The sequence below is a fragment of the Streptomyces sp. NPDC020875 genome, from assembly GCF_040641415.1.
Classification (GTDB): Bacteria; Actinomycetota; Actinomycetes; order Streptomycetales; family Streptomycetaceae; genus Streptomyces.
The window spans coordinates 54,424-111,644 of the sequence record NZ_JBFADP010000023.1 but is presented as its reverse complement, the minus strand read 5'-3'; the positions used below and the strand labels follow the sequence as shown (position 1 = coordinate 111,644).

Annotated in this window: 44 protein-coding genes and 3 tRNA genes; 25 read left to right on the top strand and 22 right to left on the bottom strand. The window is 71.9% G+C overall.

Annotated elements, in window-relative coordinates:
• Positions 1-657 precede the first annotated feature (657 nt).
• The 3 genes from AB0G74_RS15845 to AB0G74_RS15835 all read left to right on the top strand — a co-directional run bounded on the left by AB0G74_RS15845 (position 658) and on the right by AB0G74_RS15835 (position 1,845).
• A complete protein-coding gene (locus AB0G74_RS15845; protein WP_361145861.1) occupies positions 658-987 on the top strand; it encodes a hypothetical protein in 330 nt (109 codons plus the stop codon).
• Between the two features lie 125 nt (positions 988-1,112).
• Entirely contained in the window at positions 1,113-1,781 is a 669-nt protein-coding gene (locus tag AB0G74_RS15840) for a hypothetical protein (RefSeq protein WP_361145859.1), read from the top strand.
• A tRNA-Lys gene (locus AB0G74_RS15835) sits at positions 1,772-1,845 on the top strand. The genes AB0G74_RS15840 and AB0G74_RS15835 overlap by 10 nt, the downstream gene beginning before the upstream one ends.
• A gap of 59 nt (positions 1,846-1,904) precedes the next feature.
• Here AB0G74_RS15835 and AB0G74_RS15830 read toward each other — a convergent pair.
• Complete coding sequence (locus AB0G74_RS15830; protein ID WP_361145901.1) at positions 1,905-3,110, bottom strand: M6 family metalloprotease domain-containing protein; 1,206 nt, start codon at positions 3,108-3,110, stop codon at positions 1,905-1,907.
• 683 nt (positions 3,111-3,793) lie between these two features.
• Here AB0G74_RS15830 and AB0G74_RS15825 point away from each other — a divergent pair.
• The gene (locus AB0G74_RS15825) at positions 3,794-5,548 is read left to right on the top strand and encodes an EAL domain-containing protein (RefSeq protein ID WP_361145856.1); all 1,755 of its coding nucleotides are present in this window, start codon (positions 3,794-3,796) and stop codon (positions 5,546-5,548) included.
• A gap of 213 nt (positions 5,549-5,761) precedes the next feature.
• Here the strand turns inward: AB0G74_RS15825 and AB0G74_RS15820 are convergent, their stop codons facing one another.
• Entirely contained in the window at positions 5,762-7,417 is a 1,656-nt protein-coding gene (locus AB0G74_RS15820) for a glycosyl hydrolase family 18 protein (protein WP_361145853.1), read from the bottom strand.
• A 339-nt stretch (positions 7,418-7,756) separates the two neighbouring features.
• Positions 7,757-8,869, bottom strand: a complete 1,113-nt coding sequence (locus AB0G74_RS15815) for an LLM class flavin-dependent oxidoreductase (RefSeq protein ID WP_361145850.1) — start codon at positions 8,867-8,869, stop codon at positions 7,757-7,759.
• 352 nt (positions 8,870-9,221) lie between these two features.
• Here AB0G74_RS15815 and ehuB point away from each other — a divergent pair, with 352 nt between their 5' ends.
• From ehuB to AB0G74_RS15780, 7 genes are all read left to right on the top strand, one after another.
• On the top strand, positions 9,222-10,094 hold the full coding sequence (gene ehuB / locus AB0G74_RS15810; RefSeq protein WP_361145847.1) for an ectoine/hydroxyectoine ABC transporter substrate-binding protein EhuB: 873 nt from the start codon (positions 9,222-9,224) through the stop codon (positions 10,092-10,094).
• On the top strand, positions 10,091-10,897 hold the full coding sequence (gene ehuC / locus AB0G74_RS15805) for an ectoine/hydroxyectoine ABC transporter permease subunit EhuC (protein ID WP_361145844.1): 807 nt from the start codon (positions 10,091-10,093) through the stop codon (positions 10,895-10,897). The genes ehuB and ehuC overlap by 4 nt, the downstream gene beginning before the upstream one ends.
• Positions 10,897-11,547 (top strand): ectoine/hydroxyectoine ABC transporter permease subunit EhuD, encoded by a 651-nt coding sequence (gene ehuD / locus AB0G74_RS15800; RefSeq protein ID WP_361145841.1) that lies wholly within the window; start codon positions 10,897-10,899, stop codon positions 11,545-11,547. Before ehuC ends, ehuD begins: the two co-directional genes overlap by 1 nt.
• A gap of 103 nt (positions 11,548-11,650) precedes the next feature.
• Entirely contained in the window at positions 11,651-12,388 is a 738-nt protein-coding gene (locus AB0G74_RS15795) for an amino acid ABC transporter ATP-binding protein (RefSeq protein ID WP_361145898.1), read from the top strand.
• Between the two features lie 351 nt (positions 12,389-12,739).
• A complete protein-coding gene (locus AB0G74_RS15790) occupies positions 12,740-13,501 on the top strand; it encodes an IclR family transcriptional regulator C-terminal domain-containing protein (RefSeq protein WP_361145838.1) in 762 nt (253 codons plus the stop codon).
• Between the two features lie 125 nt (positions 13,502-13,626).
• A tRNA-Lys gene (locus AB0G74_RS15785) sits at positions 13,627-13,700 on the top strand.
• Between the two features lie 242 nt (positions 13,701-13,942).
• Entirely contained in the window at positions 13,943-14,377 is a 435-nt protein-coding gene (locus AB0G74_RS15780; RefSeq protein ID WP_361145836.1) for an ester cyclase, read from the top strand.
• A 168-nt stretch (positions 14,378-14,545) separates the two neighbouring features.
• Here the strand turns inward: AB0G74_RS15780 and AB0G74_RS15775 are convergent, their stop codons facing one another.
• The 3 genes from AB0G74_RS15775 to AB0G74_RS15765 all read right to left on the bottom strand — a co-directional run bounded on the left by AB0G74_RS15775 (position 14,546) and on the right by AB0G74_RS15765 (position 18,436).
• Positions 14,546-15,130 carry a lytic polysaccharide monooxygenase gene (locus AB0G74_RS15775; RefSeq protein WP_361145834.1) on the bottom strand — a complete coding sequence of 195 codons (585 nt, stop codon included), beginning with the start codon at positions 15,128-15,130 and terminating at the stop codon, positions 14,546-14,548.
• Between the two features lie 328 nt (positions 15,131-15,458).
• Positions 15,459-16,883, bottom strand: a complete 1,425-nt coding sequence (locus tag AB0G74_RS15770) for an SPFH domain-containing protein (RefSeq protein WP_361145831.1) — start codon at positions 16,881-16,883, stop codon at positions 15,459-15,461.
• Between the two features lie 65 nt (positions 16,884-16,948).
• Positions 16,949-18,436 carry a peptidoglycan-binding protein gene (locus AB0G74_RS15765; RefSeq protein WP_361145828.1) on the bottom strand — a complete coding sequence of 496 codons (1,488 nt, stop codon included), beginning with the start codon at positions 18,434-18,436 and terminating at the stop codon, positions 16,949-16,951.
• A 185-nt stretch (positions 18,437-18,621) separates the two neighbouring features.
• On the opposite strand from AB0G74_RS15765, the gene AB0G74_RS15760 reads away from it, so the two are divergent.
• A tRNA-Lys gene (locus tag AB0G74_RS15760) sits at positions 18,622-18,695 on the top strand.
• Positions 18,696-19,154: 459 nt separating this feature from the next.
• Here the strand turns inward: AB0G74_RS15760 and AB0G74_RS15755 are convergent.
• From AB0G74_RS15755 to AB0G74_RS15740, 4 genes are all read right to left on the bottom strand, one after another.
• Positions 19,155-19,673, bottom strand: coding sequence for a hypothetical protein (locus tag AB0G74_RS15755; protein ID WP_361145826.1), 519 nt, complete (start codon positions 19,671-19,673; stop codon positions 19,155-19,157).
• Positions 19,674-19,852: 179 nt separating this feature from the next.
• On the bottom strand, positions 19,853-20,632 hold the full coding sequence (locus AB0G74_RS15750) for an HAD-IIA family hydrolase (protein ID WP_361145822.1): 780 nt from the start codon (positions 20,630-20,632) through the stop codon (positions 19,853-19,855).
• Positions 20,633-20,842: 210 nt separating this feature from the next.
• On the bottom strand, positions 20,843-21,952 hold the full coding sequence (locus tag AB0G74_RS15745; protein ID WP_361145818.1) for a hypothetical protein: 1,110 nt from the start codon (positions 21,950-21,952) through the stop codon (positions 20,843-20,845).
• A gap of 383 nt (positions 21,953-22,335) precedes the next feature.
• Positions 22,336-23,382: an ROK family transcriptional regulator gene (locus tag AB0G74_RS15740; RefSeq protein WP_361145895.1), complete on the bottom strand. Its 1,047-nt coding sequence runs from the start codon at positions 23,380-23,382 to the stop codon at positions 22,336-22,338.
• Between the two features lie 295 nt (positions 23,383-23,677).
• On the opposite strand from AB0G74_RS15740, the gene AB0G74_RS15735 reads away from it, so the two are divergent.
• Positions 23,678-24,784 (top strand): Gfo/Idh/MocA family oxidoreductase, encoded by a 1,107-nt coding sequence (locus tag AB0G74_RS15735; protein ID WP_361145816.1) that lies wholly within the window; start codon positions 23,678-23,680, stop codon positions 24,782-24,784.
• Entirely contained in the window at positions 24,781-25,341 is a 561-nt protein-coding gene (locus tag AB0G74_RS15730; protein ID WP_361145813.1) for a heme-degrading domain-containing protein, read from the top strand. Before AB0G74_RS15735 ends, AB0G74_RS15730 begins: the two co-directional genes overlap by 4 nt.
• Before the next feature lie 127 nt (positions 25,342-25,468).
• Here AB0G74_RS15730 and AB0G74_RS15725 read toward each other — a convergent pair whose 3' ends face one another.
• The 3 genes from AB0G74_RS15725 to AB0G74_RS15715 all read right to left on the bottom strand — a co-directional run bounded on the left by AB0G74_RS15725 (position 25,469) and on the right by AB0G74_RS15715 (position 27,782).
• Positions 25,469-26,335 carry a fumarylacetoacetate hydrolase family protein gene (locus AB0G74_RS15725; RefSeq protein ID WP_361145810.1) on the bottom strand — a complete coding sequence of 289 codons (867 nt, stop codon included), beginning with the start codon at positions 26,333-26,335 and terminating at the stop codon, positions 25,469-25,471.
• Between the two features lie 225 nt (positions 26,336-26,560).
• Positions 26,561-27,307, bottom strand: a complete 747-nt coding sequence (locus tag AB0G74_RS15720; protein WP_361145807.1) for a YidC/Oxa1 family membrane protein insertase — start codon at positions 27,305-27,307, stop codon at positions 26,561-26,563.
• A gap of 115 nt (positions 27,308-27,422) precedes the next feature.
• Entirely contained in the window at positions 27,423-27,782 is a 360-nt protein-coding gene (locus AB0G74_RS15715) for a DUF6412 domain-containing protein (RefSeq protein ID WP_361145805.1), read from the bottom strand.
• Between the two features lie 112 nt (positions 27,783-27,894).
• Between AB0G74_RS15715 and AB0G74_RS15710 the strand changes: the two genes are divergently transcribed.
• The 4 genes from AB0G74_RS15710 (at position 27,895) to AB0G74_RS15695 (ending at position 31,593) form a co-directional block, all read left to right on the top strand.
• Positions 27,895-28,911, top strand: coding sequence for an SEC-C metal-binding domain-containing protein (locus AB0G74_RS15710; RefSeq protein WP_361145803.1), 1,017 nt, complete (start codon positions 27,895-27,897; stop codon positions 28,909-28,911).
• Positions 28,912-28,931: 20 nt separating this feature from the next.
• A complete protein-coding gene (locus AB0G74_RS15705) occupies positions 28,932-29,360 on the top strand; it encodes a very short patch repair endonuclease (RefSeq protein WP_361145892.1) in 429 nt (142 codons plus the stop codon).
• A 94-nt stretch (positions 29,361-29,454) separates the two neighbouring features.
• On the top strand, positions 29,455-30,426 hold the full coding sequence (locus AB0G74_RS15700) for a DNA cytosine methyltransferase (protein WP_361145801.1): 972 nt from the start codon (positions 29,455-29,457) through the stop codon (positions 30,424-30,426).
• 90 nt (positions 30,427-30,516) lie between these two features.
• Complete coding sequence (locus AB0G74_RS15695; protein ID WP_361145799.1) at positions 30,517-31,593, top strand: DNA cytosine methyltransferase; 1,077 nt, start codon at positions 30,517-30,519, stop codon at positions 31,591-31,593.
• Between the two features lie 12 nt (positions 31,594-31,605).
• Here the strand turns inward: AB0G74_RS15695 and AB0G74_RS15690 are convergent, their stop codons facing one another.
• Genes AB0G74_RS15690 through AB0G74_RS15680 form a run of 3 tightly spaced genes read right to left on the bottom strand, consistent with a single transcriptional unit; the run spans position 31,606 to position 35,599 of the window.
• Positions 31,606-32,502, bottom strand: a complete 897-nt coding sequence (locus AB0G74_RS15690) for a DUF6339 family protein (protein ID WP_361145796.1) — start codon at positions 32,500-32,502, stop codon at positions 31,606-31,608.
• Positions 32,499-33,422 (bottom strand): hypothetical protein, encoded by a 924-nt coding sequence (locus AB0G74_RS15685; RefSeq protein ID WP_361145793.1) that lies wholly within the window; start codon positions 33,420-33,422, stop codon positions 32,499-32,501. The genes AB0G74_RS15690 and AB0G74_RS15685 overlap by 4 nt, the downstream gene beginning before the upstream one ends.
• A 44-nt stretch (positions 33,423-33,466) precedes the next feature.
• Positions 33,467-35,599 (bottom strand): helix-turn-helix transcriptional regulator, encoded by a 2,133-nt coding sequence (locus AB0G74_RS15680; protein WP_361145790.1) that lies wholly within the window; start codon positions 35,597-35,599, stop codon positions 33,467-33,469.
• A 553-nt stretch (positions 35,600-36,152) separates the two neighbouring features.
• On the opposite strand from AB0G74_RS15680, the gene AB0G74_RS15675 reads away from it, so the two are divergent.
• The 6 genes from AB0G74_RS15675 to AB0G74_RS15650 all read left to right on the top strand — a co-directional run bounded on the left by AB0G74_RS15675 (position 36,153) and on the right by AB0G74_RS15650 (position 48,963).
• Complete coding sequence (locus tag AB0G74_RS15675; RefSeq protein ID WP_361145787.1) at positions 36,153-36,473, top strand: hypothetical protein; 321 nt, start codon at positions 36,153-36,155, stop codon at positions 36,471-36,473.
• A 154-nt stretch (positions 36,474-36,627) separates the two neighbouring features.
• Positions 36,628-41,367, top strand: coding sequence for a DEAD/DEAH box helicase (locus AB0G74_RS15670; protein WP_361145784.1), 4,740 nt, complete (start codon positions 36,628-36,630; stop codon positions 41,365-41,367).
• Positions 41,364-43,274: a UvrD-helicase domain-containing protein gene (locus AB0G74_RS15665; RefSeq protein ID WP_361145781.1), complete on the top strand. Its 1,911-nt coding sequence runs from the start codon at positions 41,364-41,366 to the stop codon at positions 43,272-43,274. The genes AB0G74_RS15670 and AB0G74_RS15665 overlap by 4 nt, the downstream gene beginning before the upstream one ends.
• Positions 43,271-46,495 (top strand): helicase-related protein, encoded by a 3,225-nt coding sequence (locus AB0G74_RS15660; RefSeq protein WP_361145779.1) that lies wholly within the window; start codon positions 43,271-43,273, stop codon positions 46,493-46,495. The genes AB0G74_RS15665 and AB0G74_RS15660 overlap by 4 nt, the downstream gene beginning before the upstream one ends.
• Positions 46,492-48,336, top strand: a complete 1,845-nt coding sequence (locus AB0G74_RS15655; protein ID WP_361145776.1) for a DUF1998 domain-containing protein — start codon at positions 46,492-46,494, stop codon at positions 48,334-48,336. Before AB0G74_RS15660 ends, AB0G74_RS15655 begins: the two co-directional genes overlap by 4 nt.
• A gap of 309 nt (positions 48,337-48,645) precedes the next feature.
• Entirely contained in the window at positions 48,646-48,963 is a 318-nt protein-coding gene (locus tag AB0G74_RS15650; protein WP_361145774.1) for an Ig-like domain-containing protein, read from the top strand.
• A gap of 71 nt (positions 48,964-49,034) precedes the next feature.
• Here AB0G74_RS15650 and AB0G74_RS15645 read toward each other — a convergent pair whose 3' ends face one another.
• The 5 genes from AB0G74_RS15645 to AB0G74_RS15625 form a co-directional block, all read right to left on the bottom strand.
• Entirely contained in the window at positions 49,035-50,609 is a 1,575-nt protein-coding gene (locus tag AB0G74_RS15645) for a DUF445 domain-containing protein (protein ID WP_361145772.1), read from the bottom strand.
• Positions 50,610-50,719: 110 nt separating this feature from the next.
• Positions 50,720-51,412 carry a DUF1707 domain-containing protein gene (locus AB0G74_RS15640; RefSeq protein WP_361145889.1) on the bottom strand — a complete coding sequence of 231 codons (693 nt, stop codon included), beginning with the start codon at positions 51,410-51,412 and terminating at the stop codon, positions 50,720-50,722.
• A 43-nt stretch (positions 51,413-51,455) separates the two neighbouring features.
• Positions 51,456-52,463, bottom strand: a complete 1,008-nt coding sequence (locus AB0G74_RS15635; RefSeq protein WP_361145769.1) for an ATP-binding cassette domain-containing protein — start codon at positions 52,461-52,463, stop codon at positions 51,456-51,458.
• 2 nt (positions 52,464-52,465) lie between these two features.
• A complete protein-coding gene (locus AB0G74_RS15630) occupies positions 52,466-53,266 on the bottom strand; it encodes an ABC transporter permease (protein WP_361145886.1) in 801 nt (266 codons plus the stop codon).
• 91 nt (positions 53,267-53,357) lie between these two features.
• Complete coding sequence (locus AB0G74_RS15625; RefSeq protein WP_361145765.1) at positions 53,358-54,158, bottom strand: ABC-2 family transporter protein; 801 nt, start codon at positions 54,156-54,158, stop codon at positions 53,358-53,360.
• A gap of 246 nt (positions 54,159-54,404) precedes the next feature.
• On the opposite strand from AB0G74_RS15625, the gene AB0G74_RS15620 reads away from it, so the two are divergent.
• Positions 54,405-56,780 carry a transglycosylase domain-containing protein gene (locus AB0G74_RS15620; RefSeq protein ID WP_361145762.1) on the top strand — a complete coding sequence of 792 codons (2,376 nt, stop codon included), beginning with the start codon at positions 54,405-54,407 and terminating at the stop codon, positions 56,778-56,780.
• Positions 56,781-56,872: 92 nt separating this feature from the next.
• Here the strand turns inward: AB0G74_RS15620 and AB0G74_RS15615 are convergent, their stop codons facing one another.
• Positions 56,873-57,193, bottom strand: coding sequence for a multidrug efflux SMR transporter (locus AB0G74_RS15615; protein WP_358824091.1), 321 nt, complete (start codon positions 57,191-57,193; stop codon positions 56,873-56,875).
• Positions 57,194-57,221 lie beyond the last annotated feature (28 nt).

The window sequence follows — 57,221 nt, the reverse complement described above, 5'->3', positions numbered from 1 at the left end:
GGTGTGGGGTTGCCTGTGCCCAGGCGGGGCGGTTCGCGCCTCAGGCGCCGGCGGGGCTGTTGAAGATGTGACCGTCACTCCAGCGGTATGCGGGCAGTCTTGTCCAGCGTCGGGAGGGTCGGTGGCCTCCGGGCTCACCTCCTCACGGACGGCGGAAGTGAGGTCGCCTGGGAGGCAGACCCGGTCTTCTCCGCCATCCGTTGCGGGGGCGACCCTGCACCCCCCGACCACGCGCACTGGACATGTCCCCCGGGGCTGGAGCCCGTCCCGGGGGAAGGGATGGGTGCCACCTGGTGTTGTCGGTCCACCCGCGCCCCGGTGGGTGGCTTGTCGCGCAGTTCCCCGCGCCCCTGGTCGCCCCGGTTGTCGCCCTCCGAATGGGCCCCGCCCCTCATCCCGGGGCCGGGACCCATTGGGAAGTGCCCAGCCCTTTCTCCCGGGGCCGGGTCCCTTTTCAGGGCCGGTGCGGGGGAGAGTATTTAGGGGCGCGGGGAACTGCGCGACCAGCCAGCCACGGCCCGCAGGCCGCGAACAACACCAGGACGCCGGGCGCGGCCCGATAAGTGGCGGGTCCTCCCCGGAGGGGTAAGCGGCGGGGTCCGGGGGAGAATGGGGCGCGGAGTCGGAGTGACCGTGACGAGGAGAAGGACGCCGCAGATGACGGACCCGCGCAAGCCACGCCCCGCCGCTCTGCTGTTCGAGCCCGCGGAGGTCGCGGCCGATCCGGAGCGGTTCTTCGATCTGGAGGCGATCGAGGATCCGCGCGCGCTGCTGGACCGGGCGACGGAGCTGGCCCTGGCGTTCCGGGCCGCGACGGACCGGGCGGTGGAGTATCAGGCGCTGGCCGCCGCGCAGCTCGCGGATCCGCGGCGGTTCGACCGGTTGACGCCGGGGGATATCGCGGAGCGGGCGGGGTGGACCGAGGACTACGCGAAGAAGATGATCGAGTTCGGGCGCGGGCTGGCCCGGGACGAGGACCGTTCGTAGCGGAGGCGGCCCGGATGCGGCGCCTGGCATATGCCGGGCGGGCAAGATACCCGGTTTCCCCGCCGCGCGTCCCCATTTCGCGAACACTCTGGAATCGTGTCGTCACCGCCGGTAGATCTGGAGTCATGAGCGCTTCCACGAGTGCACCGGTACGAGACGGCCGCGGTCCGGCGATTCCCGAGGCGGGTTCGCGGGAGGAGGGCGCCCCGGGGGCCGCGCGGGTGACCGCGGCGGGGGCGGAGTGGCTCGCTTCGGCGGGGTCGGCCGCCCGGGCGCCCTGGGAGCGGCGGCCGGGGCACGGTGCCGTACTGCCGTGCGGGACGCTCTTCGACGTGGTGAGCGCGCCCGCCGTGTTCGGGCGGCTGCTGCTGGACCGGGTGTGGGAGGAGGGCCCGGGGTCGGGTCCGGTGGTGGCGTACCGGGGCCGTCTGCTGGTGTTCGCCGCGCCGGGGACGGCGGCCCGGCTGCCCGCCCTGCTGAGCTGGGAGGAGTGGGGGAGCTTCGTACCGCCGCTGATGTATCACGGCACGGGGGACGCGGTGACCGTCCCGCCGGACGACGGGCGGGGGCCGGAGCCGGACGGCGCGGCGGGTGTCACGGCCCCCCGGTGGCTGGTGGCGCCCGGTTCGCGGTATCCCTGGCTGCCGGGGCCCGAGGTGCTGCTCTGGGCCTGTGTACGGGCCGCACGGGCCGCCGGAGCCGCTCCCACGGGCTTCACCGAGGGCTCGGGCGGACCGATTTTTCCTCGCCCGGATCGTGGTGCTAAGGTCTACGACGTCAGCAGGCGCCGCTAGCTCAGTTGGTTAGAGCAGCTGACTCTTAATCAGCGGGTCCGGGGTTCGAGTCCCTGGCGGCGCACCGACGGAGCAAGGCCCCTCGCGGAAGCGGGGGGCCTTGTTCGTGTGCCCGGGGCGGGGTCAGCCCGCCGCGATACGGACGTTCCACGCGCCGGTGGCGGTACGGTCCACGACCTCGATCCGGATCCGTTCCCCGGACGCCCCGGAGAGGGTGAAGGTCTCCCCCGCGCCCAGGGGCGCGTCGGCGAGGGCCGGGTAGACGGAGCGGTCCCAGCACGCCTCGGTCTCCGGGTGGGTGTCGATCACCTCGACGGGGCCGCGGCCGGAGACGGTGTCGGCGTGGACCCGGTAGAGCAGGACGCCCTCGGCGCAGGTCGTCCGGTCATTGCCGGCCGCGCCGCGGGCCTCGACGGCGAGGGCACTGCCGGGTCCGGTACGGACGACCGCGAGGCGGGTGCCGGTGCCGCCGCCGGGCGCGGGCGCGGCGCCGACCGGGTCGAGGGTGATCAGTTCGGGCCGGGTGACGCAGCGGACGTGCCGGGAGTCGAGCCAGCCGAGTTTCCACTTGTGCCAGGCGAAGAGGTCGGGGGCGAGTCCGAACTGGCTGCCCATGACGTCCCAGTCCCCGACGTGGGTGTCCCAGTCGCCCTTGCCGTCGGTGGGCCGGTGGTAGAGGTCGGGCAGGTCGAAGACGTGTCCGGTCTCGTGGGCGAGCACATTGCGGTCGGGCGGGTGCTGTTCGAAGACGGTGACGACCCGCCGCAGCCCGGTGCCGTCGTAGTTCATCGGCCGGTCGAAGTTGACGACCTTGGTGGCGTCGGAGTCGACGCCGGGCGCGTCGGGGTCGGCGACCAGATAGACGATGTCGTAGCGGGAGAAGTCGACGGTCGGGTCGGCCGCGCCGAGGGCGTCCCGGAGGAAGGCGCGGCGCCGGTCGGGGGCCCAGTCGCGCTGTATGGCGTAGGCGGTGGAATCCCGCGGCATCCGGACCCAGGCGCGCTGGGGGTGGGGGCGGAGGGTGAATCCGCCGTACGAGGCGCGCTCGAAGAACGCGCTGGTGGCTGGGAAATGGTCGGCGGCGAGCCGTTCGGGTGTGGTGCGGGGCACGTGGTCAGGGAATGAAAGGAACACCATCACCGCGTCGAGGTCCCGTACCGGCTGGGGGTAGCCGTTGTTCCAGGTGTCGAGGCCCAGGGAGTGGTGTGCGGCCGTGCGGGGCAGGGCGCAGGAGGCGGGCGCGGTCTTCGCCACCGCCGGGCCCGCCACGAGGGAGGTCGCCGCGAGGGCCAGCAGCGATGTGACGGCGGCGGCGAGGGTACGGCCCAGGCCGCGCTCCCCGCCGGGTTCGTCGGGGGTGTCGTCGGGCCGGTCGCGGGGCCCCGGGGGGCCCGGGTGGTCCGGGCCGCCGGTGCCGGGCGATCCGTACAGACGCCCGCCCGCCACCCTCCCGGGTGGACCCGTGGGGAACTGCTGACGCGCCACGTCGACCTCCGACCGCGGATGGGAAGACACCTCGACCACCTTGTGGTGATTTCTTGGTGTACGACCAGTTCCGGTGCCCCACTCGGGTGACCGGGCCGACACTCGCCCGCAATCGGGTCGAGACCGGGCGGGTGGCGCGCGACGGCGGGGTGACACCCCGGGTATCGGATCCGGTCGGGAAGGGATCGAAGGGCGGCGGAGAAATGAACGACATCGGCCAGGCTCGCGCAGAAACGATCTGGCATTGTGCGCCGACGTCAAGCGCCCCGGTGGCGGAGGTGGAACGCCCTATGGAGCAGCCTCTATGATCGGCACACTTTCCCTGGTCCGTTTCTTAACGTTCCTGACCTTTCCTCAACTTTCCATATCTATAACTTGCTTTCCTGGTTTTCCTGGCTTTCAGGTTGTTTTGGATCTCTCGCGACCGTTCCACCGGCGGCGCCCCCCGTCCGCCGTGAACGGTCGCCGACTCGTCTGACGCATTCCGACCACATCCACGACACAACTGCACTGCGGGAGTGAAAGCGGTGAGCGGAACCCCCGAAGGAACCGGGTCCGGGCGGGACTATCGGGCCGCGTTCGACGCGGCACACCACCCCATGGCCGTCGTCGGCGCCGACGGTCTGGTCACGGTCGCGAACCCGGCCTTCGCCGGGCTGTTCGGCACCGATCCGGCGGGCCGGCGCGCCGCGGACCTCGCCGGTCTGACCGCCGACCAGGACATCCGGCGGACCTACCGCGACGTACTGTCCGGGCGGGAGCGGCGGCTCTGCTGCACCCGCCGGGTCAAGCGGGCCGACGGCCGGACGTTCTGGGCGGAGATCGTCCTGACGCCCCTCGCGGACGGGCCGGACGGGCCGGACGGCGGGGAGCGCGGCGCCCTGCTCTGTGTCACGGACATCAGCGACCGCCGGGAGCTCGGTGCCCGGCTGCGGCATCTGGAGATGCACGACGCGGTGACCCGGCTGCCGAACCGGGCCCTGTTCTTCGAGCGGCTCTCCGCCGCCGTGGAAGCGGCGTCGTACGAGCGGGGCGCGACCGGGCGGATCGGGCTCTGCTATCTCGATCTCGACGGGTTCAAGGCGGTCAACGACACCCTGGGGCACCGGATCGGCGACCGGCTGCTGATCGCGGTGGCGGACCGGCTCACCGAGTGCGCGCGGAACGCCGGTACCGCCCGGGGCGGCGGCCATCTGGTGGCCCGGCTCGGCGGTGACGAGTTCGCGGTCCTGGTGGAGGAGTCCACGGGGACGGAGCAACTGGCCGATCTGGCCCGGTCGCTGCTGGCCTCGTTGCAGCTGCCGTTCGACATCGACGGACAGCGGCTCGCGGTGTCGGCGTCGATCGGGGTGGTGGAGCGGTCGGCGGCGGGCACGTCGGCGACCGGTCTGATGCAGGCCGCGGACACCACCTTGTACTGGGCGAAGGAGGACGGGAAGGCCCGCTGGACGCTCTTCGACCCCGAGCGCAACGCGCACCGGATGACCCGGCAGGCGCTCTCCTCGTCGCTCCGGCCCGCCCTGGAGCGGGGCGAGTTCGCGGTCGAGTACCAGCCGCTGGTGGGGCTGGCGGACGGGGTGACCCGCGGTGTGGAGGCGCTGGTCCGGTGGCACCATCCGCGGTTCGGGACCCTGCCGCCGAATCGGTTCATCGGGATCGCCGAGGAGGACGGTTCGATCGTCGAGCTGGGCCGCTGGGTGCTCCGTACGGCCTGCGGCCAGGCCCGGCGCTGGCAGCTCGACCATCCGGCGGCCCGGCCGCTGTTCGTCAGCGTCAATGTGGCCGTACGGCAGGTCTGGGACTCTGACCTGGTGGCGGATGTGGCCCGCACCCTGGAGGAGACCGGGCTCGAACCCCGGCTGCTCCAGCTGGAGCTGACGGAGTCGGCGGTGATGGGCTCGGCGGGGCGGCCGTTGCAGGCGCTCCAGGACCTGAGCGACATGGGCGTCCGGATCGCCATCGACGACTTCGGTACGGGGTATTCGAATCTGGCGTATCTGAGCCGGCTTCCGGTCTCGGCGCTGAAGCTCGACGGGTCCTTCGTCCGGGGCTTCCAGGACGAGGCGCATCCCAATCCGGCCGACGAGACGATCGTGGCGGCGCTGGTCGAGCTGGCGCACCGGCTGGGGCTCACGGTGACGGCGGAGTGCGTGGAGACCGCGGGGCAGGCGGCGCGGCTGCGGCGGATCGGCTGCGACACGGGGCAGGGCTGGCTCTACTCCCGGGCGGTCCCGCCGGAGCGGATCGCGGAGCTGGTGGGGCTGACGGCGCTGCCCGCCTGAGCCGCGGGCGGCCCTGGAAAAGTCCGGCACGGGTCCGGTTGGGATCCGGAATGGGTACCGCCCCCGCCCGGGAAGAACATCCGGGCGGGGGCGGTGTTGTGGGGGGAACACGGTGGTTCTCGGGTGGTGCTCCGGCCGACACGGCCGGTGTACGGGGCCGGATGGTGCTGCCGTGGGGGGCGGCCCCGTCACCGGCCGGTCATCCGGCCGGGGTCAGCAGGGGCCCTGGTCCCGCCAGACGCCCCACTCACCGCCGGTACCGGGCTCGCTGCCCTGGTTCCACCACTGGGCCTTCCACTTGCGGCCGTTGTGGGCGACGACGGAGTTGGTGTTGTAGACCTCGGTCGCGGTCCACGGGTTGCCGCAGGCCGGGGTGGGGGTCGGAGTCGGGGTCGGGGTGGGCGTCGGCGAGGGCCGGACGCTGGTGCCGACCGCGGCGACGACGTCGTTGAGCAGCTTGGTCTGCTCGTCGAGGCCGATCAGGGAGTACATCATCGCCCCGCCGAGGCCCTTGCTCTTGGCGTAGGCCGCCCGGGCGTCGATGGCCCGCTTGTCGAGACCGGTGAAGAACTCACCGTTCTTGTAGAAGTACGCGGCCTTCGCCTCGTCGTCCCAGAAGGTGGTCGCCGGGTTGTCGACGATGCCGCCGAGCTCCTTGTAGTTGGCGATACCGGCGGCCTGGCTCAGCGGCCGGGGCGCGCTGCCGCCGTTGGCGGACTGGGCGAGTCCGTTCTTGGTCCCGGCCGGGACGTTCTTCCAGCCGCGGTAGTACATCTCGTAGCCGAGGGTCAGCTTGTTGGCCGGGAAGCCACCCGCGATGCCGTAGGCCGGGTTGCCGTCGATCCAGGCGCGGACCGCGTTGTCGACCGAGTACTTCTCGGTGCCCGGCGCGATCGGGTTGGTCGGGTCGGACGGCGGCGAGTACAGCGGCGACTGGTGGTAGGTCGGGCCGTTGCCGTTCCAGGCGCCGTGCATGTCGTACGTCATGATGTTCGCGTAGTCGAGGTACGCGCCCACCTTGTCCGTCTCGATGTGCTTGATCTTGTCCTGGCCGGCCGGCATGGCGGCGGTCAGCAGGTACTTCTTGCCGCCGTTGGCCGCGCCGTACGCGTCCAGCTGCTTGCGGAACTCGGCCAGCAGCAGGGTGAAGTTGGCCTTGTCCTCGGGACCGTAGTGGTTGCCCAGGTGGCCACCGCTGGAGCCGGGGTACTCCCAGTCGATGTCGATGCCGTCGAAGATCCCGGCCGCAGTGCCGGGGCCGCCGTAGCCGTCGGCCTTGGGCACGTCGCCGGTGATGTACTGCTTGATGCAGGAGGCGGCGAACTTCTGCCGGGAGGCGTCGGTCTTGGCCGCGTCGTGGAAGTACTTGGAGTACGTCCAGCCACCGAGCGAGATGTTGATCTTCAGGTGGGGGTGCTTGGCCTTCAGCTTCTTGAACTGGTTGAAGACACCGGCGATGGGCTGGTCCCAGCGGTCCGCGACACCGTCGACGCTGTCGGCGGCCGAGAACGTCTTCTGGTAGTCGGCGTACGAGTCGCCCGCGCCGTCACCGGCGTTGGGGTTGTTGTCGTCGCCCGCCGCCTTGTTGGCCTGGAAGCAGGTCAGCTCGGTCGGGTGGATGTTCCCGAACGAGTAGTTGATGATGTCCAGCTTGTCGGCGATGCCCCGGGTGTCGAGGTGCTTGGGGTAGAAGGCGTTGCCGTACACGCTCCACTGGTCGTAGTACGCGATCTTCACGCCCGGCTGGGTGGCGGCCGCGGCGGCTTTCTGGGGGGTCGCGGCATTGCCAGTCGCGGCGAAGCCGGCCATGACACCTGCGGCGAGTGCCGCGGTGGTCACAGCCGCGATCAAGGGTTTGCGGGAGCGCACGAAATGCCTCCGGTGTGGGGGGAACAAGGGGTGCGGGCCCGCTGGTCGGCGTAACGCGGGCCGGTGAAAGAGATAGCGATTCGGCCAGCGCCGCGTCAATGGTCTCGACCAACCTTCGATCAAAGAAGGACTAGACCAATTCTCAGGCAAAAGCCCTCGTCAGAGGGGGTTTGATGAGAAGGATGAAAGTTTTCTCACCGCAACTGACGAGGGCTTTAAGTGCGAGATAAGGAAGGTTTAAGGGTTGGGCGATCCCGGCCAATCGGACAGTTCAGGGATGAACCACCGGAAAGAAATCATCGGTGCCCCCGACGCCGGGACCGGCCCCTCCCGGCCGTCTCAGCCGGCCGCCGGCAGGCCGTAGGCGTCCGCGACGAGTTCGTACGAACGCAGCCGCGCGGCCCCGCTGTGGACGTTCGAGGTGAGCATCAGCTCATCGGCGCCGGTCCGCGCGCGCAGCTCGTCGAGGCCCGTCCGGACCGCGTCCGGGGTGCCGTGGACGATGGTGGCCAGCCAGTCGTCCACGAACTCCCGCTCCACCGCGGTGAAGGCGTACGACTCCGCCTCCTCGGGGGTCGGGATCAGCCCCGGCCGCCCGGTCCGCAGCCGCAGCATCGACAGGGCGCCGGTGAGCACCTGGCGGCGCGCCTCCCGCTCGTCGTCGGCGGCGAGGGCGGCCACCCCGATCAGCGCGTACGGCGCGTCCAGCAGCGCCGAGGGGCGGAACGACGTCCGGTACAGCTCCAGCGCCGGGACCGTGTTCCGGGCCGAGAAGTGGTGGGCGAAGGCGAAGGGCAGCCCGAGCGCGCCCGCGAGCCGGGCGCTGAAGCCGGAGGAACCCAGCAGCCAGACCGGGGGCCGGGCCGCCGGGCCCTGGACCGGGCCGGGCACGGCGTGGATCCGGGCGTACGGATGGCCGTCGGGGAAGTCGTCGTCCAGGAACCGGGTCAGCTCCGCGAGCTGCTGCGGGAAGTCCTCCGCCCCCTCCCCCGCCCGCGCGGTGCGGCGCAGGGCGGCGGCGGTCGCGCCGTCGGTGCCCGGGGCTCGGCCGAGCCCGAGGTCGACCCGGCCGGGTGCCAGCGCCTCCAGGGTGCCGAACTGCTCGGCGATCACCAGCGGGGCGTGGTTGGGGAGCATCACCCCGCCGGAGCCCAGCCGGATCCGCCCGGTGTGTGCGGCGAGATGGGCGAGGATCACGGCCGGTGAGGAGGAGGCGACGCCGGGCATGGAGTGGTGTTCGGCCACCCAGTGGCGGTGGTAGCCCCGGCTCTCGGCGAGCCGGGCGATGGCGACACTGGTCCGCAGGGCGTCGGCGGCGGTCCGGCCCTCTCCGACGGTGACCAGGTCGAGCACGGACAGCGGTACCGCAGCCGAGCCGCGTGCCTCGCCTCTGACCGGGTGGTTTCCGTGGTGTCCCGCGTCGCCCGGGGTGTCCTGCCTCGCGTCGTCCAACGGTTCTGCCCTTCATGCGGGGGGGGCGGAGCAAGCTATCGCAGGTGATCAACAGGAGGACCCCTCCGATTGTTCCCGGTCCCGTGGCTCGTTCCCGATCCCCGATCCAGGGGCCGGGCCCGGCGAGCGGGGCCGGGGGCGGCGGGGCCGGTCGCGTACCCCCGCATGATGATCCGACCGGGTCATCACGGGATCGATCCGCATATCCGCGTACGGTCCGGGTAGCCGCGCGGGCATGGCCCGACGACGACACCCCCAGGAACACCATCCGTCACACCAGTCACCCATAGACCGTGCGCCACGACAACCCGGCGAACCGGCGGACGGCCCCGTGGCCGGGAACAGACGCGGCGTGGGCCGCCGGTCCCTGCTGGCCGGTGCCGCCGCCCTCGGCTCGCTGGCCGCCGTGGGCGGCGCTTCCGCGTGCAGCCGGGTGGCCACCGCGGACGCCGGGGACGGCGGCAGCCTGCTGGAGCAACTGCGGGCGAAGGGGACCGTACGGCTGGGTCTCGCCGGTGAGCAGCCGTTCGGCTATATCGGCCGGGACGGCGAGATGACCGGCTCGTCGCCGGTGATCGCCCGGCGGATCTTCCGCGAGCTGGGGGTCGAGGAGGTCCAGCCCTTCCCCACCGAGTTCGGTTCCCTGATCACCGGGCTCAACGCGCTCCAGTTCGATGTGGTCGGCGCCGGGATGTTCATCAACCCCACCCGCTGTGAGCAGGTCCTCTTCTCGGACCCCGAGTACCAGATGGTCAGCGGCTTCCTGGTGGCCAAGGGGAACCCGAAGAAGCTGCGGACCTTCGCGGACGTCGCCGAGTCCGGCGCCCGGTTCGCCACCGGGGTCGGGTACGCGGAGATCGACTACGCGAAGGAGGCGGGGGTGAAGAGCATCGCCACCCTCCCCGACCAGCTCGCCGGGCTGCTCGCGGTGGAGCAGGGCCGGGTGGACGTCTTCGCCGGGACCGCCGTCGCGGTCCGCAATGTCGTACGGGGCAGCCGCCGGGCCGAGGCGACACCCGAGGTCACGCCGTACCGCGACGGGAAGGCGGTGTTCGATGTCGGCGGCTTCGCCTTCCGTACCCCCGAGACCCGGCTGCGGGACGCCTTCAACCGCGAGCTGCACAAGCTCAAGCGCAGCGGTGAGCTGCTGGAGCTGATGCGGCCCTTCGGCTTCCGCGAGGCGCAGATGACGAAGGTGAAGGCCCGGGAGAGGTGTACGGCATGAGCGACATCACCCCGGGGCTGTGGGAACTGCTCCTCAAAGGTGTCTGGATCACCGTCCAGCTCACCGTTCTCAGCGCCGCGCTGGCGGTGGTCGTGGCCTTCGTCGTCGGCCCGGCCCGTACCCACCGCCGGTGGATCGTCCGGTTCCTGTCCGGGGTCTATGTGGAGATCTTCCGGGGCACGTCGGCGCTGATCCTGATGTTCTGGATCTTCTTCGTGCTGCCGATGGGCTTCGGCTGGCAGCTGGTACCGCTGTGGGCGGCGGTGCTGTCGCTGGGGCTGACGTACGGGGCGTACGGCGCCGAGGTCGTCCGGGGCGCGCTGGCGGCGGTGCCGCCGGGGCAGCGGGAGGCCGGGGTGGCCCTCGGCTTCACCCCGGCGCAGCAGCTGCGGAAGGTCGTCGTACCGCAGGCATGGCCGGAAATGATCCCCCCGTTCGGCAATCTCCTGGTCGAACTGCTCAAGGGCACGGCCCTGGTTTCGGTGATGGGCGTCGGGGACATCGCGTTCGGCGCGGCCCTGGTCCGCAACGCGACCGGGGAGAGCGCGCCGGTGTACACGGTGGTCCTGCTCATGTACTTCGTGCTGGCGTTCACGCTCACCCGCGGGATGCGGGTACTGGAGCGACGGGCCAAGGCGGGCCTGGGCCGTGAGGTCGAACCGTCGTTCACGGAGCGGGTACGGGCCCGCTACCGGGGCGGGTCGGCGGCCGGTAACCGCCCCTCGACGGATACGGACTCCGGCTCCGGACCGGACGGCACGAGGACGCCCGCCGACGCGGCGGCGGCCGGGGGTGAGCGCTGATGGGTTGGGACTGGTCCGCGGTCGGGGACTTCATGCCCCGCTTCTGGGACGGCCTCCTGGTCACCCTCCAGGCCCTGGGCCTGGGCGCGCTGCTGGCCTTCGCGCTCGGCCTGGTCTGGGCGCTGGCGCTGCGCTCGCCGTACAGGGCGGTGCGCTGGCCGGTGGCGGCGGTGACGGAGTTCGTCCGCAACACCCCGCTGCTGGTGCAGCTGTTCTTCCTCTACTACGTGCTGCCGGAGTGGGGTCTCACACTCTCCGCCCTGGTGACCGGGGTCGTCGGTCTCGGACTGCACTACTCGACGTACACCGCCGAGGTCTACCGGGCCGGGATCGACGGGGTCCCGGCGGGCCAGTGGGAGGCGGCCACGGCGCTCGGCCTGTCCCGGGTCCGCACCTGGCGTGCGGTGATCCTGCCGCAGGCGGTGCGCCGGGTCGTCCCGGCGCTCGGCAACTACGTCATCGCGATGCTGAAGGACACTCCGATGATCTTTGTGATCGGGGTGATGGACATGCTCGGCCAGGCCCGTCAGTTCGCCGCCGAGACCTTCCTGACCGTGGAGGCGTTCACGGTCGTCGGCATCGCCTTCATCCTCCTGTCCTATCCGGCATCCCTGCTGCTGCGAGCCCTGGAGCGTCGTCTTGTCCGCTGACCATCTGCTCAACAAGCCCGCCGATCCCTCTGATCCCTCCGATCCCTCTGGTCCCGCCGGTGCGTCCGCCGGGTCGGGCCCCACGGCCGGGACCGGCGCGCCGGTGACCGATCTGATCACCTTCGACAAGGTCACCAAGCGGTTCGGGGACCGTACGGTCCTCGACTCCCTCGATCTCTCGGTCCACCCCGGCAAGCACGTCACCCTCATCGGCCCGTCCGGCTCGGGCAAGACCACGATCCTGCGGCTGCTGATGACCCTGGTGAAGCCCGAGGAGGGCACGATCACCGTCGGCGGTCGGCGGCTCTGGCCCGCGAACGAGAAGGAACTGCGCGAGGTCCGCAAGGACATCGGGATGGTCTTCCAGCAGTTCAACCTGTTCCCTCATATGAAGGTGCTGCGGAACGTCACCGAGGCGCCCGTCCACGTCCTGGGCCTCTCCAAGGACGAGGCCGAGGAGCGCGGCCGGGAGCTGCTGGATCTGGTGGGTCTCGGCGACTACACCGACAGCTACCCCGGCCGGCTCTCCGGCGGCCAGCAGCAGCGGGTGGCCATCGCCCGGGCGCTGGCGATGCGCCCCAAGGTCCTGCTGCTGGACGAGGTGACCTCGGCGCTCGACCCCGAGCTGGTGACCGGGATGCTGGACCTGCTCCGGGACATCGCCACGACGACCGATGTGACCATGGTCTGCGTCACCCACGAAATGGCCTTCGCCCGGGACGTGTCGGACTGCGTGATGATGTTCGACGAGGGCCGGATCCTGGAGTACGGCCCGCCGGAGAAGATCTTCTCCGACCCGGAGCACGAACGGACCCGGGAGTTCCTGAGCGCGATCCTCTGAGCCGTACGCGGTACCCGGCGGCCGTCCGTCCGGCGGGCCGGGAGCCGTGTCCGGGAGCCCTCGCCGCGGCGTCCGGGGGCGCCCGGGGAGGCCGGTTCTCCGGCCCCTTCCCGGGAGTGCCCGGGCGCCGCGGAGGTGTGCTCGCCCGCCCGGGGGTACCCGGGAACGCCCGCGCGAATCGTGGGCGCTCCCCAGCCCCGGATCATGCCTCTGGCATATGCCAATCACAAAAGCCGCAGCTTAGGGGGGTGACAACACCCGGCATTCCGGCCAACAGCCGTGCTTCTGATGGTTATTGACCGCTATCGTGGTAATGGAAGCTTGCGGTGACGACCTGCTGAGGGGGAGACCGTGGCGCTCAGGCCCGAGCCGACTGTGTCATTCCAGTCGGTGCAGTACGTGCTGCGCGTACTCGAGACCGTCTCCCGGCACGGCGGTGGTGTCACGGACCAGCGGATCGCCCGGGAGACCGGACTGCCGACCGCGCATCTCGGGCCGATGCTCGACATGCTCCGCCGCGAGGGCTATCTGGAGCGGCTGGCCGACGACGGCGCCTATGTCATAGGCGACTCCCTCGTCCTGCTGGGCTCGGGTCCGGCCCGGGAGCGCGCCGTCGAGGAGAAGGTCCAGCAGGCGCTCTCGCTGCTCCGGGACACGGTCGGCGCCGCGGTGTACGTCAGCCGCTATGTCGACGGCGAGGTCCGGATCACCCAGTACGCGGACGGTCCCCACACCCCGAAGGTCAACGAGTACGTGGACTTCCGGTTCGCGGCGCACGCCAGCGCCGTCGGCAAGTGTCTGCTCACCCAGCTCGACCCGAACGGCCGACGCGACCATCTCTCCCGGCACAAGATCACCCGCTTCACCTCCAGAACGATCACCAGTGAGCGGCTGCTCTTCTCCAAACTGGACAGCCAGCCGCCGACCGTCCCCGTACTCGATCTCCAGGAGTACGCGGTGGGCACCGTCTGCGCCGCCGTACCGCTGACGGCGGGCTCGGCCGTGGGCTGTCTGGCCCTGTCGATGCCGGTGGAGCACGCGCACCGGCTGCGCGCGGCGGCCGACACGCTGAATCGCAGCGCGGCCCCGATGGCGCTCTCCCTCACGCTCTGAGCCGGGGGCCCGACGGTCGGCGGCCGGTGTGCCCGGCCGGGGCGACCGGTGGCCGGTGGCGTCGGGCCAGGCGGTGGCGGTGGTCGGGAGCACCCCCGGGGACCGGGTAGTATTTTTCTCGTCAGGCGCCGCTAGCTCAGTTGGTTAGAGCAGCTGACTCTTAATCAGCGGGTCCGGGGTTCGAGTCCCTGGCGGCGCACAGATGAACACCCGAGGCGTTCCGGTTCCGGCCGGGACGCCTCGGGTGTTTTTCCCTTTCTCCGGCACCTCCCCCGACGCCTCCCCCGGCCCGCCGAAAAGGCCGCCCAACCGGTCACACCGGTCCGCCGCCGGCCCGCCCCGGCCGGTTTGCGGGGTGCCGGGGGCCGGGTTCTGCTGGAGGGGTGGTCGCCCGCCGGCCCGCTCGTCCCGTACCCGATCCCCGAGACTGAGGTGAGGACGATGACCGCCGACGAGAACATGCAGCTGATGCAGAGCCTCGACGACGCGTGGAACGCCCAGGACTGGGACACCTTCGACGCCCGGCACACCCCGGACACGGTCGTGTACTGGCCCGGACAGCCCGAGCCGACCCGGGGACGGCACGACCACCGGGCGGAGGCGGTCGAGTTCTTCGCCACCTTCCCCGACAACCACATCGCGAACCGGCCGTACAAGGTCCTGCTCGGCCGGGGCGACTGGACCTGCTCGGTGGCCCGCTTCACGGGCACGATGACCGGCCCGATGAAGGGCCCCGGCGGGGAGATCCCACCCACCGGCCGGGCCTTCGCCGTGGACTTCTGCACGGTGGCGCACTGGGCCGACGGCATGATCGTGGAGGAGAACCTCTTCTACGACCTGGTCGGCCTGATGCGGCAGATCGGCCTCAACGACTGACGGCCGACCCGAGGCGGCCTGCGTACGCGAGGCCGCCGACGGGTCCGGGCGGGCGGCCCGCTCCGGACCGCTCAGGACCGGGGTACCCGGGACCGCCGGTTACCCCGAATGGCGGTACGCGGCGACGGCGGCCCCACGAGGGCCGCCGCGCCGGTCAGTCCCCGGCCGTCAGAACTGGACGTCCGAGCAGGAGTAGAACGCGTTCGGGGTGTCGTAGACGGTCCAGACCGCGACGATCACATGCTTGCCCGAGCGGGACGGCAGCGTCCCGGTGTGCGACAGGGTCTCCGGCGGCTGGACGCCGCCGTAGGGCACCGTCAGGAAGGGCTGGGAGTCCAGGGACGCCCGGGTGACCTTCGAGTTGGGGTCCCAGCCCTGCTTGGTGATGAAGTACTTGAAGTCCGTGGCGCGGTGCCGGGCGGTGAAGCGCCAGCTGAAGGTGAAGCTGCCCGAGTTGACCTTGGTGGCGGGCCAGGCGCCGCCGCGCGGGTCGTCGAGCTCCGAGAAGCGGCCGTTGCCACCGGCGCAGATCGCGCCGTCGGCGGGTCCCGCGGCGGGGAAGCCCTTGAGGCCCTCGACGCTCTGCGGCTCCCACTGGATGGAACCGCAGTTCTTCACCGTGCCGTTGGCACAGAGCTTCTGCCGGCTGATCGGTGATTCGGTGTAGCCGTGGCTGTTCGCGCTGCCGGTCGCGAAGACGGTGGCGCCCGTCATGAGCAGACCGATGGCGGCGGCTGTGGTCCGTTTGCGCATGCTTGCTCCCAGAAACGTGGGGGGGTTCGAGTGAGCCGTGCTGCACGCGTGCTGTGCTGTGGGGGGTTTGGCTGAGCGGCCGTGCCGTGGGGGGTCCCGTGGGGGGATTTTCCGCGAGAGGCGCTCCTTCTGCGCCACTTTTAGGTCTAGACCAACACCCAATGTATTGACCAGAGTTCGGCCTGTCCAGACCCTGAGATGCCTTGGCTTTCCGGGCCTGTGGCGGACCTCGCCACCGGATGCCATGCACCGCGTCCCGCTTTCCTTCATCACTTACGCCGACGGGGATCCGGCCATGGCGGATCCCCGTCGGCCCGGTCGGCGGAACTCACCGCTCCAGGGTCGCGGACCGGCCGGTGTAGAACGCCACGGTGAGGTCTTTGACGAGGGCCTTACGTTCGTAGTCGTCCAGCTCCACCAGACCGCGCGCGGTGAGCCGGGTGACGGTGTCGTCCACCGCGTCGACCACCGAGGTCAGCACGGAGTCCCGGCATCTGGCGTCGATCGCCGCGATTCGGCGGCGCTGGAGGGCGGCGGCGACCTCGGGGGCGTACTCGACCGCCGCGGGCCGGGCCGAGAAGACCTCGATCCCGGCGGGCGCGCACTCGGCCGCGAGCAGCTCCGTCAGCGCCGCGCCCAGGGCCTCGGCACCGGCCGGTCCCTGCGGCAGGGCGTCCGCCGGGCAGCGGGAGAGGATCCGGACCGCCGCCGCCTCCACCCGCTCGGCCAGATAGCTCTCGTGGCGCTCGACCCCGAGGGCCGCGCGGGCGGTGTCCCGGACCCGCCACACCACCAGCACCACCACCCGCAGCTCCGTACCGTCCGCGTCGGCGGCGGGCAGCGGCAGGCTCCGCCAGTGCCGCAGCCGTACGTCGATCCGGCGGCGGCGCAGCAGCGGGTTCAGCCACATCAGCCCGGTCCGCCGGACCGTGCCCCGGTACTCGCCGAAGAGCGTCAGCACGAGCGCGTATCCCGCCCGGCCGCGGGCGACGCCGCCGAAGGTGAAGAGGGTCAGCACCACCCCGACCCCGATCAGCGCCCACAGCAGGGGGCCGATTCCGGCGTACGGGGCCGGGGGCAGCCCGAGGAGCCGGGTCGCCACCGCCGGGGTCACCCCGGTCCCCCACAGCACCACACCCGTACCGGCGACGGCGCACACCCCGGCGAAGACCCCGGTCCAGCCGGGGAGTGCGGGGCCCGGGCGCTCGGCCGGATCCGGATCGGCGGCCGGTGGCACGGCCCGGACGGCTCCGGGCCCGGGTCCGGACGCGGGACCGGGGGCGCGGCCGGACCGGGCGGCGGTACGGGCTCCGGGCCCAGGTCCGGCCCCGGAGCCGGGTCCGGGGGCTGTTCGCGGCTGCTCGCCGGTGCCCCGCCGCCGGGCGACGACGGCCGGGCGCGGAGTAATCGTACGACCGGATCCGCCGCCCCCCGGGAGGGCGGAATGACCGGGGCGGCCCGAGTGACCCGGGCGACCGCCGCGGTCGGCGGGCCCGGCGCCGGGCTCCGTCGGCGGCGGTCCGCCCGGCCGGACACCGGGCGGGCCGCCCGGCGGGACGGCCGAGGGGCCACCCGGCGGATCGTCGCGGAACAGGAGGTGGACCGGGATCTCGGTGGTCGCGTCGTCGGCGACGGCCGGGATCCGTGCCACGGACCCCCCGGCCGCGCCGGAGGCGGCCGGGGTCGGCGCCGGGGTGGCCGCCGGAGGTCCGGGCGAGGTGCCGCCCTCCGGCTCCGAGGTGGTGGTACTCATCGCGCTGCCGCCTCCGCTGCGGAGAGATCGGGATCAGGGTGGGGAGTGGGGGTAAGGCCGGCGGGTCAGGCGGGGGCGGCGAAGAGACGGCGCCAGGTCTCGGGCCCGGGATAGCCGTCCGCCTCGGTACCGCGCCAGCCCTGGGCCCGCTGGAACGCCTCGACATTGCGCCGGTCCGCCTCGCTCCAGACGGGTCCGGGGCCCCGGGTGTAGTGATGGCCGAAGCCCCTGGCGACGAGCCGCTCGCCGAGAAGGGTGACGTACGGTCCCGAGGCCCCGGGCCGGAAGGCCCCGACACCCGGGAACAGCGGTACGGCGGTCACGGCACCGGACGCCGTGCCGGGGGTCGCGGCAGGACCGGGCACCGGGGCGGAATCCGGGACGGCCACCGGAGTCGTAGCGGCGGCCGGGGCGGCCGGGACCGCCGGGGCGGCCGTCGACGCCGATACCGGGGCGGGGATGTCCTTGCCCGTCCCGGTCACCAGCAGCTTCCAGGTCTGGGTGCCGGGAATGCCGTCGGCGTCGGTACCGCTCCACCCCTGCGCCTGCTGGAACGCCTGGGTCGCCCGGCGGTCCGCCTCGGTCCAGCGGGGCCCGGGCCCCTCGGCGTAGAACCGTGCGCCGCCCCGCTCGACCAGCATCTCGCCGAGCCGGGTCACATGCTCGTTCTCCGCCCCTGGGCCGAAGAACCCGGCACCGGGAAAGGCGTCGGCCGGAGCCGGGCCCGGGGACGTCACCGGTGTGGTGGGCGCGGTCGGCGGGACGGGGATCGTGGGCGTCGTCGGCGTCGTCGGCGTCGTCGGGACAGTGGGTTCGGCGGGCTCCGTGGCACCGGTGACGCCCTTGTAGCGGTAGGCAACGTATTTGGATGAGTTGTTCCAGTACGCCATGGGCGTGGTCTGGCGGCGGGTGGCGGGCTTGGTCTGCTCGTACGCGGTGTACTCGGCGTGCGTCTGATCGGTCCAGGCGCCGAAGATCGTGACATGCGACCCGGAGTGGGGATTGCTCGGATTGTGGAAGAGCAGGATGTCCCCGGGCCGCAGCTCCTCCCGGGGGATCTCCGTACCGAACTGGGCCAGGCTGCCGGTCCACTCGTTGGTGGTCAGGCCCCAGACCATGGAGACATAGCCGGAGCAGTCCTGGCGGTATCCGTCGGTCCAGTACTTGGACATGCTGTACGGGACCTTCGCCTGCACCCACTTCTCGGCCCGCTCGATGATCTCCGCCCGGGTCGTCGGGGGGATGACCGGCACGGCCGGGGTCCCGGCGGGTCCGGGCAGCGGACGGCCGTGGAGCGCGCCGGGTCCGCCCTGCTCGTTGTCGGGCTCGGCGGTCGCGGCGGCGGCCCCCGGCACGGTGTGGGGCAGCGCGCCCACGGGCGCGGCGGCCCCCGCGCCGAGCACGGCGGAGGCCGCGGTGACCACCACCAGGGCGCGGCGGCAGCCGTGGGCGGCGGGATGCTCCCCGGCGGCGAGCGCCCGGCGCCGGTCGGCGCATCCGGGGCAGTCGCAGTCGGAAGCGGGTTCGTACTCCTCGAAAACCGGCAGCGCCATCGGCTGGCCCCTCCGCGCGTGGCTGGATCGTGACGTCTGGGGGTGGGTGGGTACGGATGGAACTGGGTGCAGTTTGACCCATAAAAGGGACTAAACGACCATCCGACAGGCCGGGAGCGATCAGATGGCCCGGATATTGGTTCGGAGCACTCCGACGGATCCGGTAGAGTTTTCCGTGTCAGCAGGCGCCGCTAGCTCAGTTGGTTAGAGCAGCTGACTCTTAATCAGCGGGTCCGGGGTTCGAGTCCCTGGCGGCGCACGCACACCGAAGGTCCCTTGCCGATGGCGAGGGACCTTCGGTCCTTTCCGGCCACCGGTAATCGACACGCGCCCGGCCCGTCCGCTCCGGCCCGTCGGCTCACCGGACGGGGCGCGACCGTGTCCCCGACTTCCGGCCGAGACACCCTAGGCCGGGCGGTCGCCCCCGCCTACAGTGGCAGGGCAGGCCCTTCCGCCACTGGTCCGGGTCCCCGTATCGCGTCACGACCATCCCCCTCCTCCCGCTCCGGTGCCGGGCTTCTCCCGCAGCCCGTGCCCCAGCGGTCGAGGACCGGCCCGGCGGGTGGCGCCGGTGAGACGGTCACCCGCCGGGCCCGGTCGTAACGGCGCGCGGTACGGCGGGTCCCCCGCACGGCGCCTCCCCCGAGCGGTTGCCGGTACGGCGGCGCGGCCGGACGGACAGCCGGGCGGCCGGGGCGGGATCGCGTACGGACCGGCCTCAGCGGCTGTCGGTACGGCGGCGGCGATGCGCGCCCCGGACCGCGACGACGACCGCCGCCACTCCCGCCAGGACCAGCCCGACCACGGTATGCACGGTGCCGGGGCCGGCGTCCTCGGCGGCGGGCTCCTCGGTGGCCGTGGCGATACCCGTACCGATGCCGCCCGTGCCGCCCTGGTCGGCGCCCCTGGCCTCCACGGCGGGGGCGGGGTCCGGGGCGGCCCTCGGGGTCAGCAGGGAAGGTGCCATCGGAGCCGCGGCCGGGATCCCGGCCGCACCGGGGTCGGCGGAGTCTGCCGATTCGGCGGACCGGGCGGTGCCGGTCGCGGCGTTCCCGCCCGTCCCGCCCGCCTCTGCCGTATCGCCCGCATCGCCCTCGTCGCCGGGCTCGTACACTCCGGCCGTCTCGCGCGCGGAACCGGCGGCGGGCTCCGCGGGGGCGAGGACCAGGGCGGTCGGCGCCGCGGCGAGTACGGCGGCCACTCCGGCCGCACGGAGCGCGATCACAGCTGCACGCATGGTGACACCTCCTGCTGTGCCACAGCGTCACGCCTGACGGGCCCGACCGCATCCCCGGCGCCGGGCGTGTCCCCGGTCACCGGCTCTGACGTGGTACGACGCAAACGACGGCCGAGGTGTTCGGGTGACCCGCGCGCCCGCCCACCCGGTCCCGGGGGCCCGGAGACGGCCCCTCGCGGTCAGATCCGGTCGACCAGATCCGCGATGGAGTCCACGATCGTCGACGGCCGGAACGGGTAGCGGTCGATATCGGTGGGGGTCGTGACGCCGGTGAGGACCAGGAAGGTCTCCATCCCCGCCTCCAGACCGGCCAGGACGTCGGTGTCCATCCGGTCGCCGATCATGGCGCTGGTCTCGGAGTGCGCCCCGATCGCGTTCAGCCCGGTCCGCATCATCAGCGGATTCGGCTTCCCCGCGAAGTAGGGGTCCTTGCCGGTGGCCTTGGTGATCAGCGCGGCCACCGAGCCCGCCGCCGGGAGCGGGCCCTCGGTGGAGGGGCCGGTCTCGTCGGGGTTGGTGCAGATGAACCGGGCGCCGCCGTTGATCAGCCGGATCGCCTTGGTGAGCGCCTCGAAGGAGTACGTCCGGGTCTCGCCCAGGACCACGTAGTCGGGGTCGTGGTCGGTGAGGACGTATCCGATGTCGTGCAGCGCCGTGGTCAGTCCGGCCTCGCCGATCACGTACGCCGTGCCGCCGGGCCGCTGGTCGTCCAGGAACCGGGCAGTGGCCAGCGCCGACGTCCAGATGTTCTGCACCGGCACGTCGAGCCCCATCCGGGCCAGCCGGGCGTGCAGGTCACGGGCGGTGTAGATGGAGTTGTTGGTGAGCACCAGGAACGGCTTCCCGGTGTCCCGGAGCTTGCGGATGAAGGCGTCGGCGCCCGGGATCGGCACACCTTCGTGGATCAGGACACCGTCCATGTCGGTGAGCCAGGATTCGATCGGCTTGCGCTCTGCCATCAAGGGGGCTCCTGCCGTGCGTGGGGTACGGGCCGGTCCCGGACCCCGCTCCGGCCGGGTGGCTCGGTGGGTGTCCGCGTCCCGTACTCGATGTGCGGGGTGCCGGAGGGCACGGCTCTGTGGCACCCCGACACGGACAGCCTAGTCAGCCGGGGGCCCGGTGATCGAGCCCTGACCAGCGGCGGATGTCCCGGCGGGCCCTTCCCCGCGTCAGCCGCGGCCCCGGCGCAGGCATCGGGAGATCAGGACGAGCGCCCCGCCCCCGGCCAGCACCATGCCGAGGGCGGCCGCCAGCCGGAGGGTGGAGCCGGTGCCCGTGGTGGCGAGTTCGTCCCGGGTGACGGTGGCCCCGGGCCCCCGGTCCTCCAGTACGGCGAACCGGTAGTCGCCGGACTCGCCGACCCAGTCGCCGTCGTCGCCGCGCCGCTGGACCACGGCGGCGTTGACGGTGACCTGGTTGGGCGGGGTCTCGCCGGTGAGCGCCAGCCGTACCCGTACGGTGACGGCCGACTTCGCGCCCACGGTGAAGCCGCCGCCCCGGGCCCGCTGGGTGCCGAGGACACCGACGACCTCGTCCTCCCCGCTGGTCTCCAGCTGCGCGCCGCGCCAGCGGGCGGCCCCGGGGTCGTAGAACTCCAGCACCATCCGGTCCGGGGTCAGCCCCCGGTCGCGGGCGGCGAAGACGAGGACCGGATGGACCTCGCGGCACTCCCGCCCGGTGGTGTTGGTCAGCTCCACGCCCCAGGACTCGAAGCCGCCCCCGGGATGGTGGACGTCGGGCGCCCCGACGATCCGGGTGCCGATCGGGAACGCGCCGCCGGACGGGCTTCCGCAGCCGACGGGCAGCCGGGCGCCGTCGGAGACCGCTCCCGGGGCGGGCCCGGCGGGGCCGAGGGCCCGTACGGCAGCGCGTACCGGCCCGGCCGGGGCCGTACGGGCACTCGCGGTCCGGGGATCGCCCGGGTCGGCGGCGGGGTGTCCGGCCGCCGGGGACGGCGCGGACGGTACGGGCCGGGCGACGGCACCGGCGAGGCGGGGACCCGACCGGGCGGCCGGCTCCGGGCCCGGTCCCACCGATCCCGCCGACCCCGGCGTGACGATCGGGATCGCCATTCGTCGGGTCGTCACCGACGGAGCGGCCGGGGCGGCCGGTCCCGCCCCGGGGGTGATCGGGAAGGCCGCCGGGAGCGTCGCCGGGGCGGCCGCCGGGGTTTCCCGGTCGGCGATGGGGGCGGCCGCGAAGGCGGTCGGGGGCACGGTCAGGGCGACGGCCGCGATCGTGGTCGCGGCGACGACGGCGAAGGCGATGGGCGGTCGCATGTCGATCGTTGGCCTTTGCGCTCGAAGGGGGCCTGTCCCCGCCCGGCCCGTGCCGCCCCTGGGGAGGGGACGGTACGAGGGGCGGATCCGGCCTCGGCCCCGACGATGGCACGCCCGCCACGGAACGGGCCGACGCCACGAGCCGCCCCGGCGCGACGGCCCGGCGATTCCGCCCCTTCAGCGTATTGTCAGACTTTCGTACGGGCCTGGGGACGGCCCCGCCCGGCCGCCACGGCACCACGGCGCCCGCGAAACGGCACCCGCCCGAACCGTGCCCCGCCCGCCCCTCGGCGCCGCGCCGCGCCCGTACGGCAGCGGGGACCCGGCCGCGCCTCGGCGATGCGCGACACACCCCCGCCGGACCCCCGCCCGCCCCCGGGCCGTCAGCCCGCCGCGCCCCCGAAGAGGGGGGCGAGGACGAGTTCCGCCGCGCCCCGGGCGATCAGATGGGGGCCGCCGTTCGCGAGGGCGACCGGGATGCCGGACCGCAGCGCCACCTCTCGTACGAACACCTCGCGCGCGTCGTCCTCCTCGACGATCCGCCCGCCCAGCAGAACCCGGTCGATGTCGAGCAGCGCCACCAGGTTCGCCGCGCCCGCGCCCAGGATCCGGGCCGCCGCCACCAGGTCGCCGCGCGCCACGGCGGCCAGGCAGAGCGCCTCGATGCAGCCGCGCCGCCCGCAGCGGCAGGGCGGGGTGTCGGCACCGAGCTGGATCACCTGGTGGCCGAACTCCCCGGCGCCGGTCCGCCCGCCCCGGTACACGGCGCCGCCCAGGACGAGACCGGCGCCGAGCCCCGTACCCAGGTGCAGATAGGCGTACGACTCCCCCGGCGGTGTGCCCGGTACGAGGCCGAGGGCGCCCGCGTTGGTGTCCTTGTCGAGGACCACGGGCATCGCCAGCCGGGTGGCGACCGCGTCCCGGACGGGATAGCCGTCCCACTCGGGGAAGCCGGTGATCCGGAGCGTGACCCCGGCCGCGTAGTCCAGCGGTCCCGGCATCGCGACCCCGGTACCGATCAGATGTCCGGGCTCCTCGGCCGCCAGCAGCGCCTCGATCTCCCCGGCCGCGGCCTCCACGACCGCCGGGGGCCCGGCACCGAGGTCCAGCGGGGCGGTACGGGCGGCGACCACGGTGCCGTACAGATCGACCAGTACGGCGGTCATCTCGTCCCGGTCGAGCCGGAGCCCGACGGCGTGCCGCGCCCCGGGGACCAGCCGCAGCACGGTCCGCGGCTTGCCCCCGGTCGAGGCGCGCCGCCCGGCCTCGGCGACCAGGCCGTCGGCCCGCAGCCGGGCGACGATCTTGCTGACGGCCTGTGGGGTGAGGCCGGTCCGCCGGGCCAGCCCGAGCCTGCTGACGCCGTGCTCGCGGGCGTCCCGGAGATGGGCGAGGAGCAGGGCCGTGTTGTGTCCGCGCAGTACGGGCAGATTGGCCCCGCCGGCCGTCGTCCCGGGGAGGGTCGTACTCCGGCCGCCGGGCTCGGCACCCGCCGCCCAGCCCGCCGCCGCGCCCGTTTCCGCTTCCACTTCCGGCCAGGTGTCCGTTTCCGTACGGATAGGTCCGTCGGCGGCCGGGTACTCGGGGCCCCGGAGGAGCGGATCCGGCTCCGGCCGGCCGTCGGCCGCGGGGTCCGGCGCGGCACCGGTCTCGTCGCTGTCGTCTCGCACACCCCCATTCTGTCGTCCGCTTGCGCTTAGGCAACAGCGTTGCTTAAGTGGCGCCATGACTGGTAACGGCACTCCCCGCGGTACCGACACCCCGCTCGCGGTCGCGCTGGTCGGCTACGGCGTGGCGGGTTCCGTCTTCCACGCGCCGCTGATCGCCGCCGTCGACGGACTCGTCCTCGATACGGTCGTCACCTCCGACGGGGCCCGCCGTGACCAGGCGAGGGCCGAGTTCCCCGGGGTACGGCTCGCCTCGGCGGCGGACGAGCTGTGGGGCCGCGCCGACGAGCTGGATCTGGTGGTGATCGCGTCCCCCAACCGGACGCATGTCCCGCTGGCGACGGCCGCCCTGCGGGCCGGGCTGCCGGTCGTCGTCGACAAGCCGCTCGCAGCGACCGCCGCCGAGGCGCGGGAGCTGGCGGCACTGGCGGCGGACCGGGGTCTGCTGCTGTCGGTCTTCAACAACCGCCGCTGGGACGGCGACTTCCTGACCCTGGCCCGGCTGGTGGCCAGTGGTGAGCTGGGGGTCGTCCAGCGGTTCGAGTCGCGGTTCGAGCGGTGGCGGCCGAGGCCGAAGGGCGGCTGGCGGGAGTCGGGCGATCCGCAGGAGATCGGCGGGCTGCTGTACGACCTCGGCAGCCATGTGGTCGACCAGGCGCTGACCCTGTTCGGGCCGGTGGTCCGGGTGTACGCGGAGTCCGACGTACGGCGGGTGGGCGCCGAGGCCGACGACGACACGTTCTTCGCCCTCACCCACGCGAACGGTGTCCGTTCCCATCTCTGGGTCAGCTCGACCGCGGCCCAGCTCGGCCCCCGGTTCCGGGTCCTCGGCTCCCGGGCGGGCTTCGTGAGCCACGGGCTCGACCCCCAGGAGGCGGCGCTGCGGGCGGGGCGGCGGCCGGGCGGCGGGGAGCCGTGGGGTGTGCCGGACCAGGCTCTGTGGGGCCGGATCGGGGCCGGGGAGCCGCCGGGGACCGGCGGGGGCGAGCCGGTCCCGGCCGTACCGGGGGACTATCCCGCCTACTACGAACTGGTAGCCCGGGCGCTGCGGGAGGGCACACCGCCGCCGGTCACCGCCGAGCAGGCGGCGCTGACCCTGGCCATCCTGGAAGCGGCCCGTCTCTCCGCCCGCGAGGGCATCACCGTGGAGGTGCCGTCCGAATGAGCCCCGCCGCCCCGTCCGGCCAGCCGCCCGCGAACCCGTCACCCCAGCCGCCCGGGTCCGTGTCACGGGCGGGGGTCGCCCCGGCGGTGGCCGACCTGGTGGCGCAGGAGCGGCGGCTGGTGCTGGACCGGTTCACCCACGCGGACGCGTGGGCGCTGGGCACCCTGCTGGTGGAGATGGCCCGGCTGCGGAACGCGCCGGTGGCGATCGACATCCGCCGGGGCGGTCAGCAGCTCTTCCACGCGGCGCTGCCGGGCTCCAGCCCGGACGACGACCGGTGGATCGACCGCAAGCGGCGGGTCGTGGAGCGGTTCGGGGAGAGCAGTCTGCTGGTGGGCGCCCGGTACCGGGCGCGGGGGACGGACTTCGACACGGCGGCCCGGCTCGACCGGAACCGGTACGCGGCGCACGGCGGCTCGTTCCCGCTGGCGGTGACGGGGGCGGGGGTGATCGGCGCGGTCACGGTCTCGGGCCTGGCGCAGACCGACGACCACGCGCTGGTGGTGGAGGCGCTGGAGCGGTTCCTGGCCACGACCCGGACGCCGTCGGGGGTCTGAGGGCGAGGCGGAAGGTGAGGCCGGGCCGGTTCCGGAGCCGTACGCCCGCCCCACCGGCCGCCGCCCCACCGGCCGCCGGAAGACTCGACGGCCCGAGCGGGGTCCGGGTACCGGGCGAGGACCGGACTCAGGCGTCCGCGAAGGTCTGCCGCTGTCGCCCGAGGCCGTCGATCTCGGCCTCGACCACATCGCCCGCCCGCAGATAGCGGGGCTCCGGCTGTCCGGCGGCGACCCCGGCGGGCGTCCCGGTATTGATCACATCACCCGGGTGGAGGGTCATGAACCGGCTGACGTACCGGACCACGTCCGCGACCGGGAAGATCTGGTCGGCGGTGGTGCCGTCCTGCTTCAGTTCGCCGTTGACCCGGAGCCGGAGCCGGAGCGCCTGGGGATCCGGTACCTCGTCCCGGGTGACCAGCCACGGGCCGAGCGGATTGAAGGTCTCGCAGTTCTTGCCCTTGTCCCAGGTGCCGCCGCGCTCCAGTTGGAAGGCCCGTTCGGAGACGTCGTGCGCGACGGCGTACCCGGCGACGTACGCCAGCGGATCCTCGTCGTCACCGAGGTACCGGGCGGTCCGGCCGATCACGACGGCGAGTTCGACCTCCCAGTCGGTCTTGGTGGAGCCGCGCGGCACGAGCACGGTGTCGTACGCGCCGACGACCGTATCCGGCGCCTTCAGAAAGAGGACGGGTTCGGCGGGCGGCTCGGCACCGGTCTCGGCGGCGTGGTCGCGGTAGTTCAGCCCGACACAGACGATCTTGCCGATCCGCGCGACCGGCGGCCCGATCCGTACCCCGCTCACCTCCGCCGCGTCGAGTACGGGCAGTACGCCCGCGCCCTCGGCGGCCCGGATCCGGTCGAGGGTGAAGGTATCGGCGAGCAGCCGGCCGTCGATGTCGTCGACGAGTCCGGTCAGATCGCGCAGGGTCGTACCGTCCCGGTCGAGCAGGGCGGGCCGTTCGGCGCCCGGCGCGCCGATCCGCAGCAGTCTCATCCGTCGCTCCCCTACTCCCCCGGCGCCCCTCGGCACACCGGATCCTCCGGTCCCGGCCTCTCGTTCCGGCCGGGCGACGACGGGCGACGGTGACCGTCGTCGGGTCTGCGGCGGAACGCCGGAGGACCGGGTTCCCCCCGATCCTCCGAAATGCCCGGCCGCTCCGCAAGTACGTGTCGTCCCGCGGTTCCGGCACCGCGACGCCGGAATCGCGAGGTCAGGGCGTCAGAGCGGCTGGGCCAGGGCGCCCGCGGCCGGCATGTCGCGGTAGAGCAGGACGCGTTCGACGGCGCTCCAGGTCGTACTGGTGACGATGTAGAGCGCGGCGGCGAGCGGGACGACGGCCACCGTGATCAGGGTCGCGAAGGAGAGCAGCGGCATCACCTTCATCATCGGCGCCATCGCGGCGGCTCCGGGGGTGGTGGGGTCGATCGGCGGGGCGTCGGCCATCTGGCGCCGCGTCCGCCGGTAATTGAAGACGGCGACACCCAGCACGATCGCGAAGAGGACGAGATAGACGACGCCCGCGTCACCGGCGACGCCACCCGCGTCGAGGGCGTCGCTCCAGCGGTCGCCGAGGGGCGCGGCGAAGAGGGTGTGGGCGAGCAGTGCGTTGGGTTCGCCGCCGATCGAACCGCTGGAGAAGAGGTAGTAGAGGAGGAAGAACGCGGGGATCTGGAGCAGGCTCGGCAGACAGCCGGAGAGCGGCGACGCCTTCTCCTTCGCGTACAGCTCCAGCAGGGCCTTCTGCATCCGCTCGGGGTTCTTGCCGTGCTTCTTCCGCAGTTCGGCGACGCGGGGCGCGAGCCGGGCGTTGGCCTTCTGGCCCCGGGCGGCGGCCCGGGAGAGGGGGTGGACGGCGAGCCGGACCAGGGCCGTGAAGAGGATGATCGCGGCGGCGGTCGCGGAGCCGTGGAAGAGGGGTTCGAGGAGGTCGGCGAGGCGCTCGACCAGCTGGGCGAAGACGGACAAGGGGAGCCCTCCGAGGGGTCTCGTACAGCCGGATGTGTCGGAATACGCGTGACACGCGGCGCATACGGAGGGCCTGCCGGAACGCGGACTTCCGCGTTCCTGTGCGTGCTACGCCCTATCCGGCCACCGCGCGGAGGGCGCGGCCGGGTGCCCGGGGGCGGGTGCGGCCCCGGGCGTCGGGGTCGCGTTGCGGCAGGAAGGCGGTACGCCGCTCCCGGTCGCGGATGGCGGTACGGACCCGGGTCCTGGGCACCGGGGGCGCGCACCGGGCGCTGATCACGGCACTGACGACGAGCGCGGAGCCCACGGCACCGGTCGCGGTCGCGGCGAGCGCGAGGGCGGCGAGGAAGCCACCGCCTGAACCGGCGGTGCTGTCGGCGACGAGGACCTCGAAGGCCGTGACGGCGACGACGAGGGCGAGGAGGAGCGCGCGGACCAGGCGCGCGGCACGGTTCGCGGCGGCGGTGGCCGTCATCCCCGTCCCCCCTCCCGTTCGGCGCGTACCGGTGTACGACAACTCCAGGGTAGCGGGCCCTCCGAGCCGACCACGTCCCGCCGGACCCGGCCGCCGCAGTACGGTGTCATCCATGCGCCCCGACACGCCTGCCGCACATATCTCCGAAGCCGAGCGTCTGCTGCGCACCGCGTCGCAGTACCCCGAGGACCACGAGCCCCTGCTGCTGCGCGCCGCGGCCCATCTCGAACTGGCCGGCGACCGCGAACGCGCCTCCACCCTCTACGACCAACTGCTCGCCGAAGACCCCGAACACCCCCTGGCGATCAAGGCGCTCCAGGCCGCGAACCTGTGGGAGTACGGCCACGAGGCCGAGGCCCGGACCCTGATCGCGGGCGTTCGCGCGGCCTCCCCCGCCGACCCGGCCCCGTGGGAGACCATCGCCGAGACGCTGGAGTCCCACGACGAACTGGAGGAGTCGCACGCCTGCTTCACGGAGGGGGTCCGGCTGCTGCTGCCCCCCGGCGACGACGACGTCCCCTACGGCGTCCGCCCCCTGCTCACCGGCCGCCACCGGGTCCGCCGCCTCCTCGGCCGCCCGCACGACGACTGGGACCGCCTCGCCGACAAGGTCCACACGGCCCGCTCCCCGATCTCCCTCGACGAACTCCACGACCCCAACCGCCTGTGGGCCCTGGGCTCCGACAACCCCTCGGAACTCCGCGCCGAGATCGCCCGCCTCCGCTCCGAACTGGGCTCCTACCGCTCGGCGCTCTCCCGCCCCTTCCCGGTCGCGGTCCTCCACTGGCCGGCGGCGGAACTCACCGAACTCCTCACCGCGTACCCCGCCCTCGCCACCGAGTACCCCTCGCACCGGGCACACCTGACCGCCATCGAGTCGGCCCTCCGCGAACTGGCGTCGACGGGCACCGAGAACCTGGGCATCGTGACGGCCACGGTCCCCTCCTACGAGGCGTTCGCGGCCTCGGAACAGTCCGCCCCGACGAACCCGTCCCTGCTCCCCCAGTACGCCACCACCCTCGCCTCCCGCGGCCGCGCCCTCCCCTGGCCGCCCTCGAAGGGCGCCCCGTGCTGGTGCGGGTCGGGAGAGGCGTACCGGGAGTGTCACGGGGGTTCCGCGGCGAGATGACACATCCCGTTCCGCCCGTCATGGTCCCTTCCTCGGCGGCCAAGTCTGCCCAGATGAGCAAGCAGAAGTCCGAGGACACCTCCTGCGAGAAGGCCGTACGGAGCCTCCTGCACGCGCAGGGGTTCCGCTACCGGCTCCATACCGCCGTCCCGGACCTGCGGCGGCGGAAGATCGACATCGCCTTCGGGGGCGCCAAGGTGGCGGTCTTCCTCGACGGCTGCTTCTGGCACAGTTGTCCGGTTCACGGCACGCTGCCGAAGTCGAATGCCGCCTGGTGGCGGGAGAAGCTCGATCGGAACACCGCGAGGGACCGGGAGACGACTCTGCATCTGGAGGCCCGCGGCTGGACCGTGCTGCGCTTCTGGGAGCACGAAGCCCCCGAGGACGTGGCCCGGCGAGTGGCCGAAACCGTACGACGCCTGCGAGCGGCCCGGTCGAAGCGGATGTGATCATGCGAGGCTTGCGGAACCGCGGACGGCGGAGCCGCCCCCGAAAGGGTCGGCGCTCCGCGTGCCGCACCGAACGGGACATGGGGAGAGCAACGTGGGGAGACTGACGTCGGTCGAGGTGTGCGCCGGAGGCGGAGGGCTGGCGCTGGGCCTGGAGAGCGCCGGTTTCGACCCGGTGCTCCTCCTGGACGACCGGGACGTGGCCTGCGAGACGCTGAGACTCAACCGGCCGACCTGGAACGTCTTGGAGATGGACCTGGTGGACTTCGACCCGGTCGACCATCCGATCAGCTACGACGTCGACCTGCTCGCCGCCGGTCTCCCGCGCGTGAAGTCCTCGGCGACGGTGAACCGCGCGGAGACGGGCAAGGAGTCGAATCTCCTCAAAGCGACCATCCAACTGGTCTCCGCCGTGCAGTCGCGTGCCGTGCTGATCGAGAACGTCCCGGAGCTGGTGGAGAAGCCGCGGTACGCGGAGGTCCGCGAATACATCCGCGAGGAGCTGGAGCACCTGGGCTACCGACTCCACTGGTTCGTCCTCGACGCCGCCGACTTCGGCGTACCGCAGCGTCGGAAGCAGGGGATCCTGGTTGCTCTGAAGGAACCTTTCGCCGAGACTTTCGCTCCGCCGATCCCCACCGTCGACCGGCACGTCACGGTCGGGGAGGCGCTCCGGGAATCGATGGGAGCCCGGGGTTGGACGGACCTGGAGCAGTGGGTGGCGGCGGCCTCCACCGTCGCCCCGACGCTGGTCGGCGGCTCGTACGGCAGAGGCGGCGGCGATCTCGGGCCGCGCGGTTCCAAACACGCCTGGGTGCGCATGGGGATCAACGGCAACGCGCTGGGCGACGAGGTTCCGGGTCCGGACGGGAAACAGGAATCGGACAAGTCCGGCTCACCCCACAAAAAGCTCACCGTGCAGCAGGCGGCTCTTCTCCAGGCGTTCCCGCCGGAGTGGTCCTTCGCGGGAGCCAAGACCAATCGGTACCGCCAGATCGGTCAGGCGTCCCCGCCCCCGGTGGCCGAGGCTCTGGGTCGGGCCGTCGCCGCGGCGCTGGCCTCCTGACGCATCGCTCCCGGTGATCGTCGAAATCCGTTTCCGACGATCATCGGGAGCGGCCGCGCCCCCTCTCGCCTCGGGATAAACTCGCGTCCCATGACCACCCCCGATACGCGACGGACCACCTCTGCGGATTTCCGGATCGTGGACCTGTTCGCCGGCCCCGGGGGACTCGACGTAGCCGCCGCTCACCTGGGGATTCCCGTCGTGGCGGGGATCGAGATCGACAAGGACGCCCGGGCGACCCGGCTGGCGGCGGGGCTCGCCACGCACGACGAGGGCGACGTCCGGAACTGCGGCCCCGAGGACTTCCCGGGCGCGACCGTCCTCACCGGCGGCCCTCCGTGCCAGACGTACACGGTCGCCGGCTCGGGCGCCGGGCGGCAGGCCCTCGACGCGGTCGTGAGTCTCGCCAAGCGGATGGCCGCGCGGGAGGAGGGTCTCGCGGAGGACTTCGCGAAGTTCGGCGACGAACGTATCGGCCTGGTCCTGGAGCCGCTCCGATGGGCTCTGGCCGCGATCGACGCGGGGAAGCCCTACGAGGCGATCGTTCTGGAGCAGGTGCAGGGCGCCATGCCGGTATGGACCGTCATGGGCAACGTTCTCAGCAGCGAGGGGTACGACGTCGCCCCGCCCGTCGTACTGCAGACGGAGGAGTACGGCGTTCCGCAGACCCGGCGCCGGGCGATCCTGGTGGCCAGGTGGCAGGGGCGGGCCGAACTGCCCGAGCCGACGCACCGCCCGTACCGGAAGGGCGTGGATCGTTCGGAGGGCGACTCCCGAAAGGCCCCTTGGGTGACCATGGGGGACGTTCTGGGGGATCGCCCGGACTCGTTCTACGTGGTCTCCAACTACGGCACCGGCAGCGACCCCAAGGCCCGCGGCCGGCGTACCTCCGACATGCCGTCCGCCACGGTCACCGGCAAGATCTCCCGTAATCGGCTCTACCTGCCGGACGGCGAGGAGCTCTCCCGCCTCACCAACGAGGAGGCGGGGCTCTTGCAGACCTTCCCGGCGGACTACCGATGGAGCGGAAACGGCGTCGCGCAGCAGATCGGCAACGCCATTCCGCCCCGGCTCGGCGTCCACGTCCTCGCGGCGGCCCTCGGCCTGGGAGACACCGCCCTCAAGGAGGGCCTCGCGTCGGTGGACCGGTCCATGGGCCTCATGTGACCGGCTACGCCGTCACTCCTTCTCCGCTTCCTCCTTCTTGATCTGCCCCCGGACGGGTGCGGTCTCGAAGTACTCCGCGAACCGTTCGACGAGCAGCTCCGTCGACTCCCGGGGCACGGGACCGTCGTCCGGACCGTCGGGCAGCCGCTTACGGGAGACCGGCGGTGCCGACTCCGCCTCCTCGATCCACTCCGTCAACGCGTCTCCGTCGCGCTCGCCGTCCGGCGCGATCACGTCGTAGAGCAAAGTACTGGCGGCGGCATTCACTGCGGCGGCCAGCGCGTTCACCTCGCGCCCGGTCCTGACGACGCCCTGCTGATGCAGCCGGATCATCGCCTGAACCGTGGGTCTGTGGTCGATCACGTCCAGCCTGAGAATCGTATTGAAAATATCCTGATTGCCACACGCGACCTCGACCGGTGCGTAGTCCGCACCGTCCCGGAAAAGTTCCGCGGCCCACCAGAGCCGGGAGAACACTTGCGTGAAATGGCTACCGCTGAAGCGCTTCGGATTCACCCGGGCCGGATTCCCGTCCTTGCCCTCCGCCGGCAGATGACGCCACAGTACGTAGTCGGGGGCGACGCACAGTGCCAGATGGTTCCACAGTCGACGATCGGCGGCCTCACGTCGGGTGAGCCTCAAGGTCGCGTGGAGCCGCGGAGCCAACCAGGCGTCCGCGTCGGTCTTCCTGTTCATATCGCCGTACGTCCTGGCGTCCTCGACCAGTGCCCGGATCGGTCCGACGGCAAATCGGGCGGCGGTGCTCTCCAACCGCACGGAGTCCTTCCCCAGTGCGATGTAGGGCGGGTTCTCCCGGCCGGACAGGACCTCCGACGTCAGATTCGCCGCGGCATTGACGTCGGCCAGCAGAGCCAGGCGGTCGGGCATCGGATCGGGCTGCGGGATCAACTGTTGCTCTCCCTCTGAGACGATTCGAGGACACGGACGGTACGCCCCAGGCTCTTCGCCACCTTCGCCCTCCGCAGAGCGGCGTAGTTGATCTGCGTCTGGAGCCGGCTCCACGCCACCGGGTCGCTCCGTCGGACGTGCACCTCACGCAACGCGTCGTCCTCGGACCGATCGGGCATGACGTCGGCGAGCATCCCCCTGAGGACGTCCTCGCGCCAATCGCCCGGCCAGGTCGGGTTCCCCTCGGAATCAACCTCCGTGGCGCCCACCGCGGCATGGAAGGCAGCAGTCCAGACATCCGTGGCGATCCGCGCCGAGAGCAGTTCCCCGACGGCCCGCTCCATGTCGTCGCCACCGGGCCGCAGTAGCTCCGCTATGCCGTCGAAGGCCGTATTCACATGGACGACCGGCAGCTCGCCCGACGTGTCGACCGCCCAAGGCGAGTCCTTGAGGGAGCGCAGCCACTCGTACGGGCCGTCGCGGAAGTCCACTTCGTTGATGTCGAGACCGCGTCGCCGTACCGGGCTCGGCGCGGTGAAGTCCACGATCCAGTCCTCGTCCGAGCAGGCGACGACTCGGCCGGACACTCCGCCCACGGTCGCGACGACCTTCACGGAGAGATCCGCACGTCCCCGATAATCGGACCGTGACAGACGGAGTCGCCCTGTCCTGACGCCTCCGGCCCCCGGCAGAAGACGAGTGGTGGTACGGGCGTTGGTCGCGGACTCCGTCAGCACGGCGACGGCCACGACGTCCGTCCAGGGCCCCTCGGCCAGCTCATCCTCCGGCAAGGAGGCGGCGATGGTCAGCGTGGCGCTCCCCCACGGCCCGCGTTCGGCGTGGTCCAGCGCCACGACGCGCTCGCCCTGGGAGAACGCCGAGGTCTCCAGGTCGGTCCCGTCCTGGCGCACCGCGGTCACCCGGAACGTGACCCTTCCCGCAGGGGTCCGGTAAGGAAGGATTCTCATTCCGCGGTGCCCTTCCCCTTCTGGAGCTCGACGATCAGTCCGGCGAGATCGGCGCGGACAGGATGGGTCGACGTATCCGTGATCCCGGTGAACACGGCGGCCGTGGCCCCCGCGTCGAAGTGCAGCGCGCCGTCCACGAACCGGCAGTTCTCCACCGCCACGATCTCCGACCAACCGACCGTGGGACGGGGCCCGGAGCGGACATCGAACTTGGCCACGAGCCCCATCACCCACGGGTCCCGGCGACGGGGTAGTTTGACCTCGGCCCTGATCCGCCACGCCCCGGACGCGTCGATCTCGGCGTCGAGGTCCCTGATCGCGGGAAAGCCGCCCGCGCGCGCGGGCCGGGGCCCCGGGTCGTCCAGGACCAGTAGGTCGCGCAGCCTTCCGGGGCCGGCAGCCGTACGGTCGGGGCGTCTGCCCGTGAGGTCCCGCACCGCGGCGTACGCGGCCGTGGTGAAGGTGGAAATACGGCGGTGCGCGGTCCGCGAGTAGACGGACAGCAGCTCCTCCGTGCGCCCCCACTTGTTGTGCTCGGGGGGCTCGGACGCCCGTAGGAACGCCTCGGCCTCCTCGGCCGCGCCGGCGTCCGTTCCGGCCGCGTGACCGGCCAGGAGGACGGCCTGGAACGCATCGGCGCCCAGGCCGAGTTCCGGTACGCGGGCGGCGCGTACGACCATGAGGCCGCCGCGCATGGTCACGAGACGGTTGGGCGGCTCGTGGCCGTCCTCGGCGGCGGTCACGAGCAGGGCGGCCCGGTGCTCGACGGTCTCCCGCCCTCCCCCGGGTACCGGGACCTTCAGGGGGACACGGGCCAGGGCGACCTGGCCGACCTCCGTGATGCGTTCGACCGTCTCACCGTCGAAGAACGCCCTCAACGCCCTGGTTCTGGCGGGCTGTTTCTCCTCGGGGTCGACCCGCTGTTCCTCGACGAGGACCTTTCCGTTGCGCAGCGTCCGTACCGACGCCTCCAACAGAGGCGCGCGGTCCCGACCGGCGGTCATCGCCGCCCAGAAGTTCTCGGCGAGCCCGTCGACCAGCCGCTTGTGGATCGCCGTGACGGCCTGCTCGTCCCCGCCGTTGTCCTCGCCGTCCTCCTGTTCGTCGACCGTGCCCGCCACGTCGTGGGCGCCGACCACGAGGAAGGACGTACCGGGTTCGGAGTTCTCCCGGGTCAGGTGCAGACGGGTGACCGTCTCGTCGTCGGCCCACCACGACCGGGCGACGCCCTCGTTACCGGGCGCTGTGTCGGCCTGTCCGAACCAGGCGGGGCCCGCCCACGGCTTCCCCTCGGCCTTTCTCCAGGGCAGGTCCAACCGGCCGACGACCCGCTGTCTGGTACGTCCCTCGTGCGCCTCGGAGAGGGTGGAGTTGACGAGGACCATGCCGAGTCGACTGGTGGCCCACAGTGTCGCCTTGCCCAGGCCGTAGGAGCCTCCCGCGGCCCGTCCGGGGTCTTCCGACTTCCGGCTCTCGAGCTGTCGTCGGACGACCGCCGCGAAGCGGCCGTCGTCGTAGTCGTCGCCCGTGAGTCCCGTCGTGTTGTAGTCGTCGACCCGGAGCAGGAGGAGTCGATCGCGACGGGCCAGCTCATTCAGCCCTTCGGCGACCACCCGTCCGACCTTCTGGTCCTGGGCCGCCGCCGCCTCGTAGTGGGGCAGCAGCTCGCCCCAGCGGACGGCGGCCAGGAACTCGGCCAGCATCTCGCCCGTCAACTCGTGCAGGGTGTAGCGGACCCGGACCGGCCGGGTGCGGTCGAGCTGCTCGTCGAGACTGTTCTGAGTCGCCTCACGGGCCAGCACCTTGACATCGGCCTCGAAGGCGAAGGCCGCGGCGTTGCCGAAGTCCCTTCCACCGTCCTGATACGCGGGACGGTGGTACCAGCGGACCGGCCCGCCGCTGACGGCATCGGTGGTGCGGGAATGCATCACGGCGATGTCGGCCCCTATGGCCTCGGCGATGGCCCGCATGGTCTCCTCACGGGGCGTCGCCCGCCCGGTGATCCACGCGGAGACGGCCGCCCGTGTCACTCCGACCCGTTGGGCGAGATCCGCCTGCTTCAAGTCGAGCATGCGCAGCTGTCGAGCGAGCCACGGACCGAAGTCCTCCGTGCCGTCCACGTTCCGCATCCCCCCTGATCGTCCTGTGGTCCGTTCCGTGATACCCCAACCCTACCAGGCCGTTTGACAAGCGGCCGCCTGTATAACAACAGTTGACACACCTCGGAGCACCCGCAGGACACATCGGCCGGATGCAAGTATCCACTTATGTCCTAAATGACCAAATCGGCGAACACCCTGCCGCCCGCAGACATCCCGGGGGCAGGAATTCCCCGGCGCAAAACCCTTGCGAAGACCGGAATCGCCCCCATAGGGTTTTTCGCAGCTGTACCCGCAGCCCGAAAAAGAGGGTCACCGAGGGCCTGTTAGCCATGCCTTCATTTCGCCCTCCGCGCCGTTCCACCCCGCCCGATCAATTGCACGCAAAAGCCATCTTCCAGCCGCACGGACCGGTCGGCAGAACGACTTGCGACCACCATTCGAATGTCGCTACGGTCAAAAAGGAACCGCCACCCGGCCCCGAAGTGTCCACACAGTCGCCCGATCCCTTTCCGTACCCCTTCCAGGAAAAGCGCCGCCCGATATTATTTACGGAACCGCCACGACCGAAGGAAATCCCGACATGGCAGACGACGAGCTTGCCCGAATGCGCCGCATCGTCGCCGAATACGACTCGCTCGAGGACCCCGAACAGCGTTCGGAATTCCTCGACATCCGCGGCTATACGCGCGGCTCCCTCGCCGGGGCCCGTCGGGCGATCGCCGCGGCCGACCGCCCGACCCCGGGTGAACCCTCCTCCCGTGCGCCCCGGCGCACCCGGCGTCGGCAGGGCAGCCGTCGTCCGGCACCGGTAGCCCCTCCGGGCCGTCCGAGGCTGCGTCGCCGCGGCCCGGCCCCGCGGAAGGTCGTGATCACCTTGCGGATCGTGGTCGAGTTTCCGTAGTCCGACACGATGTCGGACGTTTTGGCTATCGTCGTACCCGAGTAACGGCCGCGCCCCCCGGGCGCGGCCGGCACTCCGGTTTCCCCCTGCGTCGTCGACGAGCACAGAAACGGAATGCCTCGTGAGTCACACAGTTCCGACGCAGGTCGGAGCGATGTCCGAAGTCATCAAAAAGGTCGTCGACCAGTCCGCGCGCGTCCTGGAGACTTATCGCGTCGATCCCGGGCTCGTCCAGGAACACGCCAACGGCGAACGTCGGATCACCCAGGGCGGGTACGGCGACCGTCAGCTTTTCGAGCTCGTGCAGAACGCCGCCGACGAAATCGGAAACGACCCGGAGGCGAGCAGACTGCACGCCGTCCTCACGGAATCCCATCTCTACTGCGCCAATGAGGGAACCTCGGTGACGCCGGAGGGTGCCGAGACCATCCTCCGTATGAGCGTCTCCAGGAAGCGCGGCGGCCAGATCGGGCGATTCGGTGTCGGCGTCAAGTCCGTTCTCAGCGTCACGGACACCCCGCAGTTCTTCAGTCGATCGGGCAGTTTCGGTTTCGATCGCGAATGGTCCCGGGCCCGGATCCTCGAAGCCCTGGGGGCGCCCTCCGACGCCGACCTGGAGACCCCGGTGCTTCGGATGGCACGCCCTCTGGACGCCCACCGGGAGCGGGAACTCGACCCCGTACTCGACGAGCTGATGCGGTGGGCGAGCACAGTGGTGCGTCTGCCCCTGCTGGACGGGGCCGCCGAGGAAATGGGGCGGGACATGTTCCAGGGGAGGGACGACGAACGGCGCGAATTCCCGGCCCACTTCCAGCTCTTCTCCCACCATGTGGGCACGATCGTCCTCGAAGACCGCCGCGCCATGCCGGTCAGGAGCCGGACGATCACGGTGCGCCACGAGGGGCACACCCACCACATCAACGAGAAGCGGACCCGGAAGGCGGAGACCGGGAGCGAGTGGCGGGTCTTCGGAACGACGCACGCGCCGTCGCCGACGGCCCGCGCGGGAGCGGGCGAGATGCACGACCGAGGTGTCGTCGACATCGCGTGGGCGGTGCCGGCCTACGGCAGGTCGTCCGAAGGGCTGCTGACCACCGAAAGAGGCCGTGGGGAGTTCTGGTCGTTCTTCCCCACGAAGTACCCGATGACGCTCAAAGGGGCACTCAACAGCGCCTGGAAGACGAATGAGGACAGACAAAACCTTCTGGACGGCAGTCCGTTCAACCAGGAGCTCATTCGGATCGCCGCACGTCTCGTCGTGGAATCCCTGCCTCGACTGGCTCCGCCGGAGGACCCCGGCGCGTATCTACCGCTCCTCCCGGGGCGTCCGCGGGAGTCGGAGACCCTCAACTGGGCCGACTACGCCCTGACCCGGCAGATCTGGCGACTGACGGCCCTGCTCCCGTCCCTCCCGGACCAGGACGGCACCCTGCGGACCCCCCGTGAACTACGGCTCCATCCCGATCGTGGCACCCGGGGCCGGTTGGCCCCGGAGTGGCTGCGGCTGTGGCACGCGTACCCGGGACGTCCTCGGGACTGGGTCCACCCCTCCGTGGAGGCCCAGGAGATCCGGTCGGGCAAGGTGGAACACATCCTCAAGGCCGCGGAACACGACCGGGCGACCGTACGGGAGTGGCTGGAGGCCCTTGTCTCCGACGGACGCCCGGAGGGATCGGCGGTCGCCGTCCGCATCCTCGCCGAGATGGTCACGACGGGGTCGGTCTTCGCCGACGAGGCGCGTACCGCCCGTATCGTCCTCACCGAGGCCCACGGGATGGTGGCGCCCGTGACGGGAAGGGTCTACCGGCGGGCGGTCCGGGACGGGCTCAAGGACGACTACGTCTACGTCGACGCCCGGCTCTCCGAGGACGAGTCCCTGGCCGGCCACCTCGAAACGATCGGCATCCGGACGGCCGACGCCCGGGGCCGCTTCGCCGGCGTACTCGACCAGGGCTTCGCCGACTACTCGCCGGCCGACTGGACCCGCTTCTGGGAACTCTTCCGCAGTGCCGGGAGCGGCGGCGCGGCGGAAGAGGTCGGGGCCAGGGTCGCCGACCCCCGACGTGCCCTCTTCGTCCGCGCTCTGGACGGCCGCTTCCGCGTCATGAAGGACTGCCTCCTCCCGGGCGCCGTGGTACCGGCCGACGGCTCGCGCGACGCTTCGATCGCGGTGGACGTCGACTTCCACTCCGACGACCTCGCCGTACTGCGGATGTTCGGCATGACCGACCGGCCCACGAGCGGGCATCGCCCCGACGACGAGGCGTGGTTCGCGGAGTACCGGGACACGATCTACGAGCAGTACTGCGCGGCTCTTCCGAGCAACGCCTCACGGCCCCAGCCGCACCGGCTCCACCTGGAGGGGGCACCCTTCGGCGGTCCCCTCCACCTGCTGCCGCGACTCTCCGACGAGGGCCGGGCCGCCTTCGTACGGGCCATGCCCGACGAGAGTCTGGTCGAGCACTGGAGCCGTCAGTTCGGCGTCCAGGCGTCCACCCGCGGCACCGTGCGCTCGCCCGTCAACTGGATGCTGCGACGCCACGGCCGACTGCCCACCTCCAAGGGGGCGCTGCGGCCCGCCGAGGCCGTCGGTCCCCAGTTGCACGCCTACGCCGACGTCCTGCCGGTCGCCGACATCAGCCCGGAGAAGGCCCGCAAGCTCCGCCTGCCGACGACCGTCGAAGCCGTCCCGCAGGACCGCTGGGTCGATCTCCTGGAACAACTGCAGCGGAGCGAGGACGACGTCTTCGTCGGCCGGACGTACGTGATGCTGACCCGGCTCGAGGTGCCCTTCCCGGAAGGGGTGCGGACCCGGTGCCGGATCGGAGCCGAATGGGGCTCGCGGGACGACGGCGACATCGCGGTCGCGGCCTCCGACGAGGAGTACCGGGCGCTGCGCGCCGAACAACTGCCGGCCCTGTTGGCGGACGGCCCCGAGGACGTCGAGCTGATGGTCGACACCTGGGGCATGCTCCGGGTCTCCGACGTCATCAGCAAGGAGATCCGGTTCGTCCAGGTCGGGGACCCGACACCGCTCCGGGACGAGTTCCCCACCTTGCTTCAACGGTTGGGAGGGACCGTCAACAACTACTCCGTACTGCGCTGCTCCGAGCTGGAGGAGGTCGTCCGCACCCCCCGGGGCGCGACCGCGACCTCGTTGGAGAGCGCCGTACAGGGAACCGCCGTCCTGGTTCTCGCCTCGCTGGACCGGAGCGAGGTGCTGGCGGCCGCCGACCGCGGGCTCCGATGGGGACTGGGCACCGCCGGCTGTCGAGCCGTGCTGGATGCCCAGCAGCGCCAGGAACAGGACCTCGAGGTCCAGGAGGTACTGCGTCGGGTGCGGGAGGCCGATTCCGTCGTCGAGAAGTTGGAGCATCTCCTCGGCCCCGAGGCACTGCGAACCGGTCTTCCCGTCGGTCTGTGGGACAACGAGCTGGTCCGCTCCGGCGGTGTCGAACCGTCCCCGCGTCGACTGGCGCAGCTCGCCCACAACGCCCACGGCGACGGCGTTCTCCAGGCCCACGCGCGGGATCTGACCGCCGCCTGTCCCGGTCGTGCCCCGTCGTCGTTCACCGGCGGGTCCGCCGCCGTTCGCTTCGTCGCCGACCTCGGCTTCCCCGACGCCTTCGCCGGTTCCCGGGTGCCCGCGCCGCCGCCGAGGATCGATGTCCAGGGGCCGACGGCCTTCCCCCGGCTGCACGACTACCAGGAGCGGTTGGCCGCGAACGTCTTCGCCATGCTGGACCGGCTGACTCCCCAGCGCGGCATGCTCGCGTTGCCCACCGGGGCCGGCAAGACGCGGGTCGCCGCCGAGGCCGTGATCCGGTGGATCAAGCAGAACGAGACGCTTCCCGGTCCGGTCCTGTGGATTGCCCAGACCGAGGAGTTGTGCGAGCAGGCCGTCCAGAGCTGGAAGTTCGTCTGGGAGAAGGTGGGCGCCGAGCAGCCGCTCGCGGTGAACCGTCTCTGGTCCACCAATGTGGCGGGCCCGGTCCGGGACCGGCCCCATCTCGTCGTCGCGACGGACGCGAAGCTCCGGAACTGTCTGGGCACGGACGAGTACGCCTGGCTGCGGTCGGCGGCGCTCGTCCTGGTGGACGAGGCCCATACGGCCATCTCGCCCCAGTACACCGAGATCCTGGGCGAACTGGGTCTCACGCACACCCGCACGGACCGTCATCTGCTGGGTCTGACGGCCACGCCCTTCCGCAACACCGATGTCGAGGAGACCCGACGGCTGGTCGGGCGGTTCGGCGGGCGCCGGCTGGACGAAGGTGTCTTCACCTCGGGCGACCCCTACGGGGAACTCCAGGACCTGGGCATGCTCGCCCGTGTCGAGCACCGGATCCTCGCCGGGGGGACCATCGAGTTGACGAACGACGAGAAGCAGCACGCGGAGCAGCTGAGCGTGCTGTCCAAGGCGGCCGAGCAGCGGCTCGCCGAGGACCACGACCGCAACAACCGCATCGTGGAGGAGATCACCCGCATGCCGGACGACTGGTCCGTGCTGGTCTTCGCCACCTCGGTGAGTCATGCCAAGTTCCTGGCGGCGAAGCTCAACGACGTGCCCGTGAGGGCGGCGGCGGTCGACGCCACGACGTCCCCGACCGATCGCCGCAGCCGGATCGACGCCTTCCGTCGCGGGCGTATCCGGGTCCTCACCAACTACGGCGTGCTCAGCCAGGGGTTCGACGCGCCCGCCACCCGGGCCGTGGTGGTCGCCAGGCCCACGTACAGCCCCAATGTCTACCAGCAGATGATCGGTCGAGGTCTGCGCGGGCCGCGGAACGGTGGCAAGGACACCTGTCTGATCCTCAACGTCCGCGACAACATCACCAACTACGGCAAGGAGCTGGCCTTCACCCGCTTCGAGCACTTGTGGAGCACGCGGTGAGCCGAGCCTACAGCGACAACCCTGCCCTCACGCCGGAACAGCAGGCGGTCGTGGACCAGCCGTGGGATGCCCGGGTTCTGGTGACGGCGGGCGCCGGCGCCGGGAAGACGCATGCCCTCGTACGCCGACTCGAAGCCCTGACGAGCCACGCCGAGGACGCCCTGGAGGCGGGCGAGATCCTGGTGCTGAGCTTCTCCCGGGCTGCGGTCCGGGAGCTGCGGAGCCGGATCGCGGAGCACTCCGATCGGGCCCGCCGGGTACGGGTCCGTACCTTCGACTCCTGGGCCCTCGGTCTGTTGACGAGCATCTCCCCGGACGCCGCCCGGGGTGGTCCGGGTTTCGACGAGCGCGTCCGTCGGGCCGCCGAGGCCGTCGAGGACGGCGCCGTCGAGGAGAGCGAGGCCGGGATACCCGCGCATGTGGTGATCGACGAGGTCCAGGACCTGATCGGAGTGCGGAGGGAACTGGTGGAGACGTTGCTGGACCGCTTCCAGGACGTCTGCGGGTTCACGGTGGTGGGCGACGCCGCCCAAGCCGTCTACGGCTTCCAGGTGTCGGACCCCGACGCGCGCGCGGCGGAGACCAACTACTTCTTCGACTGGCTCCGGGCCTCCTACGGCGAAGACCTCGTGGAGCTGCGCCTGCCGACGAACTTCAGAGCCGTCACCGAGGAGGCGCGCACCGCGCTCTCCCTCGGACCGGCGCTGGAGCGGCTGTCCTCCGATCCGGTACGCGGCGCGGAGGAAGGGGAGTCCCTTTACCGGGAGCTACGGGCCCGGCTGCTCGCCCGTCCCGACTTCGGCGATCTCGACGACCCCTTCACCCTCGACTCGCTGCGGGGTTATCCCGGTACCTGTGCCGTGCTGTGCCGGGACAACCGGCAGGCCCTATCGCTCTCCCAGAGCCTGTTCGAAAAGGGGGTGGCGCATCGGCTCCAGCGGGCGGTGCGGGACCGCCCGGTGCCGCCGTGGGTCGCCCCGCTGCTGCGGCGCGGCGACTCCGGACAACTCGACGAGATCGCCTTCCGTGAAGCCGCGGCCGGGATCGGCGCGCCCGCGGCAGGCGATCTGGGGCGGATCTGGCAGTCGCTGCGGGGCGTCGCCGGGGGGCGTCGCGGCACCCTGGACCTCGGTGCCCTCCGGCGGACGATCGTCGAGGGACGTCTCCCCGACGACGTGACCGTCGACGACTCGGCGTCCCTGGTGGTGTCGACGGTCCACCGCGCGAAGGGGTTGGAGTTCGACCGGGTGATCGTCGTCGAGCCGGCGTCGATCCCGGAGCTGCGCGAACGACACACCCATCTCGACCCGGCGGCCGAGGCCCGAGCCCTGTACGTCGCCATGACACGGCCCCGGGAGGATCTGTTCCGGATCCCGGCACCGACCACGTTCCACCTCCGGCGGGACCGATCGATCGACCGCTGGTACGTGGGGGGTCGGCGGCCCGGTAGACACTTCGGCATCGAGGCGACCGGGTCGGACGTCTCCCGGGAGCACCCACCGGGCACCGAGGGCTTCGAGGCCGATCCCGTCGCCGTCCAGGAGTATCTGGCCTCGTCGGTCCGCCCCGGTGACGGGCTGACGCTCCGCCTCCAGCACCGGCTGCCGATGGCCGCCGACCAGAGCCCCCCGTACACCGTGCTGCACGACGGCGTCCCCGTCGGTGTCGTGTCGGAGGAATTCCGGCGCGCCCTCCATTCGTCCCTCGGAGGCGGGAGGGGACGGGAGGTCGCCTGGCCGGAGGAGATCGACGGATTCAGAGTCGACACCACGGAGACCGTCGCGGGTAGCACGGCCTCCGGGAACCGCGCGGGGCTGGGGAGGCACGGGGTCTGGCTCGTGCCCCGGCCGACGGGCATCGGCAGATACGGATGGCGGCGCGAGTCGGACGAGATGTGGGCCTCATGACGAACACCGGCGGCAGGCACGCCGCGCACTACGCCGTACGGGACGAGATCGTCACCGGGCTCCGGCGGGGACTCCTGGGCCCGGGGGCCGAGGACGAGGTCCTGGAGGACGATCCGCCGATCACGACGTACCCGATCGGGGTGCTCTTCCCCAAGGCGGAGAACGATTCGGCACATCACGAGGCGCTCGCCGAGTCCGCGGTGCACGACGGTGCCGACACCGCACCCGTCGGCCGCTTCCACGACCCCGAGGACACGGGGACCGACCCCGGGGTGTCGCTCGCCAACGACCGCCGCCCCTCGGCAGTCGGTCTCACCTTCGCCGTGGATCCCGATGTCTCGACGACGGTCGTGGTGACCACCGAGGCCGCCGTGTACGAACCCCGGGACGCGGAGGGGCGACCGGTGGCACATCGACGGGCCGGCACGCGCAGTACCGACGAGCAGGTCGAGCGCTGGAGCAGACGGCCCCTTCGGCTGCCGACCGTGACGATCGACGTGACGTCGCCGGGGATGCGCCCGGTGGAGACCCTGGCCGACGGTGTGGAGCTGCGGATCCTCGTCCGACGGCGCGACGGCGGGCACGGCGCGGTGGCCGTGACCGTCACCCTGGTCAACAGCCGAACCGTCGGGGAGCGGGAGCTGCGGGACGCCTTCTGTCTCTACCAACCGCGGCTGGTGGTACGCGCCCCCGACGACGCCGCCGCCTTCGTCGAGCGTCCCGGGCCCCCCGGCGCGCTCGGGGACGACGAGGAGGCGATGGCCCGGCTGCTCCATCGCCACGCGCCCGCCTTCGCCACCGGGCACGGTTGCGCGGCGGACTGGGACTGGACCCCGCCGCCGGTGGGCGAGCCGCACCCCGGCCGGGCCGCGGTCCGCCAGGTGCGGACGGAGTTCGTACCCGGCTACGAGGTGCTGTTGACGGATTCGAACCCCGAGATCGACGACCACGCCCTGACCATGCACGGCCTGGCCACCCGCCCCGTCGAGGACGTGATCGCGGCCCTGGAGGAGTTGGCCGACGGATACGCGCAGTGGATCGGGCGCAGAGCCGACGAGGTCACCGGATTCGCGGGCACCGAACTCGAGGAAACGGCCCGCAACCAGGTCATGCTGTGCCGGAAGGCCCTCGAACGGCTTCGGGGCGGGATCCGTGTCCTGCGTGACGATCCGACGGCCATGGAAGCCTTCCGGCTGGCCAACGAGGCGATGGCACACCAGCGGGCCCGCACCGACTGGACCCGTTCGGGGCGGGTCGATCCGCCCGACCCGACCGCGGGCCGCTGGCGCCCCTTCCAGATCGCGTTCGTCCTGCTCTGCGTCGAGGGCATCGTGGATCCCGCGCACGAGGACCGGCAGATGGCGGACCTTCTGTGGTTCCCCACCGGAGGCGGCAAGACCGAGGCGTATCTCGGTCTGATCGCCTTCACCGCGTTCCTCCGTCGGCTCCGTCTCGGCGCCCGGGGGGCCGGGGTGACCGTACTGATGCGGTACACCCTGCGGCTGCTCACGCTCCAGCAGTTCGAACGCGCGACGATCCTGATCTGCGCCATGGAGCTGATGCGTCGGTCGCGCCCCGAGCGGCTGGGCGACGAGCCGATCTCCATCGGCATGTGGGTGGGTCGCTCGGCGACGCCGAACACCCTGGCCGTCGCCGAGCGGAGCATCGCCGAACTGCGCCGCTCGCGCTCCCTCCGGGAGAACAACCCGGTGCAACTCCATGCCTGCCCCTGGTGCGGCACCCCGTTGGACGCCCACCAGTACGAAGTGGACGAACCGGCGGTACGCATGCACGTACGCTGCCCGGACGACGACTGCGCGTTCCGCGCGGGGCTGCCGGTGCACCTCGTCGACGAGTCCGTCTACGACGCCCGGCCCACCCTGGTCATCGCCACGGTGGACAAGTTCGCGGCGATGCCGTGGCGCGAACGTACCGCCGCCCTCTTCAACCGGGACCGTGACGACGGCACGCCTCCCCCGGAGTTGATCGTCCAGGACGAGCTGCATCTCATCTCCGGCCCCCTGGGCACGCTCACCGGCCTCTACGAGACGGCGGTCGACGTCCTCGCCGACCGGCCCAAGGTGATCGCGTCCACCGCCACCATTCGTCGTGCCTCGGAGCAGGGCACCGCTCTCTTCGCCCGCTCCGTGGCCCAGTTCCCCCCCGCCGGGCTCGACTCCCGGGATTCGTGGTTCGCAGTGGAGGCACCGCCCGGGACCAAGGCTACCCGGCAGTACGTGGGGCTGCTCACCCCGAGCACGAGCCAGGCGACCCTGCTGGTTCGCACCTATGCCGAGTTGCTGCACCACGCCGCGCGGTCCGGGGCCCCGGACGAGGTGCGGGACGCGTACTGGTCCCTCGTCGGCTACTTCAACAGTCTGCGGCTCCTCTCGGCCGCCGAACTGCAGGTGCACGACGACGTGGTGGCCTATCTGGACCGTCTGGCCGAGCGGGACGGGGTGCCGAAGCGGGAGATCCGGGAGCAGACCGAGCTGACGAGCCGGGCCGACGCCGGGGACGTGCCCGGTCGGCTGGCGCAGATCTCTCTGGGGCTGCCGCATCCCGAGGTGGTGGACGTGCTGCTGGCGACCAACATGATCTCCGTGGGGGTCGATGTGGACCGGCTCGGGCTGATGGCCGTCATGGGTCAGCCCCAGACCACCGCGGAGTACATCCAGGCCACCAGTCGCGTCGGGCGGAGCCGGCCGGGGCTCGTGGTGGCCATGCTCAACTCCGCCCGCTCCCGCGACCGGTCGCACTACGAGAACTTCGTCCACTTCCACTCCGCCCTCTACCGCGAGGTGGAGGCCACCAGTGTGACGCCCTTCTCGGCGCGCTCGCGCGACCGGGGCCTGCACGCCGTGGTGGTGGCGCTGGCCCGCATCCTGATTCCCGCGGCGGGGCCGAACGCCGGCGCCGGACGGATCGACGAGTTCCGCGAGGAGCTGGAGTCCGTGGTCCGTCCCCTCCTCCTCGATCGCGTGTCCCGGGTGGACAAGGACGAGTACGCCGCCACGGCCGCGGCGTTCGACGAGTTCGTCGACCACTGGGAGGGGCTGGCCGAGAGTCGGGGCGGTCTGGTCTACGAGGCCCCGCCCGGGAGGCGGACGCCCTCCCTCCTCGGCTCCTACGACGACTCCGACTCCAATACCTGGCCGACGCTGTGGAGTCTGCGCGACGTCGACGCCCAGTCCGCCCTCTTCGTGGAGGCAGCCCGATGACCCCTCCCCCGCCGGCCCGCCGTCGCGGCGGTCCGCCCGTGCGCTCGTTCCCGCGTCGGGGCGCGGTGCGTCGCTCGCAGATGATCACGACCTACGGAGTCGGGTCCCTGGTGGCCGTGGACAACGAGTCGTTCGTGGTCGCCGGTCTGGACTCCTGGAACACGGACGAGGCGGTGGCGATCCACGAGTACCGTCTCGCCCGGTCCTTGGGCGTGCCGTCGTTCCGGCTCCCGCCCGCGTCCGACGAGACCAGCAGGGACGGGGTACGGGTTCGGCGATTCCCTCTGTGGCATTCCTGCCAGGGCTGCGACGCCCTGGGCCACGTACGTTCCTTCAACTCTCCTCCGGGTCGCAATGAATGCGGTGAGTGCCGGGAGGACCTGATTCCCTCCCGTTTCGTCATGGCCTGCGCCCGGGGTCATCTCGACGACTTCCCCTATTGGAAGTGGGCTCATCGCGGAAATCGCCGGGAGGGCGCTTCGGGGCTGTGCGGGGGCGAGATGAAGCTCCGTACGACCGGGCGTACGGCGTCCCTGCGCTCGATCCTCGTCTCGTGCACCTGCGGCGTGCCCGAGGTCTCCCTGGAAGGCGCCTTCCGACGTCGGTCGCTGATGGAACTCGGTGTCCGCTGCGAGGGCCGACGCCCCTGGTTGAAGGGGGCCGTCCCGGAGGAGTGCCCCGAGGTGCCGCGTACCCTGCAACGCGGTTCGTCCCTGGTGTGGCAGCCCGTGCTCCGATCGGCCCTGTCGATCCCGCCCTACAGCAGCGGGACCGCGAGCCGCCTGTCCCGCGACGACTGGACCGAACTGCGGCTGCACCGGACCCGAGCAGAGTTCGAAAAGCACGCACAAGCCATCAGCGCGCGTGACAAGGCTCAAATCTCGGTGGACGCCATGATCGCCCTGGCGAAGGCGGCGTCCGCCGAGGAGCCCGTGGACACCGAGGAACGGTCGAGGAGGCGGGAGAGCCCGGGCACCGTTCTGCGCCGACAGGAGTACGAGCGTCTCGTCGCCGGCAATTCCGAGGACGACGCGGATCACGGCGAGGAATTCGTCTGCGAACCGTCGACCTCCGACGGTTCCGCCTTGCGGCCGTTCGGCGTACTCGATCCGATGCTGGTCAAACGACTCCGCGAGGTCCGGGTGCTCAAGGCGTTCACCCGGGTGGAGGACACCGAGACGAATGTCGACGTACACGAGGCCGCACTGTCCCTGACTCCGGTGGACTGGCTGCCCGCGATGGAGGTTCGGGGCGAGGGTGTCTTCCTCCGGCTGGATCGCGAGCGCCTCGACACCTGGGCACGCGGCCGCGCGGTCACCGCCCGGGCCGAACGCATTCGGACCAATCACATCCGCCGAATGCGGGAGTTCGCCCAGGACGACGCGCAAGTCCCCGATTCTCCGGCCGAGCCGGGAATGATCCTGCTCCACACCCTGGCACACGTCCTGATCAACGAATGGAGCCTGGACGGCGGCTATCCGGCGGCATCGCTCCGGGAACGCCTCTACGCGAACGGAACCATGGCCGGCCTGCTGATCCACACGTCGACCAGCGACTCCGCGGGGAGCCTGGGAGGGCTCGTGGCGCAGGGGGAGCCGGAGCGCCTGGCCCGCAGCCTGCGCTCGGCCCTGGCGCGGGCGGAGTGGTGCTCCGCCGACCCCCTGTGCATCGAATCCGAGGCGGCCGGGGCAGGCAGTGTGAACCTCGCGGCCTGCCATGCCTGCGTGCTGTTGCCGGAAACGAGCTGCGAGCACAACAACGGCCTGCTGGACAGAGCGCTCCTGGTCGGAACGCCCGAGGACCCTTCCGTCGGGTTCTTCGCATCGACCGGGCCCCGTTGATCGGCCGACGGACCCTCAGTTCTCACGGGTTCATCACGAGTCGGCATCATCTGCATCCACAACCCCCCGTTTCCCCGCCCGGAACGCCATGCTCAGCCCACTCGGATCTGTTCTGTCTGTCTTGGGGTGCACATGTCGCCGATATATGCGCGTGGGCGCATCGCTCTAACCACTGCCGGAGTTGTCGCCGTGCTGGGAGCGGTGGTCGGTTGTGGAGTGGAAACGGCTGGAAAGGAGAGCTCGGAGCCGGGAAGTACGGGAGTGGGGACCTCCGAGGCGTCCCCGACGGGTTCCGGGCAGGGGAGTCTGTTGCTGCGTGATGACGACGGGGCGGCCGTCACCGGTGAGGAGATGACGGTCAAGGTGTTGGAGAACGACGCCGTGACCCTGGCCGACGGGACCGGGAAGACGCTGGTCCAGGCGCATGCGGACGGGAAGGTGGAGATCGCCGTCGAGAGCGGGCCCGGGAGCGGGCAGGCGGCGGTGAAGGACGGGGCGATCGTCTATACGTCGAACCCGGAGTACGAGGGTCAGGACGTGATCAACTACCGGGTGACCTTCAAGGGCGGCAAGGAGCCGATCTCCGCGAGTGCCGCGCTGCGGATCACGGTGGCGCCCGCCGGATAGCCGGGCGGCGGTACGGGGGCACGGTCTCGCCCGGCCCCCGGCAGCCGTTCTCGGAGCGGGCGGGGCAGCCGTCAGCCGCCCAAGGCATGGGTGACCGTGTGGATCAGCAGGCCCGCCAGCGCGCCGACCACCGTGCCGTTGATCCGGATGAACTGGAGGTCGCGGCCGATATGGGCCTCGATCTTGCGGGAGGTGTGTTCGGCGTCCCAGCTCGCCACCGTCTCGGAGATCAGCGATGTGATCTCGCCCCGGTACGTGGTCACCACATAGACCGCCGCGTCCTCGATCCAGCCGTCCAGCTTGCCCTGGAGGCGTGCGTCCGTGGCCAGCCGGGCGCCCAGGCCGAGCAGGGACGCCCGGGCCCGGAGCCGTAGCTCGCTGCGGTCGTCCTCGGCGGCGGAGATGATCATCGCGCGGACCGAGGACCACGCGGACGCGATCACGTCCTGGACCTCGGAGCGGGCCAGCAGCTCCGACTTCATCCGCTCCACCCGGGCCCGGGTGTCCGTGTCCGACTGGAGGTCGGAGGCGAAGTCGGTGAGGAAGCGGTCGATCGCGCCGCGCGCCGGGTGGTCCGGCACGTCCCGCATCTCGGTGACGAAGCGCAGCAGCTCGCGGTAGACCCGGTCGCCGATCTTCCGGTCCACGAACCGCGGGGTCCAGCCCGGCGCTCCGCCCTCGACCGTGTCCATGACCATGTCGGCATGTTCGATCAGCCAGTCGTGGGCGCGGGCGCAGATCAGGTCGACGGCCCGGTGGTGGGCGCCGTCCGTGACCACCTTCTCCAGGGTTTTGCCGACGCCGGGGGCGATCTCCACGGCGTCGGCCCTGCGGGTGATCGCCTCGCCGACGACGGCCTGGACGTCGGAGTCCCGAAGGACCGTCAGCGCCCCTCGGAGCGCCGTGGACAGCTCCGCCGTGACCCGGTCGGCGTTGGCCGGTTCGGAGAGCCAGGCGCCCAGTCTGCGGCCGATGCCGAGGGCCCGGAGTCGGCCCCGTACGACGTCTTCGGAGAGGAAGTTCTCGCCGACGAAGGAGCCCAGCGACGCGCCGAGCTGGTCCTTCTTGTTGGGGATGATCGCGGTATGCGGGATCGGGAGGCCGAGGGGGTGGCGGAAGAGCGCCGTCACCGCGAACCAGTCGGCGAGCGCGCCGACCATGCCCGCCTCCGCCGCCGCGGCCACATAGCCCGCCCAGGGGCCCGCGCCCGCGTTCTCCGCCCAGGTCGCCAGGGCGAAGACCAGGGCGACGAAGAGCAGCAGCCCGGTGGCCATCGCCTTCATCCGGCGGACGCCCCGCTGTTTCTCGGCGTCCGCCTCCGTGTACGCGAAGGAGGGCAGGCCCGAGCGGGGGCCGCCCGCCGCCCGGCCCGGTCCGGTACCGGTGCCCCTACCGGGCTCCGTACCGCCCGCCACCCTGGCCTTGCCCGAGCCGCTGCCCGTACCGGGGCCGACGCCCGAGCCCGTACCCGAGCCGCTGTCCGTACCGGGGCCGGCGCCCATAGCGGGGCCGGTGCCCGAGCCCGTATCCGGGCCGGTACCGGCGCCCTGGCCCGTACCGGCGCGGGCTTCCGTACCGCCGGGCTCCGTGCCGGGGGACGTCTCGTCCCGTGAATCCTCCGGGTGCTCCCGGTCCGTGCTGTTCATCCTGCTCCACCCGTCCGCGCGCACCCCGTACGCATTGTCCCTGTATCAGGGACTCCCGGGGCGCACCCGGAGTTCCCGTGGCTCGCCGGGCGCGGGCCCGGGGCCGGGGGTCAGCCCAGCTGGCGGTTGTCGTCGCCCTTGTCGAGCCGGCCGCCGCGGTGGCCGCCCTGGTGGCGGAGGTGGTCGCGTTCGGCCTTGAGGCGGAGGCGGTCGGCCTTGGTGCGCTTGCGGCGGACTCCGACCCCGCCCATGAGGGCCAGACCGAGGATCCGGACGCGGGGGGCCGAGGGGTCGGGGGCGCCTTCGTCGCCGCCCTCCTCGCCGAAGCCGCCCATCAGGCCGACGCCGTTGACCTCGACGTTCAGCTCCGGCGGCACGATGACGTCGATTCCGCCCATGATCGCCCAGCAGCGGATGACGACCTCGCGGTCCTCGAAGTGGGCCTCCCGGAGGTCCAGCTCGCCGCCGCCCATCACGGCGAAGGCGTTGAAGGCCCTGGGGACCGTCCAGCGGCCCTTGCGGCCGAAGCCGCCCCAGAGCGCGATCGCCATTTTGGAGGTGGCGACGCCGCCGATCCGGTCGCTCCACCGCTGGGCCGCGCCGGTGGGCGCGGTGGCCGGGGACGCCGGGGCGCCGCCGGTCACCGGCAGATCGCTGACGAGCGGTTCCAGTTCGCCGTGGGTGCGGGCCCTGTAGGTCGCGTCGAGGCGTTCCTCGAACTCCTCCATGGTGAGCCGGCCCTCGGCCACCGCATCGCGGAGCCGTTCGGCGATCCGTTCGCGTTCGGTGTCGGAGGCCCGCATCTCAGGGAGTTCACTCATACGGGAAAGGATAGTCAGCCGGAGGTCAGACGCCCGGGCGATCCGCGTACATCCTGGCGATGACGGCCTCGATGTCCGGTTCGCGGATCGACAGATCCATCACCGGGTACGCCGCCGCCACCTCCGCGACCAGCGGGGCGGCGGACCGTCCGGCGGGGAAGGCCAGCCACTGCCGGGGGCCCTCGACCCGTACCGTACGGGCGGAGTCCAGTTCCAGCGGCGGCAGCTCGCGCTCCAGGTCGACGACGAGGATCCGCTCGCTGCCGCCGGTCTCGTGGAGGCCGCCGAGCGGGCCGTCGTACATCAGTCTGCCGTGGTCGATGACCATCACCCGGCTGCACAGCTGTTCGATGTCGGTGAGGTCGTGGGTGGTGAGCAGGACGGTGACGGCGCGTTCGGTGTTGAGGTCGCGGAGGAATTCCCGGACCTTCGCCTTGGAGACCACGTCGAGGCCGATGGTGGGTTCGTCCAGGTAGAGCACCTCGGGGTCGTGGAGCAGGGCCGCCGCGATGTCGCCGCGCATCCGCTGGCCGAGGGAGAGCTGGCGGACCGGTACGTCCAGCAGTTCGCCGAGGTCGAGGAGTTCGACGCAGCGGTCGAGGTTCTCGCGGTAGCGCCGGTCGGGGATCCGGTACATCCGGTGGACGAGGCGGTACGAGTCCCGGAGCGGCAGGTCCCACCAGAGGGTGGTCCGCTGGCCGAAGACGACTCCGATCCGGCGGGCCAGCCGGGCACGTTCGCGGGAGGGGTCGATTCCGGCGACCCGGACCCGGCCGCCGCTGGGGGTGAGGATGCCGGTGAGCATTTTGATGGTGGTGGACTTCCCGGCGCCGTTGGGGCCGATATAGCCGACCATCTCGCCGCGCGGGACCCGGAAGGAGATTCCGTCCACGGCCCTGACCCGGTGTTTCTCCCGGCGCAGCGGGCCGGTTTTGCGGCGGACGTCGAAGAACTTCTCGACGTCAGTGAGTTCGATGACGGTTTCAGTGCCGGGCGCGTCGCCGGCCCGGGGCGCGGTGTCGGTCGTGGCCATGGTCAGCTCCCTGTGCTGCGGTAGGTGCGGAGGCCCGCGCGCCAGGCCAGTCCGGCCAGGGCGCAGCAGCCCGCCGCGACCAGCGGCGGGGCGAAGGCGAACCAATCCGGTACGCCGACCGGGTAGGGCCGCCCCATGATGTAGAGGCCGGGGAGCCAGCTGACGAAGGCGAGGGGGACGACGAAGGTCACCCCGCGGACCAGGTCCCGGGCGAAGACCGTGGGCGGGTACTGGACCATGGTGATCCCGCCGTAGGTGAAGGAGTTCTGGATCTCTGCGGCGTCCTGGGCCCAGAACTGGAACGCGGCCCCGGCCACGAAGAGCGCCCCGAAGATCGCCGCGCCGCTGAGTACGGCGACCGGCAGCAGCAGCGCCTTCAGCGGGGTCCACGCCACGTCCACCGAGGCGAGTCCCCAGCCGAGGACGACCAGGCCCTGGGTGACCCGGCCGAGCCGACGCAGGGCGAAGCGGTCGGCGGCGAGCTGGGCGAGTACGGGGACGGGGCGGACCAGGAAGCTGTCGAGGGTGCCGTCCCGGACCCGCCGTCCCAGCCGGTCGGTGGAGCCGAGGAGGAGGTCGGTGAGGCCGAAGCCGGTGGAGGCGATGCCGTAGAGGAGGGCGATCTCGCCGAGCGTGTAGCCGCCGAGCGTGTCGATGTGCGAGAACATCAGCATCACGGCGACGAAGTCGAAGACGCTGAAGGCGAAGCTGGTGACCAGGGCCATCGCGAAGGAGGCCCGGTAGGCCAGGGTGGAGCGGATCCACATGGCGGTGATCAGTCCGTACGCGCGCAGCCCGGCCAGCGCGCCCGAGGGGTCGTACGGCTCCCCGGACGGCGGCCCGGGAGCGGGCCGGGGCGCGGGGACCGGGGTGGGCCGGTAGGGGGTCTCGGGCTCAGCCACCCTGGACCACCACCCGGCGGGTCGCCGCGGTCTGGAGCAGCCGTCCGGCCGCCAGCAGGACGATCGCCCACCCGGCCTGGAAGGCGTACGCCTCGATCAGTCCGGTGCCGGTCCGGACGCCGAGCAGGATGTCGGCGGGGATCTGGAGGTACGACGACCAGGGCAGCGCGCGGGCGATCTCGCCGAGGACGCCGGGGAAGACGTTCAGCGGTAGCAGCATCCCGGAGAAGAACATCCCGGCCAGCGCGCTGAGCTGGGTGACCCCGGTACCGTCCAGCAGCCAGAACGCGGAGAGCGCGACCAGATAGCGGAGGGCGAAGCTGACGATCAGGCCGAGGAGGACGGAGAGCAGGAACGCGGCCCAGGTCAGTGGTGACGACGGCAGGGCGAGTTCGAAGACGAGGGCGCCGACGGCGACCGGGACGACGCCCCGGCCGAGCAGATGGAAGCAGGCCCGGCCGAGGTCGGCGGCGAGCCAGAACGCCTGGAGGTCGGCGGGCCGATAGAGGTCGACGGCGATGTCGCCGGTTCTGATCCGTTCGATCAGTTCGTTCTCGAAGCCGCCGCCCATCATGGCGCAGGCCGCCAGCAGCGCCTGGCCGAGCCAGACGTAGGTGAGGGCCTGTTCGATGCCGTAGCCGCCGAGCTGGGGCCGCTGGTCCCAGAGGGCGATATAGGTGTAGGCGATGATGAAACCGAAGACGGTGTTGGTGAAGACGCCCGCCACGGTCGCCATGCGATAGGCCGCGTACCGGCGGAATCCGCCGACCGCCACGACTCCGTACAGCCGCACCCGCGTTTCCCTCCCCTGTCGCGTCTCGTTGTGTCCGGTGGCGGCCTTCGCGGGCTCGGAACCGCGGTGCCGCGTCGTGCCGTTGTCGCCGGGTGCCGGGGGCTCCCGGACCACCGGGCGCCGCGGGCGGCCCGGGGCCGAAGCGCAGGAGCCTAGTACGGGCCCGTGTCCGGCGCGACCCGTTTTCCCCGGCTCTCATCCGTGCGGGTCCGGGGAACAGCAGACCGAAAAGTGCAGTATGTGCCTATGAGTGAGCAGCCACCGCAGCAGGGCTGGGCCCCCCGGGACGCGACCGCGGCCGGGCCGGGGGGTGCGTCGACGCCACCGCCGGACCCCGACCGGGGCCGGGCGCGGGGCCCCGGGCCGGGCGGCCGGCGGCGGACCGGCTGGCGGCGGGCCGTCCCCACCTGGCGGGCGGCGCTGGCCGGGCTGGTGGTCGTGGGGGCGCTGCTGGTGGCCGCCTTCGCCGCCGGGTACGCCCTGGTCCACATCCCGTCCGCGAACGCGGCGGCCGTCGCCCAGTCGAACGTCTATCTCTACGAGGACGGCAGCAGGCTCGCCGTCGACGGCGAGGTCAACCGGGAGAACGTGCCGCTGGCGCAGATCCCGCTGACGGTCCGGCACGCGGTCCTCGCCGCCGAGGACCGGGACTTCTACTCGGAGCGGGCGGTCGACCCCAAGGCGATGGTCCGGGCCGCCTGGAACACCCTGACCGGCAAGGGGAAGCAGTCCGGTTCGACCATCACCCAGCAGTACGTGAAGAACTACTACCTCGGCCAGGAGCAGACCCTGTCGCGTAAGTGGAAGGAGTTCTTCATCGCGATCAAGCTGGGCCGGGAGCAGAGCAAGGACGAGATCCTGGCGGGGTATCTGAACACCAGCTACTTCGGCCGGAACGCGTACGGCGCGCAGGCCGCGGCGCAGGCGTACTACGGGACGGACGTCTCGAAGCTGACCACCGCCCAGGGCGCCTATCTGGCGTCGCTGCTGAACGCGCCGACCGCGTTCGACGTCACCACCCACCCGGAGAACCGGGGCGCGGCGCTGGCCCGCTGGAACTACACCCTCGACGGCATGGTGAAGCAGGGCTGGCTCTCCCCGGCGGAGCGGGCGGCGACGGTCTTCCCCACCCCGCTCAGCGCCCGCCCTGCGACCGGTCTCTCGGGGCAGCGGGGGTATGTGGTGCAGGCGGTGGAGGAGTATCTGACGTCCCGGGGGATCGTGGACGAGCAGACCCTGGCGGCGGGCGGCTACCGGATCACCACGACGCTCCAGCGGTCGAAGCAGGACGCCTTCGTGAAGGCGGTGGCCGAGCAGGTGACGGCCCGGCTGGAGCCGGAGCGGCGGGCCGCCGACCGCGACGTCCGGGTGGGGGGCGCGGCGATCGACCCGGCGTCGGGGCAGGTGGTGGCGCTCTACGGCGGGGTCGACTACACCCGGCAGTACGTCAACAACGCCACCCGCCGGGACTACCAGGTGGGGTCCACGTTCAAACCGTTCGTGCTGGCGGCGGCCGTGGAGCACCGGGCCACCACCCAGGACGGCCGCCCGATCACCCCGGGCACGGTCTACGACGGCGACGACCGGCGCCCGGTCCGGGGCTGGAGCGGGGGCCGGTACGCGCCCGAGAACGAGGACGGCATCTCGTACGGCCCGATCACCGTGGCGACCGCCACGGACCGGTCGGTGAACGCGGTCTACGCCCAGTTGGCGGTGGATGTGGGCCCGGCGGCGGTGAAACGGACCGCGATCGCCCTCGGCCTGCCGCCCGGCACCCCCGATCTGTCGGCTTCGCCGTCGATCGCGCTGGGTCCGGCGACGGCGAGCGTGCTGGACATGACGGAGGCGTACGCGACCCTCGCCAACCACGGACGCCGGGGCGGCTACTCGATCGTGGCGAGCGTCAGCAAGGACGGTACGGCGGTGGGCCTGCCCGAGCGGCGGGAGCGGCGGGTGGTGAGCCGGGAGGCGGCCGATACGACGACGGCGGTGCTCCAGGGCGTGGTGGAGGGCGGTACGGGTACGGCGGCCAGGACCGCGGGCCGTCCGGCGGCCGGGAAGACGGGGACCGCCGAGGAGGACAAGGCCGCCTGGTTCGCCGGCTACACGCCCCAGTTGGCGACGGTGGTCGCGGTGATGGGCCAGGACCCGGACACCGGGGTGCAGAAGCCGCTGTACGGGGCGATGGGGCTGCCGCGGATCAACGGGGGCGGCGCGCCAGCCCGGGTCTGGGGCCAGTTCACCGGGGACGCGCTGGCGGAGACCGAGATCACCGATTTCGAACTGGTCGTGGAGGAGGGGACGTACGACGAGGGGCCCGCGTCGCCGGGGACGGAGTCGCCGGACGGGCCGACGGGTCCGTCGCCGAGCACCGGTCCCCCGGACGAGGTGGTGCCCCTGCCGCCGGGGATCACCCTGCCTCCGGTGACGGTGCCGTCCCTGCCGGTGGAGATCCTGCCGTCGGCGCCGCCGGTGATCGGGGACGTACCGCCGGGGGCCGGCGGGGGTCCGGTGGTGCTGCCGGACGTTCCGGCGGACGGGGTGTTCCGGGACGAGGGTCCCGGCACCGGTGACGCCGGTCCCGGACCGGAACCGAGTACCCGGGCCCGCCGCCCGTACTGAGCCGCCGGAACCGGGGCCGAGGGCGGGCCGCCGGGAAAAGGGCCGAGGCGCCGTGCACGGGGGTGAGCACGGCGCCTCGGCGGTTTCGGGGGTCAGTGGCCGGAGGTGGCCTTCAGGCCGACGACCGCGACCAGCAGCAGCGAGACGAAGAAGATCCGGGCCGCCGTCACCGGCTCGTTCAGGGCGACCATGCCGACGATCGCGGCACCCGCCGCGCCGATGCCGACCCAGACGCCGTAGGCGGTACCGATGGGCAGCGTCTTCGTGGCCTGGGCCAGCAGGATCATGCTGGCGACGATGCCCGCGCCGGTGAAGACGCTGGGCCAGAGCTTGGTGAAGCCCTCGGTGAACTTCATTCCGATCGACCAGCCGACTTCCAGCACACCGGCGATGATCAGCAGAACCCATGCCATGACGGCACCTCCGAGACATTCGAACTTC

Bases quoted from the DNA above. Each gene is read 5' to 3' on its own strand.
- AB0G74_RS15620 (WP_361145762.1), top strand. From the start codon at position 54,405: ATGAGTGAGCAGCCACCGCAGCAGGGCTGGGCCCCCCGGGACGCGACC.
- AB0G74_RS15710 (WP_361145803.1), top strand. From the start codon at position 27,895: ATGCGCCCCGACACGCCTGCCGCACATATCTCCGAAGCCGAGCGTCTG.
- AB0G74_RS15660 (WP_361145779.1), top strand. From the start codon at position 43,271: ATGACGAACACCGGCGGCAGGCACGCCGCGCACTACGCCGTACGGGAC.
- AB0G74_RS15780 (WP_361145836.1), top strand. From the start codon at position 13,943: ATGACCGCCGACGAGAACATGCAGCTGATGCAGAGCCTCGACGACGCG.
- AB0G74_RS15745 (WP_361145818.1), bottom strand. From the start codon at position 21,952: ATGCGACCGCCCATCGCCTTCGCCGTCGTCGCCGCGACCACGATCGCG.
- AB0G74_RS15765 (WP_361145828.1), bottom strand. From the start codon at position 18,436: ATGGCGCTGCCGGTTTTCGAGGAGTACGAACCCGCTTCCGACTGCGAC.
- AB0G74_RS15845 (WP_361145861.1), top strand. From the start codon at position 658: ATGACGGACCCGCGCAAGCCACGCCCCGCCGCTCTGCTGTTCGAGCCC.
- AB0G74_RS15695 (WP_361145799.1), top strand. From the start codon at position 30,517: ATGACCACCCCCGATACGCGACGGACCACCTCTGCGGATTTCCGGATC.
- AB0G74_RS15775 (WP_361145834.1), bottom strand. From the start codon at position 15,130: ATGCGCAAACGGACCACAGCCGCCGCCATCGGTCTGCTCATGACGGGC.
- AB0G74_RS15735 (WP_361145816.1), top strand. From the start codon at position 23,678: ATGACTGGTAACGGCACTCCCCGCGGTACCGACACCCCGCTCGCGGTC.
- ehuC (WP_361145844.1), top strand. From the start codon at position 10,091: ATGAGCGACATCACCCCGGGGCTGTGGGAACTGCTCCTCAAAGGTGTC.
- AB0G74_RS15715 (WP_361145805.1), bottom strand. From the start codon at position 27,782: ATGACGGCCACCGCCGCCGCGAACCGTGCCGCGCGCCTGGTCCGCGCG.
- AB0G74_RS15645 (WP_361145772.1), bottom strand. From the start codon at position 50,609: ATGAACAGCACGGACCGGGAGCACCCGGAGGATTCACGGGACGAGACG.
- AB0G74_RS15705 (WP_361145892.1), top strand. From the start codon at position 28,932: ATGGTCCCTTCCTCGGCGGCCAAGTCTGCCCAGATGAGCAAGCAGAAG.
- ehuD (WP_361145841.1), top strand. From the start codon at position 10,897: ATGGGTTGGGACTGGTCCGCGGTCGGGGACTTCATGCCCCGCTTCTGG.
- AB0G74_RS15750 (WP_361145822.1), bottom strand. From the start codon at position 20,632: ATGGCAGAGCGCAAGCCGATCGAATCCTGGCTCACCGACATGGACGGT.
- AB0G74_RS15725 (WP_361145810.1), bottom strand. From the start codon at position 26,335: ATGAGACTGCTGCGGATCGGCGCGCCGGGCGCCGAACGGCCCGCCCTG.
- AB0G74_RS15680 (WP_361145790.1), bottom strand. From the start codon at position 35,599: ATGCGGAACGTGGACGGCACGGAGGACTTCGGTCCGTGGCTCGCTCGA.
- AB0G74_RS15655 (WP_361145776.1), top strand. From the start codon at position 46,492: ATGACCCCTCCCCCGCCGGCCCGCCGTCGCGGCGGTCCGCCCGTGCGC.
- AB0G74_RS15730 (WP_361145813.1), top strand. From the start codon at position 24,781: ATGAGCCCCGCCGCCCCGTCCGGCCAGCCGCCCGCGAACCCGTCACCC.
- AB0G74_RS15640 (WP_361145889.1), bottom strand. From the start codon at position 51,412: ATGCGGGCCTCCGACACCGAACGCGAACGGATCGCCGAACGGCTCCGC.
- AB0G74_RS15675 (WP_361145787.1), top strand. From the start codon at position 36,153: ATGGCAGACGACGAGCTTGCCCGAATGCGCCGCATCGTCGCCGAATAC.
- AB0G74_RS15755 (WP_361145826.1), bottom strand. From the start codon at position 19,673: ATGCGTGCAGCTGTGATCGCGCTCCGTGCGGCCGGAGTGGCCGCCGTA.
- AB0G74_RS15670 (WP_361145784.1), top strand. From the start codon at position 36,628: ATGTCCGAAGTCATCAAAAAGGTCGTCGACCAGTCCGCGCGCGTCCTG.
- AB0G74_RS15770 (WP_361145831.1), bottom strand. From the start codon at position 16,883: ATGAGTACCACCACCTCGGAGCCGGAGGGCGGCACCTCGCCCGGACCT.
- AB0G74_RS15840 (WP_361145859.1), top strand. From the start codon at position 1,113: ATGAGCGCTTCCACGAGTGCACCGGTACGAGACGGCCGCGGTCCGGCG.
- AB0G74_RS15635 (WP_361145769.1), bottom strand. From the start codon at position 52,463: ATGGCCACGACCGACACCGCGCCCCGGGCCGGCGACGCGCCCGGCACT.
- AB0G74_RS15615 (WP_358824091.1), bottom strand. From the start codon at position 57,193: ATGGCATGGGTTCTGCTGATCATCGCCGGTGTGCTGGAAGTCGGCTGG.